The 57671-nt window shown below is 46.0% G+C and carries 57 protein-coding genes (2 of these 57 running past the window's edge); 41 read left to right on the top strand and 16 right to left on the bottom strand.

What is annotated here, in order from left to right; genetic code table 11:
* From MKX36_RS03395 to MKX36_RS03410, 4 genes are all read left to right on the top strand, one after another.
* On the top strand, nucleotides 1–791 hold the 3' portion of the coding sequence (locus MKX36_RS03395) for a response regulator transcription factor (RefSeq protein ID WP_025363984.1). The gene continues 277 nt to the left of window position 1, outside the view; only the last 791 of its 1068 coding nucleotides appear in the window; its start codon lies off the left edge, out of view; the stop codon is at nucleotides 789–791.
* A gap of 110 nt (nucleotides 792–901) precedes the next feature.
* Nucleotides 902–2182, top strand: a complete 1281-nt coding sequence (locus tag MKX36_RS03400; RefSeq protein ID WP_340864221.1) for an ABC transporter substrate-binding protein — start codon at nucleotides 902–904, stop codon at nucleotides 2180–2182.
* 38 nt (nucleotides 2183–2220) lie between these two features.
* Entirely contained in the window at nucleotides 2221–3105 is an 885-nt protein-coding gene (locus MKX36_RS03405) for a carbohydrate ABC transporter permease (RefSeq protein ID WP_016819393.1), read from the top strand.
* Entirely contained in the window at nucleotides 3102–3929 is an 828-nt protein-coding gene (locus MKX36_RS03410; protein WP_340864222.1) for a carbohydrate ABC transporter permease, read from the top strand. The genes MKX36_RS03405 and MKX36_RS03410 overlap by 4 nt, the downstream gene beginning before the upstream one ends.
* Before the next feature lie 271 nt (nucleotides 3930–4200).
* Here MKX36_RS03410 and MKX36_RS03415 read toward each other — a convergent pair whose 3' ends face one another.
* Both MKX36_RS03415 and MKX36_RS03420 read right to left on the bottom strand, forming a co-directional pair.
* The gene (locus tag MKX36_RS03415) at nucleotides 4201–5151 is read right to left on the bottom strand and encodes a glycoside hydrolase family 26 protein (RefSeq protein ID WP_340864223.1); all 951 of its coding nucleotides are present in this window, start codon (nucleotides 5149–5151) and stop codon (nucleotides 4201–4203) included.
* 567 nt (nucleotides 5152–5718) lie between these two features.
* Nucleotides 5719–6117 carry a hypothetical protein gene (locus MKX36_RS03420; RefSeq protein WP_340864224.1) on the bottom strand — a complete coding sequence of 133 codons (399 nt, stop codon included), beginning with the start codon at nucleotides 6115–6117 and terminating at the stop codon, nucleotides 5719–5721.
* 217 nt (nucleotides 6118–6334) lie between these two features.
* Here MKX36_RS03420 and MKX36_RS03425 point away from each other — a divergent pair, with 217 nt between their 5' ends.
* Nucleotides 6335–7381 carry a hypothetical protein gene (locus MKX36_RS03425; RefSeq protein ID WP_016819389.1) on the top strand — a complete coding sequence of 349 codons (1047 nt, stop codon included), beginning with the start codon at nucleotides 6335–6337 and terminating at the stop codon, nucleotides 7379–7381.
* A gap of 299 nt (nucleotides 7382–7680) precedes the next feature.
* Here the strand turns inward: MKX36_RS03425 and MKX36_RS03430 are convergent, their stop codons facing one another.
* Entirely contained in the window at nucleotides 7681–10980 is a 3300-nt protein-coding gene (locus tag MKX36_RS03430) for a DUF5695 domain-containing protein (protein ID WP_340864225.1), read from the bottom strand.
* Nucleotides 10981–11130: 150 nt separating this feature from the next.
* Between MKX36_RS03430 and MKX36_RS03435 the strand changes: the two genes are divergently transcribed.
* Nucleotides 11131–11769: a pentapeptide repeat-containing protein gene (locus MKX36_RS03435; RefSeq protein ID WP_017425731.1), complete on the top strand. Its 639-nt coding sequence runs from the start codon at nucleotides 11131–11133 to the stop codon at nucleotides 11767–11769.
* Nucleotides 11770–11841: 72 nt separating this feature from the next.
* On the opposite strand, the gene MKX36_RS03440 is transcribed toward MKX36_RS03435, so the two are convergent.
* Nucleotides 11842–12072, bottom strand: coding sequence for a DUF1259 domain-containing protein (locus MKX36_RS03440; protein WP_340864226.1), 231 nt, complete (start codon nucleotides 12070–12072; stop codon nucleotides 11842–11844).
* Nucleotides 12073–12393: 321 nt separating this feature from the next.
* Entirely contained in the window at nucleotides 12394–13932 is a 1539-nt protein-coding gene (pdxR, locus tag MKX36_RS03445) for a MocR-like pyridoxine biosynthesis transcription factor PdxR (RefSeq protein ID WP_340864227.1), read from the bottom strand.
* A gap of 115 nt (nucleotides 13933–14047) precedes the next feature.
* Here pdxR and MKX36_RS03450 point away from each other — a divergent pair, with 115 nt between their 5' ends.
* From MKX36_RS03450 to MKX36_RS03485, 8 genes are all read left to right on the top strand, one after another.
* Nucleotides 14048–14659, top strand: coding sequence for a pyridoxamine 5'-phosphate oxidase family protein (locus tag MKX36_RS03450; RefSeq protein WP_090891294.1), 612 nt, complete (start codon nucleotides 14048–14050; stop codon nucleotides 14657–14659).
* Between the two features lie 255 nt (nucleotides 14660–14914).
* Entirely contained in the window at nucleotides 14915–15499 is a 585-nt protein-coding gene (locus MKX36_RS03455) for a TetR/AcrR family transcriptional regulator (RefSeq protein WP_017425727.1), read from the top strand.
* A 106-nt stretch (nucleotides 15500–15605) separates the two neighbouring features.
* Nucleotides 15606–15707, top strand: coding sequence for a hypothetical protein (locus MKX36_RS03460; RefSeq protein WP_014599460.1), 102 nt, complete (start codon nucleotides 15606–15608; stop codon nucleotides 15705–15707).
* A 65-nt stretch (nucleotides 15708–15772) separates the two neighbouring features.
* On the top strand, nucleotides 15773–15895 hold the full coding sequence (locus tag MKX36_RS03465; protein ID WP_016819381.1) for a hypothetical protein: 123 nt from the start codon (nucleotides 15773–15775) through the stop codon (nucleotides 15893–15895).
* Between the two features lie 168 nt (nucleotides 15896–16063).
* Nucleotides 16064–16519, top strand: coding sequence for a MerR family transcriptional regulator (locus tag MKX36_RS03470; RefSeq protein WP_016819380.1), 456 nt, complete (start codon nucleotides 16064–16066; stop codon nucleotides 16517–16519).
* A 40-nt stretch (nucleotides 16520–16559) separates the two neighbouring features.
* Nucleotides 16560–17771, top strand: coding sequence for an MFS transporter (locus MKX36_RS03475; RefSeq protein ID WP_016819379.1), 1212 nt, complete (start codon nucleotides 16560–16562; stop codon nucleotides 17769–17771).
* Between the two features lie 27 nt (nucleotides 17772–17798).
* A complete protein-coding gene (locus tag MKX36_RS03480; RefSeq protein WP_016819378.1) occupies nucleotides 17799–18227 on the top strand; it encodes a universal stress protein in 429 nt (142 codons plus the stop codon).
* A gap of 42 nt (nucleotides 18228–18269) precedes the next feature.
* Complete coding sequence (locus MKX36_RS03485) at nucleotides 18270–19688, top strand: aldehyde dehydrogenase family protein (RefSeq protein ID WP_340864228.1); 1419 nt, start codon at nucleotides 18270–18272, stop codon at nucleotides 19686–19688.
* Nucleotides 19689–19846: 158 nt separating this feature from the next.
* On the opposite strand, the gene MKX36_RS03490 is transcribed toward MKX36_RS03485, so the two are convergent.
* The 4 genes from MKX36_RS03490 to MKX36_RS03505 form a co-directional block, all read right to left on the bottom strand.
* Complete coding sequence (locus MKX36_RS03490) at nucleotides 19847–20641, bottom strand: SDR family oxidoreductase (protein WP_025363995.1); 795 nt, start codon at nucleotides 20639–20641, stop codon at nucleotides 19847–19849.
* 83 nt (nucleotides 20642–20724) lie between these two features.
* Nucleotides 20725–21012 (bottom strand): DUF1330 domain-containing protein, encoded by a 288-nt coding sequence (locus tag MKX36_RS03495; protein ID WP_019686113.1) that lies wholly within the window; start codon nucleotides 21010–21012, stop codon nucleotides 20725–20727.
* 32 nt (nucleotides 21013–21044) lie between these two features.
* Nucleotides 21045–21233 carry a hypothetical protein gene (locus MKX36_RS03500; RefSeq protein ID WP_340864229.1) on the bottom strand — a complete coding sequence of 63 codons (189 nt, stop codon included), beginning with the start codon at nucleotides 21231–21233 and terminating at the stop codon, nucleotides 21045–21047.
* Nucleotides 21234–21321: 88 nt separating this feature from the next.
* Nucleotides 21322–22233, bottom strand: coding sequence for a helix-turn-helix transcriptional regulator (locus tag MKX36_RS03505; protein WP_017425721.1), 912 nt, complete (start codon nucleotides 22231–22233; stop codon nucleotides 21322–21324).
* A gap of 417 nt (nucleotides 22234–22650) precedes the next feature.
* Here MKX36_RS03505 and MKX36_RS03510 point away from each other — a divergent pair, with 417 nt between their 5' ends.
* The gene (locus tag MKX36_RS03510; RefSeq protein ID WP_025363996.1) at nucleotides 22651–23211 is read left to right on the top strand and encodes an NAD(P)H-dependent oxidoreductase; all 561 of its coding nucleotides are present in this window, start codon (nucleotides 22651–22653) and stop codon (nucleotides 23209–23211) included.
* A gap of 503 nt (nucleotides 23212–23714) precedes the next feature.
* On the opposite strand, the gene MKX36_RS03515 is transcribed toward MKX36_RS03510, so the two are convergent.
* The gene (locus MKX36_RS03515; protein WP_016819375.1) at nucleotides 23715–24179 is read right to left on the bottom strand and encodes an AbrB/MazE/SpoVT family DNA-binding domain-containing protein; all 465 of its coding nucleotides are present in this window, start codon (nucleotides 24177–24179) and stop codon (nucleotides 23715–23717) included.
* Nucleotides 24180–24428: 249 nt separating this feature from the next.
* On the opposite strand from MKX36_RS03515, the gene MKX36_RS03520 reads away from it, so the two are divergent.
* The 3 genes from MKX36_RS03520 to MKX36_RS03530 all read left to right on the top strand — a co-directional run bounded on the left by MKX36_RS03520 (nucleotide 24429) and on the right by MKX36_RS03530 (nucleotide 26788).
* Nucleotides 24429–25301 (top strand): transcriptional regulator, encoded by an 873-nt coding sequence (locus tag MKX36_RS03520; RefSeq protein WP_340864230.1) that lies wholly within the window; start codon nucleotides 24429–24431, stop codon nucleotides 25299–25301.
* A 113-nt stretch (nucleotides 25302–25414) separates the two neighbouring features.
* Complete coding sequence (locus tag MKX36_RS03525; RefSeq protein WP_044787871.1) at nucleotides 25415–25786, top strand: MerR family transcriptional regulator; 372 nt, start codon at nucleotides 25415–25417, stop codon at nucleotides 25784–25786.
* Between the two features lie 237 nt (nucleotides 25787–26023).
* Nucleotides 26024–26788: a MerR family transcriptional regulator gene (locus MKX36_RS03530; protein WP_019686120.1), complete on the top strand. Its 765-nt coding sequence runs from the start codon at nucleotides 26024–26026 to the stop codon at nucleotides 26786–26788.
* Between the two features lie 97 nt (nucleotides 26789–26885).
* On the opposite strand, the gene MKX36_RS03535 is transcribed toward MKX36_RS03530, so the two are convergent.
* Complete coding sequence (locus MKX36_RS03535; RefSeq protein WP_017425717.1) at nucleotides 26886–27362, bottom strand: hypothetical protein; 477 nt, start codon at nucleotides 27360–27362, stop codon at nucleotides 26886–26888.
* A gap of 90 nt (nucleotides 27363–27452) precedes the next feature.
* Nucleotides 27453–27932, bottom strand: coding sequence for a GAF domain-containing protein (locus MKX36_RS03540; protein ID WP_016819371.1), 480 nt, complete (start codon nucleotides 27930–27932; stop codon nucleotides 27453–27455).
* A 349-nt stretch (nucleotides 27933–28281) separates the two neighbouring features.
* Between MKX36_RS03540 and MKX36_RS03545 the strand changes: the two genes are divergently transcribed.
* The 8 genes from MKX36_RS03545 to MKX36_RS03580 all read left to right on the top strand — a co-directional run bounded on the left by MKX36_RS03545 (nucleotide 28282) and on the right by MKX36_RS03580 (nucleotide 37970).
* The gene (locus MKX36_RS03545) at nucleotides 28282–28587 is read left to right on the top strand and encodes a hypothetical protein (RefSeq protein ID WP_016819370.1); all 306 of its coding nucleotides are present in this window, start codon (nucleotides 28282–28284) and stop codon (nucleotides 28585–28587) included.
* A gap of 188 nt (nucleotides 28588–28775) precedes the next feature.
* Entirely contained in the window at nucleotides 28776–29372 is a 597-nt protein-coding gene (locus tag MKX36_RS03550; RefSeq protein ID WP_039276759.1) for a GNAT family N-acetyltransferase, read from the top strand.
* The gene (locus tag MKX36_RS03555; protein WP_019686123.1) at nucleotides 29356–30111 is read left to right on the top strand and encodes an energy-coupling factor transporter transmembrane component T family protein; all 756 of its coding nucleotides are present in this window, start codon (nucleotides 29356–29358) and stop codon (nucleotides 30109–30111) included. Before MKX36_RS03550 ends, MKX36_RS03555 begins: the two co-directional genes overlap by 17 nt.
* 161 nt (nucleotides 30112–30272) lie before the next feature.
* Nucleotides 30273–30860: an ECF transporter S component gene (locus MKX36_RS03560; protein ID WP_016819367.1), complete on the top strand. Its 588-nt coding sequence runs from the start codon at nucleotides 30273–30275 to the stop codon at nucleotides 30858–30860.
* 53 nt (nucleotides 30861–30913) lie between these two features.
* A complete protein-coding gene (locus tag MKX36_RS03565; protein ID WP_340866063.1) occupies nucleotides 30914–32473 on the top strand; it encodes an ABC transporter ATP-binding protein in 1560 nt (519 codons plus the stop codon).
* Between the two features lie 172 nt (nucleotides 32474–32645).
* On the top strand, nucleotides 32646–34160 hold the full coding sequence (locus MKX36_RS03570) for an MDR family MFS transporter (protein WP_102999261.1): 1515 nt from the start codon (nucleotides 32646–32648) through the stop codon (nucleotides 34158–34160).
* 610 nt (nucleotides 34161–34770) lie between these two features.
* The gene (locus MKX36_RS03575) at nucleotides 34771–36270 is read left to right on the top strand and encodes a glycoside hydrolase family 68 protein (protein ID WP_019686126.1); all 1500 of its coding nucleotides are present in this window, start codon (nucleotides 34771–34773) and stop codon (nucleotides 36268–36270) included.
* A gap of 107 nt (nucleotides 36271–36377) precedes the next feature.
* Nucleotides 36378–37970, top strand: a complete 1593-nt coding sequence (locus tag MKX36_RS03580) for a glycoside hydrolase family 32 protein (protein WP_340864231.1) — start codon at nucleotides 36378–36380, stop codon at nucleotides 37968–37970.
* A 168-nt stretch (nucleotides 37971–38138) separates the two neighbouring features.
* Here the strand turns inward: MKX36_RS03580 and MKX36_RS03585 are convergent, their stop codons facing one another.
* Nucleotides 38139–38603: a MarR family winged helix-turn-helix transcriptional regulator gene (locus tag MKX36_RS03585; RefSeq protein ID WP_013369372.1), complete on the bottom strand. Its 465-nt coding sequence runs from the start codon at nucleotides 38601–38603 to the stop codon at nucleotides 38139–38141.
* Between the two features lie 286 nt (nucleotides 38604–38889).
* On the opposite strand from MKX36_RS03585, the gene MKX36_RS03590 reads away from it, so the two are divergent.
* From MKX36_RS03590 to MKX36_RS03605, 4 genes are all read left to right on the top strand, one after another.
* Nucleotides 38890–39312: a hypothetical protein gene (locus MKX36_RS03590; protein WP_017428453.1), complete on the top strand. Its 423-nt coding sequence runs from the start codon at nucleotides 38890–38892 to the stop codon at nucleotides 39310–39312.
* A gap of 195 nt (nucleotides 39313–39507) precedes the next feature.
* Nucleotides 39508–39693: a spore coat protein gene (locus MKX36_RS03595; protein WP_016819360.1), complete on the top strand. Its 186-nt coding sequence runs from the start codon at nucleotides 39508–39510 to the stop codon at nucleotides 39691–39693.
* Between the two features lie 16 nt (nucleotides 39694–39709).
* Nucleotides 39710–40009: a spore coat protein gene (locus MKX36_RS03600; protein WP_330721574.1), complete on the top strand. Its 300-nt coding sequence runs from the start codon at nucleotides 39710–39712 to the stop codon at nucleotides 40007–40009.
* Between the two features lie 156 nt (nucleotides 40010–40165).
* A complete protein-coding gene (locus tag MKX36_RS03605) occupies nucleotides 40166–41506 on the top strand; it encodes an amino acid permease (RefSeq protein WP_044788143.1) in 1341 nt (446 codons plus the stop codon).
* 20 nt (nucleotides 41507–41526) lie between these two features.
* On the opposite strand, the gene MKX36_RS03610 is transcribed toward MKX36_RS03605, so the two are convergent.
* Entirely contained in the window at nucleotides 41527–42159 is a 633-nt protein-coding gene (locus MKX36_RS03610; RefSeq protein ID WP_080902360.1) for a LysE family transporter, read from the bottom strand.
* A 276-nt stretch (nucleotides 42160–42435) separates the two neighbouring features.
* Between MKX36_RS03610 and MKX36_RS03615 the strand changes: the two genes are divergently transcribed.
* From MKX36_RS03615 to MKX36_RS03640, 6 genes are all read left to right on the top strand, one after another.
* Nucleotides 42436–43404, top strand: a complete 969-nt coding sequence (locus MKX36_RS03615; protein ID WP_017428449.1) for an SIS domain-containing protein — start codon at nucleotides 42436–42438, stop codon at nucleotides 43402–43404.
* A 28-nt stretch (nucleotides 43405–43432) separates the two neighbouring features.
* Nucleotides 43433–44245, top strand: a complete 813-nt coding sequence (locus MKX36_RS03620) for a fructoselysine 6-kinase (protein ID WP_340864232.1) — start codon at nucleotides 43433–43435, stop codon at nucleotides 44243–44245.
* Nucleotides 44246–44373: 128 nt separating this feature from the next.
* The gene (locus tag MKX36_RS03625; RefSeq protein WP_340864233.1) at nucleotides 44374–45054 is read left to right on the top strand and encodes a GntR family transcriptional regulator; all 681 of its coding nucleotides are present in this window, start codon (nucleotides 44374–44376) and stop codon (nucleotides 45052–45054) included.
* 134 nt (nucleotides 45055–45188) lie between these two features.
* Nucleotides 45189–46772, top strand: a complete 1584-nt coding sequence (locus tag MKX36_RS03630) for an amidohydrolase (RefSeq protein ID WP_340864234.1) — start codon at nucleotides 45189–45191, stop codon at nucleotides 46770–46772.
* A gap of 2 nt (nucleotides 46773–46774) precedes the next feature.
* A complete protein-coding gene (locus MKX36_RS03635) occupies nucleotides 46775–48205 on the top strand; it encodes a YfcC family protein (protein ID WP_017428446.1) in 1431 nt (476 codons plus the stop codon).
* Nucleotides 48206–48376: 171 nt separating this feature from the next.
* Entirely contained in the window at nucleotides 48377–50047 is a 1671-nt protein-coding gene (locus MKX36_RS03640) for a ribonuclease J (protein WP_340866066.1), read from the top strand.
* Nucleotides 50048–50197: 150 nt separating this feature from the next.
* On the opposite strand, the gene MKX36_RS03645 is transcribed toward MKX36_RS03640, so the two are convergent.
* Nucleotides 50198–51457 carry a BaiN/RdsA family NAD(P)/FAD-dependent oxidoreductase gene (locus tag MKX36_RS03645; protein ID WP_031462858.1) on the bottom strand — a complete coding sequence of 420 codons (1260 nt, stop codon included), beginning with the start codon at nucleotides 51455–51457 and terminating at the stop codon, nucleotides 50198–50200.
* Nucleotides 51458–51751: 294 nt separating this feature from the next.
* Between MKX36_RS03645 and MKX36_RS03650 the strand changes: the two genes are divergently transcribed.
* From MKX36_RS03650 to nadE, 3 genes are all read left to right on the top strand, one after another.
* On the top strand, nucleotides 51752–53491 hold the full coding sequence (locus MKX36_RS03650) for a two-component system sensor histidine kinase NtrB (RefSeq protein WP_090891318.1): 1740 nt from the start codon (nucleotides 51752–51754) through the stop codon (nucleotides 53489–53491).
* A gap of 142 nt (nucleotides 53492–53633) precedes the next feature.
* Nucleotides 53634–54068 carry a BrxA/BrxB family bacilliredoxin gene (locus tag MKX36_RS03655; RefSeq protein ID WP_016819348.1) on the top strand — a complete coding sequence of 145 codons (435 nt, stop codon included), beginning with the start codon at nucleotides 53634–53636 and terminating at the stop codon, nucleotides 54066–54068.
* A 102-nt stretch (nucleotides 54069–54170) separates the two neighbouring features.
* The gene (gene nadE / locus MKX36_RS03660; protein WP_044788140.1) at nucleotides 54171–54980 is read left to right on the top strand and encodes an ammonia-dependent NAD(+) synthetase; all 810 of its coding nucleotides are present in this window, start codon (nucleotides 54171–54173) and stop codon (nucleotides 54978–54980) included.
* A gap of 84 nt (nucleotides 54981–55064) precedes the next feature.
* On the opposite strand, the gene MKX36_RS03665 is transcribed toward nadE, so the two are convergent.
* Complete coding sequence (locus MKX36_RS03665) at nucleotides 55065–55898, bottom strand: alpha/beta hydrolase family protein (RefSeq protein ID WP_340864235.1); 834 nt, start codon at nucleotides 55896–55898, stop codon at nucleotides 55065–55067.
* A gap of 182 nt (nucleotides 55899–56080) precedes the next feature.
* Between MKX36_RS03665 and acpS the strand changes: the two genes are divergently transcribed.
* Both acpS and mutY read left to right on the top strand, forming a co-directional pair.
* Nucleotides 56081–56485: a holo-ACP synthase gene (gene acpS / locus MKX36_RS03670; RefSeq protein ID WP_016819345.1), complete on the top strand. Its 405-nt coding sequence runs from the start codon at nucleotides 56081–56083 to the stop codon at nucleotides 56483–56485.
* Between the two features lie 4 nt (nucleotides 56486–56489).
* Nucleotides 56490–57671, top strand: partial view of an A/G-specific adenine glycosylase gene (gene mutY / locus MKX36_RS03675; protein WP_340864236.1) — the 5' portion only. The gene runs 51 nt beyond the window's last position; only the first 1182 of its 1233 coding nucleotides appear in the window; it begins with the start codon at nucleotides 56490–56492; the stop codon falls past the right edge of the window.

Here is a 57671-nt window from a genome sequence, read left to right on the forward strand (position 1 = left end):
ATGCGATCCGTTACAAGGCTGTTGATTATTTGCTAAAGCCTGTCAATCCTGTCGAGCTGAATGCGGTGCTGCTCAAATGCAAAAACGATCTGGAGGTCAAGTTGGCCGAACAGCAACCAGAAGCAACAGAACTGGATTATGAGTTTTTTCACAAGTTAACCCGGTATAAGCAACTGCTGCGTCTTTATTTTAATGAGCTGAATCGTGATGGGGTGAACTTAACATGCAGACAGGTTGTGCAGGAGTTGGAGAGTTATGGAGCACCAGGTCAAACTATGCTGGGCAGGCTGGTGCAGGAGCTGCTTTCTCTGCTGAAAGAGCTGTCAGCGGATAACGGGCTGAATACTTCTACGGCAAAGGGTGGATTTCCGCTTTCGCAGGCTGTTCTATCCTCTGTAGAACATGCGCTGGAATTCGTATCGTCATGCTATGTTCAGGAACTGGATCAGCTGATTCGGCAGCGGAAATACAAAAACAAGCTGAATTTGGAGGAGGTACGGCGGTATATCGATAGTTACTATGCAGGGCCGATCACACTGGAGCAGTTGGCGAAAAACTTTTTTGTGAGCAAAGAGTATATGAGCAAGGTATTTAAGCAGGAGTACGGTCAGAATGTAACGGACTACATTGTAGAACGGAGAATGGAAAAGGCGCGGGAATGGCTGGCCAATAAACAGATTTCAATTAAAGCCGTTGCAGAGATGGCTGGGTACGAGGATGTGTCTTATTTTTATCGGGTATTTAAAAAGCATTTTGGCATGGCCCCCGGTGAAATGAGAAAGGAAGTTTAAAAAAATCCAATTCAATATGCTAACGGTGTCCAATGGCAGAAGTGGCCTCCCATCCTATAATGAAAGCGTATACAAAATCGTTATTTTCAACTTAGGGGAGGTCATTTTGCATGAAGATGTGGAAAGGTGTATTGAGTACGATGCTGGTTGGCACGTTGTTGGCCGGATGTGGAGCGAATTCTTCAGGCAGTGACAGCAGCGGTTCCGGTGGAGACGGCAAAACCGTAAATCTCAAAATGTTTATTGCTCAGCCCCGTTTGAAGGAGCACTACGATAAATACATTAATGCGTTTGTAGCCAAAGAGAAGAAAGATAAAAATATCGACGTTACCGTTCAACTGGAGATGCCGCCTGCTGACAATGCCGCACAAATTTTGAAGACAAGGCTCGCATCAAACGATGCACCGGACGTATTCGCACTGCATGCGGTGAATGAAATTCCACCGTTTTACAAAGCGGGATACTTGGAGGATTTGTCCAGTCAGCCATTTGTCAGCAAATTGATGGACAGCGTTAAGCCCTCGGTGACAACTCAAGACGGCAAGGTTGTAGCGGTTCCTTTGGAAACGATCTCCTGGGGCTATTTGTACAATAAAAAGATATTTAAGGATTTGGATTTGAAGCCGCCGGGAACGTTGACCGAAATGAAGGCTGTCGTCGACAAGCTGAAAGCGAATCATGTGAAACCGTTCCTGTTGTCCTACAAGGAATCCTGGATTCCACAGTTGTTCGTGCCGCTCACTGCAGGTGCAATGATGAACACACAGAATAAGGATTTTATCGAACGGATGAATCAGGACAAAGGCTCTTTCTCGGAAATGAAGAGCATGTTCGATATTATTGATCTAGTGAACAGCAACGGTACAGATAAGGCGCTGGAAATTGGCGGGGATGATGGGTCGGCGGCATTTGCCTCAGGTAAAGCGGCGATGTGGATTCAGGGGCCGTGGTTTGCGGAAACGATTTTAAAATCTGATCCGAAGATGGACTTTGGAGTAGCCCCGCTACCGATTAATGACGATCCGAATGCGACCTTGATCAATCTGTCCACTTCGACTTCGCTGGCTGTATCCTCTACAAGCAAGAATAAGGAGGTTGCACTCGATTTTGTTAACTATGTGTTGGACGACAAGGATTCCAGCGCGTTCTATGAAGCATTGAAATTTAACCCTATCTCCAAAGTCCATACGTTCAAAAGCTATCCTTGGGTTAATGACGCTACCGAATATGTGAAAGCAGGCAAGTCGTACCAAGATCCATCCATCCCGCAGGCGGTCAAGGACGAGGCAGGTAAGTCGCTCCAATCCTATTATGCTGGTCAGCTCTCGCAGGATGACGTCATTAAGGCGCTGGATAAGGCATGGAAATCGTATAACAAAGTGAACAAGTAGCGGGAACCTACAGAATGACATCGGGAGGGAGAGACTCCATGCCTTTTAAAATCTACAAAAAATACGTCATGCTGCTGGCGTTTACTGCCCCGGCACTGATCTTTTACGCCATCTTCCTGCTTATTCCAACGATCAGCGGCATGTACTACAGCTTTACAGACTGGAACGGATTGAATCCCAATTACAACTTTATCGGCTTGGGGAACTTTGTGGAATCCTTGAAGGAAGACCCCGATTTTCTCAATTCCCTTTGGTTTACACTTAAATACGTGTTGGTCATGATCGTGCTACAAAATGTACTTGCGCTAGTACTGGCAGTGTTGATTGAATCACGCACACGCAGCAAAGGATTTTTTCGGACGATATTTTTTATGCCCAATATGATCAGTACTATTATTAGCGCATTTATGTGGACATTCGTTTTTTCCTCTGTGCTGCCGCAGATTGCCGAAAAGACGGCTATCGCCTTTTTAGGTCAATCATGGCTGGGTGATCCGAAAGTATCGTTCTTTTCCATCATTATTGTCTCGCTCTGGAATGGTGTGGGATATATGATGATCATCTATCTGGCTGCACTTCAGGGTGTACCACAAAGCTTGAAGGAGGCTGCTATTATTGATGGAGCGAACGCATTTCAGACATTGCGAAGTGTGACGCTGCCGATGATTACCCACGCGATTACGATCTGTTTCTTCCTGACACTTAACGGTGCTTTCAAGGTGTATGAGGTTGTGTATGGACTGACTGGCGGAGGACCGGGACGCAGCACACAGGTAATTACGATGAACATTTATGAGGAGGCCTTCTCGAATAATTTCCGCTATGGCTATGCGAGTGCTAAATCCGTTATTTTGTTCGCCATTGTGCTCATCTTTACTCTGATCCAGCTGCGTGTCATGAAGAAGAGGGAGGTGGAGGCATGAGGCTGAAAAAGGCTAATTCCTTGCTGATCACGCTGATTCTGTGCGTGGGCGCAGTCGTGTCCTTCTTCCCGATCTACATGGCGGTCATTAATTCGTTTAAAACACAGGGTGAGATGTTTGCATCCTTTACGGCGCTGCCGACGAAGCTTCACTTTGAAAATTACAGCCAGGCCTTTCATCAGACCCATTTGCTGAACAGCGCTCTGAATTCTACGATTATTTCTTTTATCGGCATTGGCGGGATCGTGGTCTGTTCGGCACTGGCAGGCTACAAGCTGTCTCGTACAAGTGGAAAACTGAGCAGTGCGATTTTCTTCCTGTTTGTTGCGTCCATGCTGGTGCCTTTTCACTCTATAATGATACCGCTTACACGGATGGCGAAAGATTTGTCTGTTCAAGGCAGTACGTACGGCTTGGCTTTGATCTATATCGGTTTGGGCGTGAACATGGCCATCTTTTTGTATCATGGATTCGTCAAATCCATCCCGCGTGAGCTGGAAGAATCCGCGCAAATGGACGGCTGCAATGAGTTCCAAACGTTCTTTCGCATTATATTTCCCTTGCTGCTGCCGATCACCGTCACAATTGCCATTTTGGATTTCCTGTGGATTTGGAATGACTTTTTACTTCCACTTTTGATGCTGACGGATGTGAACCATTACACCCTGATTCTCTCGACCAATATGTTGTTTGGAGAATACAACAAGGATTGGTCGCTCATTCTGGCTGCGCTCGTGCTGACCTCCATCCCGGTTATTCTGATCTATGCCTTTTTTCAAAAATTCATTATGGAAGGCATTGCGGAGGGAGCAGTTAAGGGATAAGCTGTGCTTCTCATTGCTAAAAAAAGCCTTTCTTAACCACGAACGTTTTCAAAAGAGACTAAACAGCCTGAGCCCCTACGAATATGGGACTCAGGCTGTTTAAATAGGGCTTATTAATAACTGGCTGCTTGATAGGGAACTTCAGTTCATAAGGGCATGCTTTTTTGTCGTGCTTGATGACGTCCTAATCTTCCAGGACCTTGCTGTCTTCTTGGAATAACACGTACGATGCCTTGCTGCCGAACCGGGAGCCGGACGCTTACTGTGAGCTTTACTTCGCAAACAGCGTGCTGCTATTCGTATTGTTCTGCGGAGCATAAGCGCCGTCCCAGGTGATAAAGAAGCTTGCTCCAGTGTAGACCTCATTCAGGGCACTGCTCCAAAGCGAATAATCGAATTCCTTGAGCTGATTATTGTTGCGATCCACATGTTCGCCGCCCACGGCTGGTCCAATCTCGCAGAAGCCATAAGTTTTGCCAAGTCCTTTGATGTCATTGTAAGCCATCTTGATTTCATTGTCATTGGACGGATCGTCGCTGTAGGCGTCGATGCCAATCCAAGTGACATAGCTGGAGCCGGGATAATAAGCGGCCGCGTTGGCTCCTTTATTTGGAGCATAGACAAAATTGACGTTGGACATGCCATGGGTTGTCACGATGTAATCGTACAGATTGATGTACAGGTTCTTATAGTCTGTCGTGTTCTTGTTTCCCCACCAGAACCAGCCTCCGTTCATTTCATGGAAGGGTCTATAGTAGACGGGGGATGAGTCAAACTTTTGCAGGCTAGTCACAACATTGTCAATCTGAGCCTTATAATTTTGCAGCCATACGGGGCTGGATGAATTGATGGATGAAATGTCTGTATTGGCCAAGATCTTAAAATCGGAATCAGACATCGGGGCGTTTACATTTCCACCCTGGGGATTGGGCATGTGGGTAGAAATGGTAACGATTTTACCTAAGCCTTGGATGGCTGAGGCGCTATGGGAGGTAATGGAGGCTGCATCGCTCCCCCCGTAGTTCCAGTTCAGCAGATCATAAGAGACGATGTCAGGGTTGTAGGTCTGGACAGGACTGGTGTCTACACTTCCGTCATAGCCCAGGAACATGCCAGTATAATTGATATTACTTTCCGCGCCTGCCGTCATCGGTAGCGCGAATAATAACGCAGCCCCGGTCAGGGCGGTGATCAAGCTCTTCGTTTTCTTGAATGAATTCATATTGGTTGTCCTCCTAATGTTTTATATCTTGCTATCGGTTAACGCAAGATAAGGTGTGTTAAGTGAAAAATGTTCTAGTACACTACCTCCTCGGATCGGCTGGTTGACTTTTACTATCAATCACAACGTACATTATTTTTAGCGAGTTGATCCCATCTTCCTATAGGAAAGAGCTTTTTGACGAATCCTCAATTATATCGACTGCAAGGAAAAAAACTAAAATAGTTCTATTGAAGTAAAAATTATTTCATATAACAATAAACTATCAATTTCTGCAAACAGTGGTAGAGGCTAAGTATGTGAAAAAGAAAATATTTCCGGTTCATTTTTATGAATTTTGATTGCAATTATTGTTATTCTTGTACTATATAGAGAATTCATACTCGCACACTTGACGTTACATCTATTTCTACACACCATTGTTTTTAACAGAAATTAAGCAGCCTAAGACCGTATGAATATCGGACTTAGGCTGCCTAAGGTTGCTTTTTTATTACTGTTTACTTAACAGAGATCAGTTCAATTATAGAAAGGCCTCTTATTTTGGAATGACCACACATCCAACTTTCACTTCGACAAACAGCTTATTATGAAAAATAAAAGCGAAATGATGATTATAAATAGATAAATACTAGAAATTCGTCTTCCAATAAGAGCTCCAAAATCTTCAGAATTTTTATATCCAATGATTAAGCTAGGAATAAATAAAATACTCGATACAAAAATAGTGTAGTGGAACCCAGTATTATTAACAGGATTGGACCATGCTGACATTCCTAAAAAGGAAAGCAACTGGTCTCCGAATATGTAATCGCCAAATTCAAAAGAAACAGCCATGCCAAGAAGAGATAACAGCAGTGAAAGTGATCCCCGGCCTATTTTCTTTCTGTTGTTTCTCAACACTGTGAAGATAATCAGTAAAATTACAATTGCCTGTATGCTGTATGTCAATATCATTGAAAACATGAAATACCTCCTCGAACATTAGAATCAAATGATCGAATGCCAATTTCGCGAGTGATTATACCATATTTTGTAATTCCTTCATATATAGTTCGATACGGAGTTCGGTAGCGCAACGGTCCGTTTGGAGCTAGAGAAGCAACAGCGATCGTAAGATCAAATGGAACGCAGAGCGGCCTTAGCCATACAATATTTCATCTGAAAGTAAAAGGAGATGATTATGTTGGCTACCTTCTCGGCCGCGCTTCAAGTGAAAAAGCGGATGGCCAAGCGAGTCTTAAAAATGTCCGGTGTTCACGGCATTGGCGTAGGCTACAGGGACCCTGCGCACCCCAAAAAGGGAGCCGCTGTCATTGTGTACACGGACCGTCTAGCGTCGGCCTCTACTGGACTCTTGTCGGCCACTGCCTTAGGGAAGAAATCGAACGTTCCTGTCCGAATTGTAAAGACTGGAAAAATCAGGGCTAATGCTACGGACTACAAAGTGCGCATCCGCCCGGTCATCGCCGGCTACAGTGTCGGGACGATTGAAGGCTCCGGTACAACCGGACTTATCGTTGCCCCAACTGGAGCGCCGGCTACACGTTATCTTTTAAGCAATAACCATGTGCTCAATCCCTCCAATACAGACAATCGGGAGGCTACAATTCAGCCAGGCGGAGCCGATGGGGGGACGGTTGCCCAGGATCGTATAGGACGACTGTATCGTTACGTACGCTTAAATCCCACTGGAACGAACCTGATTGATGCAGCGCTTTCGCTTCCGACCCGCAACAACCTGCTCAATCCCCGTTATGCTACAGTGGGAGCGATTCCGGGTCATGTTACCGCCTATCGCATAGGAGAAAGATTGAAGAAGGTAGGGCGTACGAGCGGGCGGGTTAATGGCACGGTAGAGTCCGTCTATACGGACTTGCAAATCAATTATGGTGGTGAGTTGGGCCTGCTGACCTTCGAAGATCAGACAGTTATTAGAGGTACGACTCCTGTATCACTACCCGGGGATTCCGGCTCTGTATGGCTCAGACAGTCCGATAATTATGCAGCCGCGGTCAACTATGCAGGCACGGCAGATGGTCGCTTATCCATAGCCTTTCCAGTGCAGTGGGTCATGCAGGTATTCAACACACGAGTAGCCCGCCCCAGCGGGGCAGGCAGGGTACTCAGGGTAGATACAGGATCTTCCCCTCGTTCCTATACTAGACAACTCACCAGTGAGGAGCTCGTTCGCTTAAGACCAAGAACGACACGTATTAGACGAAGCTAATTGCTCTGCAGATGGAAGAGCTACGGCTAGACCCCTCGGTAAAGTGGTCGATTTACCAGCTTTCCATAGGAAGGCTCGCTTCGGAAGCATCATCTCCCCGGATTTCTCCCCTGATTGCAGAATTAAGATAAGAAATCCGGGGCGGAGGCGATGGGAAGCACCCGCAAAAATAATTCACGATACCAATCATTTACGACGCCAATGATTCATGGTACGAATCATTCATAATACAAATCATTCACAATCTAAAACGTTAATGGCATGAAAGGAATGCATTAAATTAAATTTATAATTACATTCTAATCGGCCCCTTCAGCATATGCTTGGACTCTCAAATCATGGGCTGTAATGGTGCTGCTTGCCGAGGCCAAGCCCCTGATTTCCTGAGCAGTCAGAGCTCTGTTGTAAATGATCAGCTCATCTACTGCACCGTTAAGATAAGGATCATCAAACTGGGATTTCCCAATGTAGTTCCAATCTGTCAGTCCAAGGCTGGAAGGTCTCAGCGTCATACCCGTGTTACGTGTCGCCTCTATACCGTCCACATACATAATTCCCGTAGTGCCTGACAGAGTCACTGCTACATGCTTCCACACCCCTGTCGCCAGTTCCGGGGCGTTCAGCTGCTGTTCCTCTCCGTTCCCCAAGACAGTGATGGCAAAACGCATACCTGTCCCTTCGGCCTTCGGGGTCAAAAACATATACCGATCTGTTCCTGCTCCAAAATCAAACAGACGAGCCCAGCCATTATGCGTGTTCACTCGTACCCATGCTGCAATCGTAAAGTCATTTAAACTGCTAACGATTCCGCCGGGCAGGCTGGCATAGGCGCCAATACCGTTAAGGCGCAGGGCATTGCCATTCCGCCCCGCGCTCCACGAGCCGCCAATTACACTGGCCTGCTGCCCATAACCTGACGAATCGGCTGCGGTTGATCCGGCCGTTTCGTTAAATTCATAATGGGCTATAATGTCCCCAGCGGGAGCTGGATTGCCTGTACTGGACTGAATGCGGATATCGTAGTTGGCTGCCGTACCGATATTCAGGCTGGTTGTAGTCGCAGCACTGTTAACAGCAGTGACTGAGCCGGTTTTTGTGCCGTCTACCAGTACGTCATACGTACCTGTCGCGAGTCCGGTTATTGTCACAGTAGTAGTATGAGCTGTGCCTGGTGTCGTATTTTTCAACATCAGACGGATGTTGTTCTTGGATTTGGACACGACGGCCAAGGTATATTGGTCCCGGTTCAACTCCAGACTCAGCTTCTGGGTAATCAGATGCAGACGTTGGAATACGCCGTCTTTTGGAGTAACCGTATAGCTGTTATTGCTTTCTGTAACGTCACAGCCATAACCGAACAATCCGAATATGGGATCGACAGCAACATCCGAACTTAGGATTTTAATGGCTCCAAACAGTCCTAGATCGGCTTCCCCGGACATGCCACGCCATCCGTTAAAGAGAGGGCCGCCGTCCAGACCAAGGGCGCCGTAATTGCCCTTACCTGCCTGATATGTCCAAGATACTGCCCCGATATTGGCAGGGTCCGGGCTGATCTGTCCTGAATTAATCGCCCCGATGTTCGCCAGTTTGGCGGCATAGGATAGGCGCTGGTCCACTTCTGGCTTGGACGAATAACGACGTGTCCAGTCATCCATCGCATAGCCCGCCAGCGAAGTGGTGTACTGGAAGTTCCACCAATTCTCTCCGGTGATTGTGACCGGATCGGCGTAATAGTACCAGACAGGCATATGTCCGCGTGCGGCGCGTGTTTTGGCATTGATTTTGCTCATCATTGTCGTATTGCCGTTCATTTTGGCAAGTGTATATACCGCCTCTTCGCCTGTATTGTCATAGTTGTACTCAGAGCCATAGGGATAGGTGGTGTTTTTGAAATTGTTGTACTTGGTAGCCATTTTGGCAATCATGTCGTTAGCCTCAGTAGTCAATCCTTCTTCCTGAAGCGCCTTAATCATATCAGGTGTGGTCAGCTCACCCATAAGCCCTGTGTTCCAGTTATAAGCAACAGGACCTTCATACAACGCTTTAAAAATACGATAAGCACGTAGCAAATATGTGTTTTTGCTATTGCGATAGCTGACCAGGTTGGGATACAGCTTGGCAAGTTTATACATGCTGAAAAACGTATTATAAATGTGCGGATAGGCATAGCCCCGGTATGTTGGTGTCGTATTAGGTTGTGGCATCAGGAAATCAGGGACCAAATAATCGGTATGATGGCCTTCCATCAGATTCGTCCAGATAGCCACCTCCAGATAATCATCGACAGCCTTGATCTCAGACGCCACGGGCTTCTGGACATTTTTCTCCGCTAGAAACTGGCCGTGAGTTAATCCCCAATCATCACCCCAGCCCCAGTAGCCAGCAAAGCTGTTGCGTTTGGCCTTATATTGCATCATCCAGTCGTCAAACACCTTGTCCCGCAGGTCTCCGGGTACGTTCCATTGGGTGCTGTTGACCATGAAGGTGGAGTGACGCTGAAGTGCAGTGTCAACCGGCTCAATGGCATAGAACTGGAGAACGGTTTTTTCGCCGTTACCGTAATTTACTGTAATATTGTTGTGACCCAATCGTCCCAGTGTAAGCTCATATATTTTGTGGTTTGTAGGGGCATTTTCCAAATAGCTGATGGTCGTTTCGGAGGGATACTGCGCTGTGACAGAGGTAATGGATTTACGGGTATGCAGATCGAATTTAGCTTTGAGATTGGTCGGGACAATCATACCCGGAACCACGGTCACATCTACATGCCCCTCGCTGTATAGCCTGTCCTTTACAGCCTGCTCGTCCGTTACCTTGTAGAATTTAAAGGCATACGTTTTGCTTTCACCAGGGGCCAGCGACAGACTGGTGCTTCCGAGATAACCACGGTTGGTGCTTTTGATGACATTGGAGTGGATATAGAACACATTAAGTCCCTCAGACCAGCCGCCTTGCTCCATAGCCCATGTACTGCCAGGATGCTCCTCGACTCTCCAGTGGTCCTGATATTCGAGACCAGCACCCGTTGCGGCATCAGGTAGCAGCAGGATATACGGTCCGATGCCGCTAGGTCGTCCAGCTGTAATAAAGGAACTGTGATGACCTACAAAGGAGTGAGAGAGTACTCTGGTTTCATAGATTTGTTCATTATTGCCACCGGACCAGTATTCGTTAAAAGGAAGCGGCAGCCCCCAATCTCCGATTTCCAGTGCTTGATTAGAAGTATTCGTTACTTTCATTTGCCAATGTAAATAGTCGTTAACCAACGAATAGGTTTCTTGTAAAGTGAAGTTGCGTATTCCCTGATGGTTGGAGGAATTTTGATAGGATATCTGGACGCTGTTACCAGAAGAGATGATCTGGCGCACATCAGCAGAATTGCTTGTCCATGCCCGAGTCCACGCCCCGTTACCGAGACGATAGGTGAACATGAGTTCACCCAGCCACTGATGATCTGACGTATTTTGTTTAGGTGCGTTAGAGCCGTTCATGACATAATTCGTATTGAAGGTGTCTCCTGTCAGACGTAAGGAAGAGATATCCCCATAATCCCCGATTGAGATGGAGAATATTTGATTAGATAGCTGTACTGCCATGCTATCAACCTCCTAACAAAGGTTCGTGAGTTTGCTCACATGTTAATATATGTGTCAAAAATACTTTTGCTACCCTATGCGTGAGAATTAATAGAAAATAGATTCATATAGATATCCTAGAAATATATTCATAGTGGAGGTAGAGCTATAATGAAAAATAAAATGGAGTCACCGAAGATTCCTGCGGACTTACCCGTATTAAATGAAGAAATACGCTCCATACGATCCAAAGACGAACTTAGTACAGGGTCTGTAGAGGATATTATTTTGGACAATATGGAAGCAGTTAAGGTTTCATTAGAGAAGATGGTCTTCAAAAGTGTCACCATCATGGAATCATCATTGCCGGAAAGTGAATGGACAGACATCATTTTTGATAAATGCGATCTGTCTAATATTAATTTTTCCGGCTCCTTTATCCATCGGGTAGAGTTCAGAAATTGTAAATTGCTCGGAACGGATTTTTCGAGAAGTAGGCTCCAAAACGTTCGTTTTCTGGATTGCCTAGGGGATTATTCGATGTTCCGTTTTGCTAATTTCAAGCAAGTTGGTTTTGAGGATTGTTCTTTGATAAGTGCAGATCTTTATCATGCAACACTACAAAAAACCTCTTTTGCCCGTTGCAATCTGGATCAAGCCATCCTGTCGGGGGCCAAGCTCAAGGGAATTGATCTCAGTGATTGCGAATTTGACGGATTACAAGTGGAGATAGAAGACTTGAATGGTTGCATCATCTCACCGCATCAGGCTTCATCCTTTGTTGGCCTTTTGGGGCTAGTGATTAAATAAGGGGTTCAGGGCAAAGGTAGCCATAACAAAGAAAAGATCCGCCTAAGCGGATCTCTTGCATTTATTGATAGCTTATTTCTTTTTAATCACCGGACGTACAGGCTTCGTTGTCAAGACATTAAGCGCGTCACGTACTTCTGTGGCGAAAACAAGCGGCTTTTCTACTTTTTCAAAGTGGATGTACCAAAGGTTAGGGTTATCGAATAGCCAGTGATTGTGGAGTGCCGTCACTTTGATATCATGGTTACGAAGTCGAGAAATAAACGGATTAATTTCTGCGGTCAGAATCACAGTTTCGACCAAGACATAAACCTTTTCCGTTACGGCCAATGCTTTCGAAAGAAAAAGCTTGGGGGATGGCAAGAAAGGATCTGGCCCTTTTCCCCAAAATGATCGGCTTGATGTTATTTCTGACTGTAGATGCAGTACAAACTCCGTTAATGATTTGAGGTGTTGCTTTTAATATATCGGCAAACCGTTTACAAAGTGGACTAACTGCCATTTCTCTCACTCCAATTCTTTTAAGTTACTAGCATCATATGAAAGAGTGAGGGAATGGAAAGGGCAAGTCTTCTTTATCGTTAGTCTAATTTGCTATATACAAAGTACGAATGGAGTACCCTTTTAATGCCTTAGCGTTGCTCCGTGATACTGATGTTTGATACTGTCCCAGGCCTGGCGCAGACGCTTAACACCTTCGATAATCTGCTGCTCCGTTAAGTGAGCAAAGTTAAAGCAGGCTGAAGGAGGTCCCGGTGTCAGTTGGTAATCAGCAGCATCACGCCATGTGACTCCATAAAATCGTGCTGTCTGCATCAAATGATGATACGGGGCAGGTCCATGCTTCCAGATGGCATAGGCGTGTAGACCGCAATCGTTCTGCTGCCAGTGAAACAGCTCACTCAACGGCTGTATTTCATGCTGGAATACGTCGTAGCGTGATCTGTATATTCGAGTCATCCGCCGCAAATGACGAATGTAGTCTCCGCGCATCATAAAACGTGCCAGTGCACGCTGTTCCAAGCGGGCAGGCGGCAGGGGGTCGTATAGTCGTTTGGCAGCAGTCAGCGCTTGAGCCAATGCCACAGGCAGGATGGCAAACCCGAGTCGAAGGCTGCTGAACATGCTTTTGGAAAAGGAACCGACATAGATGACACATTCCGCGCGATCCAGTGCTTTTAATGGTTCAATGGGGCGTCCTGCCCAGCGGAATTCACTGTCATAATCATCCTCAATGATCCACGCCCCCTTGGACGCTGCCCATTGCAGAATATGTTGACGGCGCGTTAATGGCAATACAGCACCGGTTGGAAACTGTCGTCCAGGCGTAACAAACAGGAGCTTGGCATCCCAATCCTGTGGAATAATTCCATGCTGATCCAGCTCAGCAGCGTATATCTGTCCGCCTGAGGCAGTAACTGCACGGTAGATGCCGGAATAACAGGGATTCTCCAGTACAATGTTATCTTGTTCATGAATAAGCAGCTGACTTAATAACGTGATCACTTCCATGGAACCACTGCATAATACGACTTGATCCGGGGTAGCCGTAATTCCGCGTGTTCTGCCAACATGATGGCAAATCGCTTCACGCAGCCCTTTATCACCGTTCACTGGTGCAGGCGTCGAGTCATCCGAAGGCTTTTGCAGGTCCTTGCCAGCGGCAGCCAATGCACTTTTCCATGCGATCTGTGAGCTGCCCTCCAATACATCTTCTTCTGCTTGAAAAGAAATCAAAGGCTGCTGTGCACCGTCTCTACCCGTAGCAGACACAGGAGCCGAGTATAAGGCTCGTTCTCTTTCGAGCTGCATTATTCGTTGTCCCCATGCTGACAGAGCAGGGGCTTTTTGTTTTGCAATAGGCGGGGTTTGGTTCTGCTGATCGATTAGAGATTCGTCTGGCAACATTGCAGTCTGTTCCATAACAAAGGTTCCTCTGCCTACTACCGAATTCACATATCCTTCTGCCAACAGCATATCGTATGCTTCTTTAACACTTCCGCGCGAAATGCCATACATCACAGCCAGATCACGACTGGAAGGCAGGCGCGTACCGCTGGCAAGGGAGCCAGTGAGAATTCCCTCTCGAAGAGCGTGATACAATGCCAAGTATTTCAAATGATATTTTTGAATTGCGCGCTGATAAGCAATCGTAATGTCCATACTTTTCTCCTTATATTGGACCAGTCATTTCCGTTCATATTGGATCTTTTTAATAATCCATTTTCAACATAATCTGAAATGTATCATTGGTCAATAGATGGAAGGAGAGTCCCCTATGAGAAGAAAGGAATTTACGGTAGAAGAACTAGAGGAAATAGAGCAGTTTCTAAGCGAGGTCAGTTTCGGATTTTTAGGCATGAACAGCGAGGATGGTTTTCCGCGTGTGGTTCCCTTGAATTTCGCTTATGGAAATGGCGTTTTTTATATTCATGGCAGTCGTGCTGGAGAAAAGATGGAACGGATGAAAGAGGATAATCGGGTTACTTTTTCAGCCGCCAAAGAATATGCGCTCATTCCATCTTATTTCACGGATGAACATATGGCATGTCCTGCGACCTCATTTTTTAAAAGTATTACCGTGCGTGGTCATGCGGAGCATGTAGTGGATTTGGAAGAAAAAGCATCAGCATTTTCCACTTTTATGAGTAAGCTGCAACCGGAAGGCGGATATGACACGATTGATGCCAGCGATTCTCGGTATGCCTCACGTTTGAAAGGGGTCGCTCTGATCAAAATTGTACCCGAGGAATGGACCGCCAAGTTTAAATTCGGACAAAATGTTAAAGATCAGGAGCGTCAGCAAATTATCGACGGCTTGCAACAACGGGGGCTGGATGATGATCTGATAACGATTGAAATGATGCGCAAATATGGTCCTCATCACTGATATATATCGAAAGTCAGGATTTCACAAAATTCTCAAGTATAAAAATTAAAATTCGGCGTAATAATTCCTGCTCGCTCATCCATCTAACTGGTTAATTATACCTTGAAGGGGGATACCCTTGATTTTCCATAACATTCAGTCCTTCTATATTAGGACTTTTGAAGGAAAGGTATATATCATCCTCAAGCCCGTTGTTCTTACTGCAAAGGAACTTTATAATACGATAGATTTGTGGTGTAAGGGGGCAAAACCGTGATAAGAGCAGGAGTCAGAAGTCGGGAAAGTCGGCGGTTGTTACTGGAAGCGGGGGCTGAAGAGTTCGCTCAGACGGGGTTTTACCAAACTAAGGTAAGTTCGATTGCGGCACGTGCAGGATTGACGCAGCCGGATTTTTATATTCATTTTGAAAGCAAAGAACAAATGTATGAGGAGCTTGTGGAGAGCTTCCGTACTTTGGTGAATGAGACGGTACAAAGTATGAAGATTGGCCCGGACCTAAGCGAAGCTGAAGTTTTGAGACGGGGACAAGCTTTTCTGGAAGCTATTTTTCGCATGTTGTCTAATAATCCGGCGATCACTCGTGTCGGTTTTTACCAGGCGGCAGACTCGGTACACATCAAGGCGGAAATGGCGGAGCACATCAAGAAGCATCTGCTGGCGGCACAACGATGGGGTTCCTGCCGTGAGGAACTTGACCCTGAACTGACAGCAGAATGTGTGATCGGTTTGATAGAACGGCTGACGTTAACGAAATTGCTGCCTGGACGTGAAAGCCCGTCTGTACTTGCCAAGCAGGCAAGAAATCTCCTGTATCACGGAATGCTCGCATCCGAAGAATAACTGGACCCCAAACCCATATTTGGGCAGCAGGCGCGGCATTTGTCCCTATCATGGACGGTGGCATAAGCATAAGATGCTTTTGTAAACCATGAAGGGAGGAATCACCATGTCTGGAGTAGGCGCTGGTTATGGAGCTTTTACATCTACAGGAGCGATTCTGGTACTTTTCATTCTGCTCGTTATTATTTCCAAAGCATTCGTTATCTAATTCTCAGTTGAAGAATTTGATTTCGGGCGATTTGTTGTAATCGACAGAGGGAGGAGGAATTTGAGATGGGTGAAGTAGATAGAAGCTGTGGCTGTGGCGGTGGCGGCTACGGCATGTGGACTTCCACTGGTGTCATTTTGGTACTCTTTATTTTGCTGGTTATCATCACACGTACTTTCTTCATCTAAAGTGATATTCATGGGCTTGAGCGCCGATGCTTCGGGTCTATGACTATGCAATCCCAAATAGGAACCGTCTCTAACAGAGGCGGTTTCTTTGTGTTTGAAAGTTTACGTTGACGTTAACGTTATATAGGCGTAGTATTTATATATAATCTTTTTCATAAGGTGGGTGTCATGGTTACGTATAAAATTGATGAGGTCGCGAAGCAAAGCGGTTTGACCAAGAGAACTATTCGTTATTATGAGGAAATCGGCTTATTGCCCTCCCCGCAGCGCAGTGAAGGAAATATGCGGCTGTATACGCAGGAGGATGTGGATTTACTAAAAAAAATAGTGAGTGCCAAGGAAGTGCTTGGCTTTTCTTTGCAAGAACTTCAGCGGTACATGTCCGCAGCAGAAATGCTCAAAGGGCAGCGGGAGGAATATCGCGAGCGCACAGAGCATTTGCAGCCAATCGAGCGACGGACCATGTTGGAGGATATGGAACGTACGCTGAACGAACAGTTGGACTTAATGGAGGGAAAGATCAACAGTATCCGTATGCTCCAGACAGAGCTGGAGGAGCTGCGGGTTAGGGTGCGTGAACGTAAGGTTCTTCTGGATGAGGAACTTGAGCACGACCCATCATAACAAGAACATTTACATTCAGATGTGGAGGTAACATCCTATTATGAGTTCACAACATGCATTACCTGAAGAGTTAAAAGAACGCTCAGGCTTGCTGTCTCAACCTAAAGCGGTATGGGCGGTCGCCTTTGCCTGTGTTATTTCATTTATGGGTCTGGGATTGGTCGATCCGATCCTGCCGGCCATTGCCGATCAGCTTCATGCTACGAAAAGCCAAGTGTCGCTGCTGTTCACCAGCTATAATCTGGTGACGGGCGTTGCGATGCTGATTACGGGCGTTGTATCTAGTCGATTGGGTGTCAAATGGACGTTATTAACCGGCATATTATTTATTATTGTGTTTGCCGGACTGGGCGGCACGGCTAGTACAGTTGGCGGAATTGTGGGCTACCGGGCAGGCTGGGGCCTGGGAAACGCTTTGTTTATCGCAACAGCGTTGTCTGCGATTGTAGGTCTGTCCACTTCTGGAACAGCTAAAGCGATTATTTTGTATGAAGCGGCCTTGGGGCTTGGGATTTCAGTCGGCCCGCTGCTAGGCGGTGAGTTAGGTTCCATTTCCTGGCGCGGTCCATTTTTCGGTGTAGCTGGATTGATGGTTATTGGCTTTTTGTTCATTACGTTTATGCTGCCTTCGATTCCAAAGCCGAAAAAACGCGGTTCCATTGCGGACCCATTCAAAGCGTTAAGTTACCCTGCCTTGTTCACGCTCGGCATTGTAGCATTGTTATATAACTTTGGATTCTTTACGTTGATGGCGTATTCTCCATATGTCATGCATTTAGACGAGCATGGTTTGGGTTACGTGTTTTTTGGTTGGGGAATTATGCTGGCCTTTACCTCGGTGTTTGTAGCTCCAAAGATTCAAGCACGCTTGAGCGTGGTATCTTCCATTAGTATCATGCTGACGTTGTTTGCCATTGATTTAGGTGTTATGGCGATTGGGACTTTAGCTGGTTCGCCAACGACTGTCATTGTCGCGGTCATTGTGGCTGGTATTTTTCTGGGGATTAACAATACATTGATTACAACCGCTGTTATGCAGGCTGCTCCAGTGGAGCGCTCCACAGCATCTGCGGCTTACAGCTTTATGCGTTTTTTGGGCGGGGCCATTTCACCATGGCTTGCAGGGAAGCTGTCAGAGTGGTATGCAGCAGAAACTCCGTTTTATTTTGGAGCATTGATGGTATTGATTGGCGTAGCTGTGCTGATCGTACGTCGCCGACATATGCAGGATATTCAGGTAGATGCACACTAACATTGAACTTCTGGGGAGGAAAAGAGTATGAGCGAATTCAAACAGATTCTGGTCGCGATTGATGGTTCGGAACACGCTATGAAGGCATTGGAGACAGCCAAAACGTTATCCAAGCAGCTTCAGGGAAACCTGCATCTGACCGTATTGCATGTAAATCCGACTTTATCAATGAATGAGCCCCCGGTTGGGATTGATGTGGATGAGCGGATCGAAGAGGAAGGTCGTCATATTCTGGAGCCTGCAGCCGACTATTTGAAGGACGAGGGCATTTCGTACCGTATGCTGGCGGGTCATGGTGATCCGGCGAGTTTCATTTGTAAAATTGCAGATCAGGAAAAGGTAGATCTGATCATTATGGGAACACGGGGACAGGGACTTGTTTCGGAGCTGATCCTGGGTAGTGTGAGCCATCATGTGATTCAGCACGCACCTTGTCCAGTGCTGACAGTGAAATAGTATTAAATGAGACATTGATATAGAGCAAAGGAGGAAAAAAGCATGCAGCAGCACTTATTTATTGGCGGTGAATGGAAAGCAGCTTCATCATATACGACGCTGAAATCACCGTATTCCGGGGAAGTCATTGCCGAGGTAGCAGAGGCCACTGCTGAGGATGCCAAGACCGCTATTCAGGCGGCTTCTGATGCACGTGCAGAGATGCGGGTCATGCCAGCCCACCAGCGGTCAGCTATTTTGGAGAAGCTGGCTGACCTGCTGGAAGAGCAGCGTGAGGATGCAGCGCGTATCATTGCACGTGAAGCGTCCAAGCCATGGAAGGCTGCGCTTGCGGAAGTTGATCGGACGGTACAAACCTACAAGTTTGCAGCCGAAGAAGCCAAGCGCATTCACGGAGAGACCATTCCGCTGGATGCTGCACCAGGCGGCGAGGGCCGTATGGCCTACACGCTCAAAGAACCCGTCGGGGTAGTAGGAGCTATTACACCATTTAACTTCCCGATGAACTTGGCCGCTCATAAAGTGGGCCCTGCGCTGGCAGCAGGCAATACGGTCGTATTGAAGCCTGCGGAGCAGACACCACTGTCGGCTTACTTGATCGCGGAGCTGTTGGAGCAGGCCGGGTTGCCTGCGGGCGCTCTTAACGTGATCAGCGGCGATGGCAAAACGATTGGCGACGTACTTGTCACTGATCCACGCGTCAGCTATATCACCTTCACCGGTAGCCCGGCAGTCGGTACAGAAATTCGCTCCAAGGCTGGCTTGAAGCGGGTCACGCTGGAGCTGGGTTCCAACGCGGCTGTTATTATTGACCGTGATACAGATGTGGACGCGATCATCGACCGTTGTGTGAGTGGAGCCTTTGCCAATCAGGGGCAGGTATGTATCTCGGTTCAACGTATTTACGTTGTCGGTGAGCTGTATGATACGTTCGTATCCCGATTTATAGAAGCGACTCAACGTTTAAAAATCGGAGATCCGCTAGACCCGGACACGGACGTATCGGCGCTCATCTCAGCCAAGGATGTCGAGCGTGTTCGTGAGTGGCTGGAGGAAGCGGTCCAAGCAGGCGCGAGAATCGCTCTGGGTGGTCATGCCGAAGGTGGGATTCTGGAGCCGACCGTATTGCTCAATGTGGACCCGACTTCCAAGGTGTCTTGTCGCGAAGTGTTTGCCCCACTTGTGCTGATTCATTCCGTTAGCTCTGTAGATGAGGCTGTGAGCCATGTGAATGATTCAATTTATGGCTTACAGGCGGGAATTTACACACGTAATATCACGACCGCGCTGGATGCAGCGGACAAGCTTGAGGTAGGGGGCGTGATGATCAATGACATACCAAGCTTCCGTGTTGACCATATGCCGTATGGCGGTGTGAAGCAAAGTGGCACTGGACGCGAAGGTGTAAAGTACGCTATGGAAGAAATGTTGGAAACCAAGCTGATCGTTATTAAACGGTAAATAGCTGTATAAAAGCCTATCTGATGGACATGGATAATACGTTTTACGTATATCTGCTCATTAGATGGGCTTTTTTTTCTCATTATTTGCGCGAATGTCAGATGAAAATAAAGTGTTAGACTGAAAAATATTTGGATAAAGCGTATTTAGCTTGAGTTTTAGACCGTTGGAACTGTTCCACCGTCAATATTATATTCACTTCCTGTAATAGAAGCGGCCCGGTCGGATACCAGAAAAGCAACAAGCTCAGCGACTTCTTCTGGTAGTCCTGGACGACCAATTGGAATTCCTCCCAACGAGTCCATTAGTTGCTTTAATGCACTTTCTCGATCGCCTGTAGTCTCAGCAATCCGATCAATCAAACTTTGTGCTGCCTTCGTTTCGATAAAGCCTGGCGCAACTGTATTAATACGAATGCCTTGAGGCGAAAACTGCTTGGATAATCCTTTGCTGTAAGTAGTTAAAGCTGCTTTGGCCGCAGCATAAGCCAATGTTGCATCATATAGAGGCAAGCGACGTTGAATAGATGAAATATGAATAATAACACCTGAACCCTTTTCCACCATAGCCGGCAGCAGTCCACGGTCTAAACGGACGGCAGCAAACAGATTGGCGTTAAAAGTTTGCTGCCAATGCTCGTCCGTCAAGACAAGAGCTCCCCCGGATGGAGCTGACGAGCCTCCAACATTGTTGACAAGAATATCTACACCGCCTAGGCGCTCAAGAACGCTGGTTACCACTTTATCTACACCTTCAGGCGTACTAATATCGGCTGGAATAAATAGGTCCGCATTTTCTAAATTAACTGGAGTAGTTCGAGCCGTAGTAATTACAGTAGCACCTGCAGCTGTAAGTCTCTTAGCAATAGCCTCTCCCATTCCTTTGGTACCGCCTGTGACCAAGGCCTTTTTGCCTTTAAACTCACTTAAAATGCTTTCTAATTGAAAACTCATATGAATAATTCCTCCTAATTTTGACAATGTGGTTGAGAACTACCTCTAGGTATCTCACTCCGAGTTCACTTGTTTTGCGAACCTTACACACTATCGACAATGATACCCCGGTACCGCCCTCCGCGCAGTCGATGCTTTAGGGCTTTTTGATAGGCTGGACTAAAGTACCAAGCTTGTGCTTCCTCAAAAGTGGGGAATTCCAAGATGGCCAGCCCTTCAATATTGGGTCCTTCCAGGACCTGGTATGCGCCATACATTGCTAGGGGGGTGACGGAATGTCCCGCCAAACCTGCCGGTGCCAACTGAGAATAGAGTTGGAGTTCAGTTTGATCGGTACTCTGTTCACGTATAAAAACAACATAAGCGGGCATATACGTTTTCCCTTTCTTATTTTTTAATTTCTTTATGGAAGTGTAATAATCAGTTCTTTAATTTTATTGATTTTAATGGTTTCCATACCTTTGATTTCGCGATGGTTATCCAAGATCAACGCATCTTTATCGAAAGCAGAAGTAAATGCTTCAAGCCGGGATTTGTTCGCTGATGTAAAGTAAGTTTCTACTACTGGTGGCAGGGATCTATGTGGATTCATTGATTCTTCAACCTCCTATGGTGAGTATGTTGTGAGCGATAACTTCAAACTCATCATAGCAGTAATAATATGACTACATAATGTCATATTATAGAGGAACATTTAAATTTCTTTTCATCGTTTCTAAATGAGACAATATTCTTGTACGTACTTGTTCGGGGCTAACCTCTATAAGGAGGGGACCAAAGGATAGCAGATAACTGTCCAACCAATTGCCTACAGGAAATTGTGCCGTGACGGTATAAGAGCCGTCTTCCCTCTGAGTAATTGTTTTCTCGGCAAATTCATCGTATACGCGGTAAGCTCCTTGAGCAGAAATGTGAAGAGTTACTTCAATGGTATGAAGCAAGTCGTTCACCTTTGTATCTGTAGCTGCTACGACTGTTCTTGGCTCATAACTAATTTCCGTAACTACAATCTCTTTCATTCGGCTAATCTTAAATACACGATAACTTTCGGTATTTAAACAGTAACCTTCCACATACCAGGATTTATCTTTAAACAAGAGCTTGGCAGGTTCGATGCTACGATAACTCTGTTCCCCGGCGACGTTATAATAGCGGAACTTTATAACACGGTTTGTGATTATCGCGTTGCGTATAAGAGTGAATAGCTGTCTCTGGCTGTTTTGGCTTCCCCATGGCGAAAAATCTACTTCGATCCAGTTTCCCATTTCTTTTTTAAAAAGCCTACTCAACTTGCTTAGCACTTCTTCTACCTGTGGAATGGTAGCTGTAGCCACACTCTGAAGGGCCATTAAGATATCATCTTGTTCCTGCTCGGACAGTAAAGAGGTGTTAAAGACATAACCCTCCATCAATGATATTCCGCCACCCTTGCCTCTACTGCTGTAGATGGGAATCCCAGCTGCGCTTAAGGCATCTATGTCCCGATAAATCGTTCGTGTGGAAACCTCAAAATGCGCTGCCAATTCATCAGCAGTCACTTTTTTCTTATGGAGTAACATATAAACGATTTCAAAATGTCTGCTTAACGGCATAAGCTTCACCTCACTCGGTAGCATACACCTTATAACATGACATTATAAAGTCATATTAAGTGATTGCTCTACATCACACTCTAATGGGCATCAACTGGGGAACTTTATTTTCTTTGGACAGCGATAATAACACTGCCTTGGATCAGATCTTTTTACAATTCTTTATATAAAGTTGAACCAAAAGCACTTGCGAAATAAAAAGGAATAAACTATACTGAGACCAATCAATTAGTGATTGATCAATTACTAACTGATTAACAATCAACGTAGGTGACATTTATGAGCAGCATACGCTTCAAGTTGACTGAACGTATCTTTATTGGAACTATGAATTGATGCAGATTCAGTTAGATGAAGATGTATGAAGCTAAGTAATTGATCAATCACTCATTTTATTAGTAAATGGAGGAGAAGAAAATGAAACATCTTATTATTTACGCGCATCCATCACATGAAAGCTTTAACCATGCAATTTTGACCACAGCATTGAAGGGGCTAAAGCAAAAAGGGCATGATGTGGTGGTTCGTGATCTATATGATATCGGCTTTCAACCTGTAGTCAGCAGTAGCGAGATTATTGGAGGAATCGGAGAAGATATTGTGCGGGAACAGAAGTTTTTGCAATGGGCAGAGGTGGTCACCTTTATTTATCCGATATGGTGGACGGGGATGCCAGCCATAATGAAAGGGTATATTGACCGCGTATTCTCTTACGGGTTTGCTTACAAATATGTAAATGGGGTGCAGATGGGGCTGCTCAAGGGGAAGAAAGTCATCATCCTCAACACCCAAGGGAAATCACATGCGGAATATGCCAGCAATGGCATGGATCAAGCACTTCACTTGACGTCCGACAAAGGCATATTTGAATATTGCGGACTTGACGTTATGTATCATATATTTTTCGAGTCGGTACCCCAATCCGATGAAGATACACGTAAAGAATGGCTTCGCCAGATTGCAGGTATACTTGGATAAGAGCCTTGAGCCTAACTGATTTGAGTAACATCAATATAAGACTGTGTATCAGAATTAACCAAATTACTTACTTCATTAGTGGTTGCGAAATGTAGTTGTGGTGATCCCATCGAACGATTAGAAAACGTACTTGTTGGAATGGGCAAGTTCCTATAAGATATTTTTTTGAAACTCACTGTCCCCAAAAATGCATATCTTTACAGGTAAAAGTATTTTGGATGGAGTTGAAACAACATTAAAATGAATAAATAAACGAAATGACCTTCTTTACGTAGAGAAAGTCATTTCGTTTAATTTAGGCGTTACTATTAATTGGCATAGTCTTATTAATAAGGCGTTGTCGCTTGCAAGTCATCTAGTAGTTCTTTGTACCTAGTTCGAGGATTTCGCAAATGTGTTTCCTACTTTTTGTCGGTTAGCTATGATGCTGCGTATCACGGTTCAAAATTAGCTGTACATGATGAAATCTCTGGTGTATACCTATGTAGGATAGCAAGCTGTAGTTATAGCATTTTTTTGAGCTGGGATATACGGGCTTGGGAAACCTCAAGCATTTTGGCATATTCGTGCTGTGCTGCATTGGGTTGCTTTTGCATTAATTCTTTGAGGCTTTCAATCATCTGCTGTGTCGATCTCCGTAGACGCTTGGACTCTTTAATCGACCGTTGTCCGTTGGCTAAAGCCGATTTGGCTGGTCTTAGGACAGGGCTAAAATTTAACCCCTTCTTTAAACTTTCAATACATTCTTTACAAATAAAACTATCTCTAAAATAAGTCAATTGTTCTGCTGAACCACACATTTTACACGTCACCCCGGTATATTTTCGAAAGGCGAGAATACCGGTTTCCTCATCTGCGAAAATCTCAACGGGGTCACCCACATTAAAATCCATAGAAATTCGCATTTCTTTGGGAATGACGATACGGCCTAACGCATCTAGGGGACGTGTCATACCTGTACTTTTCAAATGATAACCTCCTTTTTTTATATCCTTATAATACTAAATAATTATAGTAAAAAAGAATAGGCTTAGAGAAGCAATCGCATATATTAAGTAAACTGTTGAAAAGTATACAAGTAATTCCCAAAATATGTTTTTTTAATCGTGGAAAACGTGTTGAGAAATTATAGGGGATTACCGATATATATTCAGAATGAATATTCTAGTTGGCGAAGGAATTTTTAGTAATATACGATAAGGAGCTGTGAATTACATATGGCAATCGATTTGGACACTGCTATTCCTGCAGTCATTATAAAGGTCGGCGGATTAGTAGATCAGCCCGATCAATTCACCGCCGAGGCGAAGAAGGCTGCTGCTATGCTGGGAGAAGAGGCATTGCCTCTATTCCCGCGTTATTTTTTTGGAACTGAGTTGCAGAAGCCTGAGAGTTTGGCAGGAAAGTACGAAGGGTTGGGCGACTGGCTGCATATTCAACAGGACGCGATTTTTGAGATTATCTACAATTACAGGGAAAAAGCGATTCCCATGCTGTATGAGGTGGCGTTCGGGGTGTACGATTGGACGCAGTATAAGGCAGTGAGGATACTAACTCGGTTAGCCCGTGAAGGTGTTCAGACCGAGCAGATTGTGGACGATATTATCAGCCATGTCGACGATTTTCGTTATGAGGCACAAATGCCTACATTTTATTTTCTGTCGGGACTGACGGGCAATAAGAAGGTTGCCGCACTGCTGCAAAGGCACTTCCTTGAGAATTTGGAATACGATCCGATTGATGCCTTTGATATTTTTGAGAATTTGTACCGTTGTTCGCCTGATGTTGCTAGGAGACATGCCGATTTTCTCAAAGCCATTGCCCGTGGTGAAGGCCTAGAAGGCCGCTCCCCGTTACTGGACGGAGCGATAGGGACTACCGATGAGAACGGCAAGCAAGAGTACCACTGGCCTGGTGATGAACCTGTCGAAGAGCAGCACCAATTACGAGCGGCCATATTCTATTACCAGTTGAATTCTCAGGATGAGGAGGTCAATCGGCGGTTAGATCAATGGGAAGTGAGCCATCCAGAGGAGAATGTAAGGAGTTATATTGGGAAATTGCGAGGGGAAGGACAGGGAGAGAGCTAGCTGTTCAGTTGGTGAATAGAGAAATGCTATTTTTGCACTCTTTTCTATGAAAACTTATACTTATCGTTACAGCTGGCTCGAAGCGAAAAAAAAGAATGAGGAGGGGATCAACTATGTACTCCATTAAAGAAGTTGAAATTAGGAGTGGATTGCCCGCATCTACCCTTCGTTATTATGAAAAAGAGGGCATTCTACCTGATGTCGGTCGGGATGAGGGTGGGAGAAGGGTATATACCGAGAAACAAATGGATTGGATCAGGTTTCTTATGGCTATGAAAGATACGGGAATGACCATTGAAGAAATTAAGGCATATCTTGAGCTAAATGTAAAAGGAGAAGCCACAATCCAAGAGAGAAGAGACTTCCTGGTTGCCCACAAAAAGAAAGTGGAAGAACAGATGGCCCAAACGCAGCGCAATTTGGAGAAAATTATTCAAAAGATAGCTTTTTACGATCATGTGGTCATGGGAAAAAGCTTCTCTTAGTTGCCAAATCGAATTGAATATATGAAGCCCGCAGCCTATTTGAAATACGCTGTAGGGCTTTTTTTGCATAGATATCTAAAGATACCTACTGTAGGTCGCAAGTATGAAAAATCGTTGGCAATTAGCGGTTCATGATGTGCTTACAGGGTAAAAGTGTATTACCAAGGTGGGGAAGTGGGGGCGTTGACTCTCACGCCACGGGAGGCTGTAGACTGTGAAAGCAAGGGGGGAAGCGGAATGGCTTATACAGTAAAGGAAGTATCTAATCTGTCGGGAATCAGCGTTCGAACTTTGCATTATTATGATGAAATTGGATTGCTGAAACCACATCATATCGGAAATAATGGATATCGCTATTACGAACAGGAACAACTGTTGAGGCTTCAACAAATCATGGTGTACAGGGAACTGGATTTGCCTTTATCCGAAATTGGCAATGTGCTAAAGCAAACCAAGGAGCAGAAAGCCGAGGTTTTGCAGGTGCATCGAGCCAAGATTGAGGCCAAGGTCTTCCGCTTGCATACTCTCCTTCAGACCATCGACGAAACGGTGGCTCATTTGAAAGGAGAACAAACGATGAAACCAGAGCAAATGTACCAAGGGTTTAACCCGGAAAAACAGGAAATGTATGAACGTGATCTGACGGAACGTTATGGTTCACAGGTCGAAGAAAAGATCCAGGAGAGTAAGACCGCGACGACGAACTGGAGCAAAGAGGATTATTTGGATTCACAGGCAGAGGCAGATCAGATTCATCGGGAGCTGGCTGAAGCCATGCATAAGGGATTGAAGCATAACAGTGCAGAAGTACAGGCGCTGATCCGCCGTCATCTTCAATGGGTAAGCCGATTCTATACCCCTACAGCAGAAATTTATAGCGGGCTGGGAGACTTGTATGTAGAACATGAGGACTTCAGTAAAATGTATGAAGGCTATCGCCCTGGGCTAGCTGAATATTTGCGAGACGGAATGAAGGAGCTGGCCAAACGGGAATTAACCTAGAGCAACAGCTGATAAAAAGGGCTATAAGTAATATGAAAAAGGGTGAACAACAACCCCATCGACGGCCTGCTGTTCACCCTTTTTTGTGTAAAGCAGCTTACATGCTGCTTGGTGCTGTTCTCATGCTTTGCTGACTGCTGTTTCCGTACTGCTGCATGCTACCGCTGCTTGCAAAATGCTGCCCGGTCGTCCCCATGTGTTGCGGAAAGCTGTGGTTCATGTGGCTTCCTGCACTAAAGGTGGATGGTTGCATACTGCGAGAAGCATAGTTATCGCCAAATCCAGGTTGAGTCATTTGGCTGCTTGAGCGGATGGAGTTTTCCAATTGGCTACACAGTTGAATGACTTGCTGGTATTGCTGCATCGCTTGCTGGTGATGCTGAATTGCGGTTTGAATCATTTGAGCTGCGCTACGTTCGCGTTGCACTAGGCTTTCAAGGCTGGATGCGTTTTGTTGCTCTTGTTGCAGCAATTGCTGATACATAGCAGTTCCTTGTTGTGTTTGTTGTACCAATTGCTGCATAATTTGTTCACATTGATGAAGTTGTTGTTGTGGAGCCATGTTGTTGAACATTGATCATCAATCTCCTTCGCCGGATAGTTTAGGTTTTAGGACCCTCATATATTGTGGCGAAGGAAGACTATATATATGCACAATTTTTGGTTACAGGCTGGATACCAGAATAGCCGTAAATTCCTCTAGGAATACACGATCTTCCTGATCAAATCGGCTTTTTAGCGGGCTGTCAATGTCCAGCACTCCAATCAGCTCATCGTTTTTGATTAGAGGGATAACGATTTCGCTATTGGAAGCAGCGTCACAGGCGATATGTCCTGGAAATGCATGTACATCGTCTATGACAAGTGTTCGCCGTTCAGCTGCTGCGGTACCGCAAACACCACGTCCCAGTGGAATCCGTATACATGCGGGTAAACCCTGGAAAGGTCCTAGTACAAGCTCAGTCCCATCATAAAGATAGAAGCCACTCCAGTTCACATCTGGAAGAAAGTGACCCAGTAAAGCTGAAGCGTTCGCTAAATTGGCAATCCTATTGGATTCATCGTGAACAAGTGCCCGGAGTTGTCCGAGAACGGATTCGAATTGTTCCTGACGTGTTCCTTCGTAAGGGATAGTTTGAAACATGTAGAGTCCACGCTCCTAACATTAAATTTTCATATTAACTGTTGTATATATCACCAAAAATAGGTAATTGTGCAAATCACTTTTACCATTGGTTAATTAATTTAAGATATAACGATTGTACATATTCAGTCAAGTAGAAAATAGCACTACTTCCTTGGAATAATCTCCTTTCTCTAGCACCACAATTCCCTTCTCTACAAGCAACGCTGGCGGCAAAGCATTATGTTTTAGCGGGACATATAATATAGAAAGTAATTCAATGAAGGGTTGCCCTCATCTGTTTCCAGCTTCTCCCCTATGGGTAAAAACAATGTAACATGTTGGCTTAGGCCAGGGAGGAGTTACAATTATGCATGCAGATGTTCAGAACTTGTTTATCCGTATACAGATGCTTTCTTATGCACATCAGGACGATTTGACCGTGAGAGATATACAACCAGTTCTCGAAGAACGCGGATACCGTGTAGGAGAACGTGAAGTCAAGCAGGAGCTGGAAAACCTGACACAGGAAAACTTTCTGACACCACATGATGATATGTTCAGCCTTACCGGCGCAGGGATCGAAGAATTGCAGGAAATTCAGTCGATGCTAGGCGTATTGTACGAAGATGTTGTGAAAAATCCAGCGCATGTCACTGCCCGTGCTTCTTCTTAAAAGGATAAGAGACACCAAAAATCTTATAACAATAAAAGGTAGCCCTCTTCATTCCTGATATCAGGAAGCGGAGGGCTAATTTGATTTATAAGGGCCTGTCCACTTTAATAAGGTTGTGTTTGTTGGAGGTGTATGCTTAAATGTAGCGTATATTTGTTGTCATTGAAATGCTGGAAGGATGATGGAACATGTGTGCATATGCATGTAAGGGGCATATCCCACTGCTGGAAAGCCCGCGTCTTCGGCTGCGAAGGATGGAAAGCCGGGATGCGGCTACGATGTTCGCTTGCTGGTCTGACCCGGAGGTTCACCGTTATATGAACCTTACCGGTATGTCAGGACGAGAGGATGCAGAGGATATGATTGAGCTGTTGAATGAGCTGGCGAAGACGGAAGATGCGCTGCGCTGGGGGATCGAGCTGAAGGAGAACGGGAGGCTGATTGGAAGCTGCGGCTTTAATTATTGGCAGACGGAGGGAGCTTATAAAGCCGAGATTGGTTATGAGTTGGCCCAGCCTTATTGGCGCAATGGCTATATGACTGAGGCGCTTCGCTTAGTGCTTTCATTCGGATATGACACGATTCGATTAAATCGGATCGAAGCGCTGGTGGACCCGCGCAATACAGGCTCGCAAGCCCTGCTGTCCTCGATGGGCTGGACCCAGGAAGGGCTGTTACGGCAGGTACAGCATACATCTACAGGCTTTAAGGATATGCTGATGTATTCATTACTGCATGAAGAATGGCTCAGATTGGAGGCACAACGAAATGCTGTTTCAGTATAACGGCGGTTCGTCGCCGCTGCACAGGCTTGGACCGTTAAGTAAGCTTATATGGGTGGGATGCTTTAGCCTCCTGTCGATGGCATGGGATTCGACAATACGGGAAGCGGCACTTCTGGTGGCACTGATCGCTGTGGCTGGCTTCGGCGCACGATTGACCCTAGCACGCCAACTTCGCGCTATGTCGTTCCTGATTGGTTTAGGTATTCCGTATTTTATACTGTCTATCCTAGCGATTCGAGAAGGGAATGCTGTCGCTTCATGGGGACCCATTGTGATTACAGCTGAGGGACTGGATATCGCCGGGGCATTAACGCTGCGGATTTTTGTATTGTTTTTGGCATCCTATATCTACCTCTCGACGACCGATCCCCGAGATTTTGTGCAGGCTTTGAATCTGCGCTTGCGTGTACCTTATCGATTTGCGTTCGGAATTTCAGTGGCGCTGACGTTCCTGCCCTTATTGGAAGAAGAGGGGCGAACCATTATGGCTGCACGGCGTGTTCGGGGGCAGGAGCCACCACGAGGATGGGGCAATCGGATATCATGGTGGAGCGGGTATGCGGCTGCTGTATTGGTGAATGCCGTGAGACGGGTTCAGCAGACAGCACTGGCTATGGAGGGCAAAGGTTTTGGCGCATATGCAGAACGGACGTATCTTCGAACACTGAAGAATGGGCGTTTAGGCTACGTATATGCTGTGATTGCTGTATTCGCTACGGCTGTTTTATGGTGGGTATGATAAAGAAGCAGCCCCTTTTTTTGCTCTTATTGTCAACTGGAAAAATAAAATTAGGTTGACAATAAGGCGGCGGATGAATACATTTATACAGTAACAGTTTGTATAAGGGCCAGAGCTATGACCTTGTATACTAGATTATGGAGAGGAGTCAAGAAATACATATGAAGGGATCTCGTATTTTTGCCAAGTTTACAACGCTGGATATCGTGTTAATGGCCATGCTGGCTACGTTGAACGGCGTCATGACTGTGTATTTGTCGATGATTAACAAAACGTTAAACAGTCTGGGAGGGCCGATCGCAACTTCCGCTATTGTCGGGCTGTACATGATATATGGTTTGCTGGCCTATTATATTATTCGTAAGCCAGGTACGGCGGTAATTGCTTATGCCTTTGGCGCGGTAGTGCAGTCTTTTATGGGCTCTGCCTATGGAATTGCATCTATCATTGCGGCAGCTGTCTGCTATATGGTTGCGGCGGAGCTGGTATTTGCTCTTTTGCGGTATCGCCGCTGGAATGCAGTTTCACTAATGCTGGTGGGCGGAGCCATGGTTCCGCTGTGGTTTATCGTGGCAGCCAATATGTTTGGCTATATGCATTGGGGCTGGAAGGTACTGACGATCGCACTGGTCGTTCGTATCCTAAGCGGCATTGTCCTGTGTGGTCTGCTGACGAAAGTACTGGGCGATGCCTTAAATGGTACGGGTCTGTTAAAACGCTTTGAACTGGGACGCGCTTCACGGGCATAACCAAGGCTATACGTGGTTATATCTTGAACAATGGGATTGAGGGTATTTCGGTTATGAATAAATGTAGTAATCATGATTCTGGGAATAGAATGGCCGTGTCCTTGAGGAATTTTGGCTATCGGTACGATGACCAGGTGGAGCCAGCGTTACATGGTCTGACGCTGGACATTGCGGTGGGTGAGCACGTAGCCATTGTTGGAGCTAGTGGGAGTGGAAAGTCTACGCTGTGCCAGCTGCTTCATGGCGGGTTGTCCCGTTCTGGCGAGGGCGAACGGACCGGAGAGCTGACCGTGTACGGGATGGACCCCGACACCGCTGAATTGGCTACGGTCGCCACCACTGTCGGCGTCGTGCTTCAGGACCCGGATGCCCAGCTAGTGCAGGGAATCGTCGAAGACGAAATTGCTTTTGGGCCGGAGAACCTGCGCGTACCTCCGGCAGAAATAGAGCAGCGCCTGGCTGCTGCACTGGAGGCCGTTGGCCTGGCATCCGAGCGCGGCTCCTTCGTGCGGCGCCTCTCGGGAGGTCAGCGCCAACGCACCGCCATTGCTGCGGTGCTGGCGCTGGATACGCCGCTGGTCGTGTTCGACGACGCAGCTGCGCAGTTGGACCCACCGGCGGTACGGGACTTCGTCCTGCTATGTCGGCGGCTCCATGCCGCAGGCCGGACGGTGATCACTGCGTCCGGTCGCATAGACGATGGTGCGCGTGCAGCGCAGCGCCTCATCGTGCTGAAGGGCGGGACTATGCTGCTGCAAGGCCCGCCCGAGAAGCTGCTGCGCGAGCATGGTGCGCAGCTGGTAGCCTGGGGGCTGCTTCCCTCTTCCGCGGGGAGGGAAGACATGCCGCGTGAGCCGGAGGGGAATGCCGGCTCGGCAGCTTATTGCGCTGGGCAGCCGTTGCTGGAGGTGAAGGGATTGCCCTTCACCTACCCCGGCAGCCAGCGCGCGGCGCTCAAGGGCGTGAGTCTTGCCCTTGCGCCTGGCGAACGAGCCGTAATGCTGGGCGAGAACGGCTCTGGCAAAACCACGCTGGGCAAGCTGCTTATGGGCTTGCTCCCCGCGCCGAAGGGATGCATGTGGTGGGAAGGGCAGGATATGTCGAAGCTGCCCATTCACCGACTGGCCGCCGGGATCGGCTATGTGTTCCAGCAGCCAGAGCATCAGTTTGCAGCTGCAACGGTGTGGGAAGAGTGCTTGTACAGTGTGCGGGCCAAGCTTGGTTTACGGATCGGAGATCCGGTTCCCGCCGCCTATGAGGAACGGGCGCATCGCTTACTGACAGCCGCCAGGCTGGATCACCGACTGGAGGTCTCACCGTATCTGCTAAGTGGAGGCGAAAAAAGGCTTTTGAGCGTTGCGGCACAGTTTATCCTCCCCAAAAAGCTTTACATTTTGGATGAGCCGACTGCGGGAACGGATTACGAAGGGGCAAACATCCTACTCCATATGTGCTCAGAGCAGTCTGCTGAAGGCGCGGCTTTTCTGATCATTACCCACGATTTGCAGATAGCTGAACGCTTTGCCAGCCATGTTCTGCGCATGGAAGAGGGGTATCTCTATAAAACGGAAGATAGCTGGATTAATCATACGATTACAGTTGACAAAAATTAAGGATATGTAGACAATAATATATATACATCGTACATAACAGGCGGCCTATATAGGCCGCCTGTTTACGATTATACAGTGCGGGTAATCATTCAAGCTGGGAAGGAAACCGTACAGATACAGCACAGTTTATACAAGGAAAGGATTTGTGATTTGCTTGGGAAACGATAAACCTATGAAGCGCGGACTCGTGCTGACAGGTGTTCTATTGGCCACCTTTCTGGCCGCGATTGAAGGAACGGTTATCGGTCCGGCGGGACCGACAATTGTTAGTGAACTGGGCAGTGTGAATTTGCTCAGCTGGATTTTTACAGCATATTTGTTGACGATGGCTGTAACTACGCCTATTTTCGGCAAGCTTAGCGATTTGTTTGGCCGTAAACCCATTTTTCTAATTGGGTGCTCGTTATTTGTGATTGGCGCTTTGCTTTGTATGCTGGCTGGTAGTATGGAGCAGCTTATTTTATACCGGGCTATTCAAGGGATTGGAGCAGGCGGTGTCATTCCTGTTACCTTTACCATTATCGGTGATATATACAAAATGGAGGAACGTGGTAAAGTCCAAGGCATGATCAGCTCGGTATGGGGGATTTCTTCCCTTGTCGGGCCTCTCTTGGGCGGTTACGTGGTCACCTATTTTGGCTGGGAATGGATTTTTGGTTTTAACGTTCCCTTTGGATTACTGGCTATGTTCTTCATCGCCCGTTATCTGCGGGAACAGGTAAGCAAGCGTACCGCGCGTATCGACGTGGCGGGGGCAGTTACCTTTACCATCGGAATGACGGCACTCTTGCTCGTATTGGCCCTGGGTGGACAGTATATCGACTGGGCTTCTCCTGAATTGCTGGCCTTGGCTGCCGTGGCGATTTTGTTTCTGATTTTGTTTTTGGTTATTGAGAAGCGTGCTCAGGAACCAATGGTGCCTCTGAAGCTGTTTCGGATACGGGACATTGCTTTTTCCTGTGCCGCTGCACTACTCGTCAGTACCCTGCTAATCGGGCTGACTAGCTATCTTCCCCTATGGATTCAAGGCGTACACGGTGGAGATGCCGCTTCATCTGGTCTGGCGCTGGCTCCAATGTCGGTAGGCTGGCTGTTTGGCTCCATGATCGGAGGACGCATTTTGCTGACGCTGGGCTCGCGTCGAACCTCTTTGATCGGGCTGACTCTGATTGTATTGGGAGCCTTCGTCATGACCTTGATGAACCTAACAACTCCAATCTGGCTTCTGTTCCTGTCTACGTTATTGTATGGACTGGGATTTGGCTTCTCGATAACCGTGTTCACGATTATTGCTCAGTCCTCGGTCGGATTCCAGCTGCGTGGCGCGTCTACAGCCTTGAATACGTTCCTGCGCACATTGGGACAAACGATTGGGGTTGCAGCCTTCGGTTCATGGCTGAATTATCGTATTGCTGCCCAGACAGCGGACGGACAGCTCACTCAGCAAGGGGTTACACAGGAGGATATTAATGGTCTGCTTGCCCCGCATGCTTCACAAAGTCTAAGTGACAAGGTTGCCGGATTACTCCGGTCTGTACTGGAAAACAGTCTGCATTCCCTATTCGTGATCATGGTCGTTATTGCGGTGATTAGCTGGTTTGTTGTCCTCGGATTGCGGAACCGCCCACCGGGTACGGAAGAAGAGGCAGATCAGCGTGTGAAGACACCACAAAGAGAACACGCATAAAAAAAATATACTTCTTTCATATTAAAGAGACAGTCCGGTACACCAATAAGGGGCCGGGCTGTTTCTTTATGCTAAGGTCTCTTCTCCTACTGATTTAGCAAAATAGCCACTTCGTATAGGACCGATAAATTCCCCAATATACAAAAAGGAAATAAGAATCCCCTAGAGATTGCGATATATTCATATGATATAGGTTACAAAGTGGTAAAAAAGTCTTAAAAAATTGTAACAAAAAAGCTGTTTCTAAATTGAGCTATAGGGTACTAAGGAACCATTTTTTTGCACCCGCTTACAAATCGAGCATTTTATGAGTATATTTTGAACAATTTTGCATGTGAATGAAGCAACCAACCAAGCAAAATGGGATACGAAAAAAATCAAGTAACAAATTTTTCTGAATGTAATAGGAATGAAAAAGAGAGGGATTTTCAGAAAATTACTAGGAAAATATGAGGATGAAATTTATAGAGGAATCTGTTTTCTTCCCTCACATAATAGGGCTTTTCAGTCTATATCAATCGTTTGACATACCATATAAAATGGCTCTAGCCAACGAAAAAGTTGGGCTTCAACACTAGAAAGCATAATTACATTAAGGGAGATGGAGTACTTGAAGTTTAACAAATGGTTCAGTAAAGCAGCCACTGCAACAGTAGCAACTACCTTGCTGTTAGGAGGCGGCGTTCAGGCTTTTGCAAAAGAAAATGATAAGGCTGATTTCAATGCAGACAATGCATTTACCCAAATTACGCGTAATGACATGCTGAATATTTTCAAACAGCAAGGCAAAGAGAAATATGAGGTTCCATCCTTCGATGCCTCTACAATTAAAAATATTCCTTCTGCTATTGGTCACGATAGCTCAGGCAAGCAGATTGATCTGGATGTTTGGGACAGCTGGCCGTTGCAAAATGCCGATGGTACAGTAGCTAATTACAAGGGATATAATATCGTATTTGGACTGGCAGGCGATCCTAAACGAGGCGAGGATACATTTATATATCTGTTCTATCAAAAAGCGGGTGATACTTCACTGAGCGGCTGGAAAAATGCTGGTAGAGTCTTTAAAGACAATGATAAACTGCTCTCCAACGATCCGATTCTCAAAAATCAGTCAGAAGAATGGTCAGGTTCTGCTACCTTAACCTCTGATGGACATGTACGTTTATTTTATACCAGCAGACAGCCCTATGATCCGAATAACAAATTATACGGCAAGCAAACCTTGAGCACAGCTCAAATTAATGTCTCTCAGCCTGATGATAAGACACTGAAAGTAGATGGAGTCGAGGATTTGAAATCGATCTATGACGGTGGAGATGGTAAAACCTATCAAAATGTACAACAAAGCGTCGGAGTGGATATGGATAATCATACCCTTAGAGACCCTCACTATGTCGAGGATCAAGGGCACAAATATATTATATTTGAAGCCAACACAGGGACAGAAACAGGCTACCAGGGCGAAGAATCGCTTCAAAACTCAGCTTATTATGGTGGCAATAAAAAATTCTTCACGGAAGAGCAACAAAACTTGCAACAAAGTCCTAAGAAAAAAGGAGCTGAGCTGGCGAACGGCGCACTGGGCATCGTTGAATTGAATGATGATTATACATTGAAAAATGTAATGCCCCCTTTGCTTGCATCCAATCTGGTAACAGATGAAATTGAACGGGCAAATGTGTTCAAAATGAACGGTTTGTGGTATTTATTTACGAGTACAAGAGGTTCCAAGGTGACTGTAGATGCGATCGGTGACGATGATATTTACATGTTGGGTTATGTTTCTACTTCCTTGACAGGGCCTTATAAACCCCTGAATGGAACCGGTCTCGTTCTTCATCAGGATCTGGATCGTGATGATATTACCTGGACATATGCTCATTTTGCTATCCCGCAAGGCAAAGGCAATAACGTAGTCGTTTCGAGTTATATGACCAATCGTGGACTCTTCCCAGATCACAAATCTACTTTCGCACCAAGCTTCCTGCTGAATATTAAAGGCTCGAAAACCTCTGTTGTGAAGAACGGTATTCTGGAGCAAGGTCAAATTACGATTGATCCAGGAAATGACAAAAAAGATAACCAAAATGAGTATGGAAAGAAATAAGTAGTTATAAGCAGCATGTCCGAAGGCGACAGCTTTGGTAGATTACCGATCTGTCGTCCGTCGGACGATACATAACAATGCAATGAGGGGTAAGGAGGATCGTCATAATGAGAAAAAAAGCTTTCAAGAACATTGGAATACGATCCGTAGTAGTTATCACAGGCTTAACTATTTTCATAGCTATGGGGTGGAGTATGTACCAACAGGATGCAGGCAAACCTCAAAAACCTGCAGCAGCTCCAAAAAACCAAGCCAATCAAAGCAAGCATACAACACCGACCTATCGGGCCGCCTATCATTTTACCGTCCCGGATAAGTGGAAAAATGATCCACAGCGGCCTATTTATATGGATGGGCAATATCATTACTACTATTTATATAATCGTGATTACCCTCATAAGAACGGTACAGAATGGCGACATGCCACATCCACCGATTTGGTTCATTGGAAAGATGAAGGGGTGGCAATTCCTAAATATACGAATCCGAATGGAGACCCTTGGTCCGGTTCGGTCGTGATCGACAATAATGGCACCGCAGGTTTTGGAAAAGGCGCACTTGTAGCCATTGTCACACAGCCCTCCGCAGATGGAGGAAAGCAGGAACAATTTCTGTGGTACAGTAAGGACAAAGGCAAGACGTTTACTTCTTATCACAACAAGCCCGTGATGTCCAACCCTGGCACGAAGGATTTCAGAGATCCCAAGATCATCCGGGATATTCAACGTAATCAATGGGTGATGGTCATGGCGGAGGGAACGAAGATTGGCTTTTATAAGTCGAAAAATTTAAAGGATTGGCAGTTTACGAGCGGCTTTCAAACGGAAAATATTGGACTTGTAGAATGTCCTGACCTTTACCAGATGCGCGCGGATGATGGGACCTATCAATGGATTCTAGGTGCAAGCGCCAATAGTAAACCAACCGGCGGACCCAATACGTATGCCTACTGGACGGGGGATTTTAATGGAGAAGCATTTCTCCCTGATCGCAATGATCCTGATTGGCTGGATTATGGCTTTGACTGGTATGGTGCGGTTACGTTCGAGGACGGCAAAGCCAAAGACCAATACAGTCACCGTTATGCGCTGGCCTGGATGAACAATTGGGATTATGCCAACAACACGCCTACTCTGAAGGAAGGCTTTAATGGCATGGATTCGGTTGTTCGCCAAATTCGGTTGAAGCGTACAACTGATGTCGGCTATCGCTTGGTTTCACAGCCTGTAGCAGCTTTGGAGCAATTCCCAACTGCAACGGAGTCATTGGGGAAGATCCAAGTAGTGGGGACTCACAAGCTTCCGGTAGCAGGTGATGCCTATCAGTTAGAAGCAGATGTATCTTGGTCAACGATCAAAAATACAGGCTTGAGGCTTCGAGAGTCTGCGGATGGCAAGCGTCATGTAGATGTGGGTGTTTCGGTGGAGGGTCAATACTCTTATGTAAACAGAGCAAACACCGGGCAGCCGGATCAGAGTGGTAAATATGTAGAGAGTAAGGCGCCTTTTGATACCAATAAAAAAAATGTCCACTTGAAGATTCTTGTCGATAAAACCAGCATCGAAGTCTTTGTAGATGATGGAGAAGTAGCTTATTCCTCCTTAATATTTCCACGCTTAGAGGATCAGGGAATTACTCTTTTTTCAGATGGCGGTAAGGCTATTTTTAATAATGTAGTGATCAAACATTTTAGTCGATAACAGGTCTTATGCTGCTCGTAAGCTTAGGCATATTTCGCTCAGGTATATATAAAGTCCACCCATAAATATAAGGGTGGACTTTTCTGTGTAAATCTAAATTTTCGTTAGCACAGCTATAGGATTGTTCTTTTATTCACAATTGAACAGTTGCTAAAATTACTATTCATTCTATTTGTGATAAGGTGACAGATTATCAGCGCTACGGCCCAATTTTTTGAGCAAGCCGATGAGTTGGTCTCTTTCGGTTTCGCTGATTCCGCTAAAGGCACGTTCAATCTGACGTGTATAATCAGGATAAATTTCGTCCATGACGCGTTGTCCTTCGTCCGTCAACTCTGCATATATAATACGACGATCTTGGTCGCACGGGTGACGGTGCAAATAACCACGGCTCTCCAGCTTGTCGATAACATAAGTGACATTTCCGCTTTGCAGAAGCAGTTTGGCTCCAATTTGTTGAATTGGTTGTGCTCCCTTGTGATATAAAACTTCCATCACGGCGAAGGCCGTTGGGTTGAAGCCCACCGTTTTGATGCCAGCAACCGCATGTTCGTTTACACTTTTGAATGACTTGGCAAACACGCTATACAAATGCATAGATTGCTGTGTCACCAATGTTCGGTAATCTATCATCTTCATTCCGCCTTTATGTATGGATTTGGGCATCCTTTGACCGCTCGGTTCGGATGACCGGGCAACCATACCCTTACTACTAGCATAAAGGGATTTACGTAGGGAAAACATGCGATTTGTCACAGTAGCTGCTTTTTTAATTATTTAATTTCAAAGCTTTAAGGTAAATTTTTGAAAAATAAAGGTTCCGAATGTAAAAATACCGTTCCGATTGGTTATATTAACAAATAACATACCTAATGGACCCAAATAACAAAATAAGATAAATTCAGAGGAGATGAAGCACATGGATACGGGTTCTTTCCGTTTTCAATTTCGTGATCCGCAGCAAGCCGCCCAAGCCTGTGAAACATTAAAGGAAATTGGATACTCTGCCAGCACGAACGGTGATACAGGCCTCAGTGTTCACGTTGAGAACCAGGATGTGCTGTCTGCATTAGAGATTTGCCAAGCTTATGAAGGAAGTATAATTGAGACAGGAGTTCTCACTTATCGTCCAGGTAAACAAAGTAATATCGGTGTGCAAAATCCAGGTTATAGCCCGGAGGATTGGATTATTCCAGCGCACATCATTAATGAGGACTGGAGCGAGGCGTATAAAAGCGGCTCTTCCCAAACGTTTACGAACACAACACAGGAACACAACGTCAGCTCTGATCAACAACCGGAAGACGATGTGGACGGTTTTTCAGGTAGCGTCCATACCTAAATAATGGTGTTCACGCTTGCTGCTCACTTTGGAACAAAAAGGTTCCTTCAAACCATGACTAATGGTTTGAAGGAACCTTTTTTCATAATGAGAAAAAGCTGAAAAGGACATTGTGAAAACTAAGGTTCTTGGATCGTGCATAAGGGCAGTAATCGTAGGAAATACCAAAAGAAGTTCAGAAAGGAGGTTTTGATCTTGCAAAAACTCGGAGTTCACGAAAAGTTGGAATTGCATGAGCTGCTTACGTTTAAAACAACTTGTATCACAAAAACTCAAACCATGCTTCCTTTAGTCTCAGATTCAAATTTAAAAAATATTTTACAGCAGGACATTAGCTGCGGTACACAAGATATTCAACAGCTTAGAAATTTGCTTGTATAATTTAAGGAGGAATAACGTGAATTCTTTTATTGAGAATATGACCGGTGCGACCCCTATGACCGATCAGGTGATTGCTTCAGATCTGTTAATTTCAGCTAAAAGCGGGATCAAAAACTACGCCGCAGCGTTAACAGAGTCCACTAGCCCAGAAGTTCGAAATGTCCTTTGTGACCAATTGAACAAAGCTGTTAATCTTCATGAGCAAATTTTTAATTATATGAAGAACAATGGTTACTACAACGCCTATGATCCAGATCAGCAAATTCAAATGGATATTCAAAATGCAGACAAGGCACTTTCTTTGCCCAAAATGTGAAACGTTTAATTAAAAAGAAGCACCAGCAAACTTTAATCGAGTTTGCTGGTGCTTCTTTATTACAAATTAAAAGAACTTCACATGAAATATGGAGAAGAAGGAAATCATAAAAAAACAAGGTATCGGTCTCAAATTTAGAAATAGGGTGATTTTCTTATGAGCAAGCCTTCAGCGGGCAAACAAAAAGATCAAAAACTAAAATGGTGGCAGCTGAGCTTGTTAGGAGTTGCAGGCACCATCGGTACAGGGTATTTTCTCGGGTCCAGTTTAGCGATTTCCATTGGTGGCCCAGCCGTACTGATTGCTTACTTTTTGGCAGCAGTTGGGACGTATGTGGTGTTTGATGCCCTTTCGCGCATGACGGCAGATCATCCAGAACAGGGCTCTTTCCGTTCTTATGCCCAAAAAGCATTTGGTAATTGGGCAGGCTTCGGCAGTGGCTGGGTATATTGGTTCTCAGAATTGCTTATTAATGGGAGTCAACTAACCGCGCTGTCTATATTTTCACGTTTTTGGTTTCCTCAGGTACCGATGTGGATTTTTGCGGCAGGCTTCGGACTCTTAGGGCTTGTGATTGTTTTTTTTGGCAATAAGGGCTTTGATCGTGTAGAAAATGTACTCGCCATTATTAAGATGGCGGCTCTTGTGATGTTTTTGGTCCTAGCGGTGGCGCTTTTGGCAGGCTGGATCGGAGGAAGTAAATATAATCCGAAGTTTCCCCTCAGCTACAAAGACTTTTTTCCAACCGGTGGCATAGGATTATGGTCATCTTTTATTTTTGCCTTTTATGCATACGGAGGTATTGAAGTGCTTGGAATTATGTCTAACCGACTTCAAAACCCGGAGGAAGCACCCAAAGCAGGAAAAGTCATGCTGATTACGCTGGTTGTAGTGTATGTGCTATCAATTGGGCTCGCTGTGTCTATGGTACCATTAAGTGCCTTTAATCCGAAGGAAAGTCCTTTTGTGCTTGCGCTCAGTAGCGATCATCTGGTCTTTGTGCCTCATTTGTTTAATGGAGTCCTGATTATTGCAGGATTCTCAACGATGACAGCATCGCTATATGCAGAGACTTCGATGATGATTACTCTTGCCCAGGAAGGAGATGCGCCCACCCTGTTCTCACGGAAGTGGAAGGGCAAATATCCTCTGTATGCACTTAGTTTGATCTCTGTTGGATTAATCTCAGCAATCGTATTATCGTTGCTGCTACCAGGAAAAGTGTATGAATATATCACAACCGCTGCGGGCTTAATGCTGCTATATAACTGGTGCTTTATTTTGCTGTCTTCAGGTAAGTTACTGGAATCAAGCACATCGAGCAATATTAAACGCTGGATTGGCTTATTGCTGATCGCTTTGGCTGTAGTAGGGGCCTTTTTTCATAAGCTTAGCCGCCCTGGGGTTTACGTCAGTTTACTGTTAGTCTTGTTAATTGCCATATGTGACCTCATTGTACAATGGGTGCGTCGAAAACACGACAAGGAATCTCGTTAACTTTATTAAGAAGACAAGCGTTAGCGTAAAAAAAGTAATTGAAATGCCTGTACACCAAAATAAAAGCCAAAGCCTACAAGAGACAGACCTGACATCCAAGAGATGGTTTTAAGCAATCCGGGTCTGAGAAATCGACGGAAAACACTTGAAGCGGCTGCCATCGTCACATCCCAGGCCAACACGCCTAGTACAATCGCTCCGCTGTAAATCAATAGCTGTTGTACTGGATAAGTATTAGCGACGTTGGCCAGTATGGATCCGTAAATCCCAAGCCAGAAAAGGATGGAGAGAGGATTAAACAACGACATCAGAAAGCCGGCTACAAAGGAGTTGGTCAGGGTATTACTATTTCCCCTTAATTCGGATTCTGAAATCACACCAGCATTTTTAATGCTTTCAAGACCTGTATACACAAGCACGAAAAAGCCAAACAGCCATAAAAAAGCTTTGACAAATGGGGAATTAAGAAGATGGATCATTCCCAAATAGACAAGCATCATATAGATAATGTCTGCTGTGATTGCACCTAGTCCAATAAACCATGCGTGCCAAAATCCATTTTTAATACCTCGATCTAATTGCGCGGCATTGATAGGTCCAATGGGAGCTGAAAGAGACAGACCCAGAAAAACATAACTGATAAATGTATTAATGGTGTTTTCCTCCTTGATTATTTATTGGACGTTATGTATTTGTCTCATTTAGTTTATTCGGACAAACCCATGTGTAAGACCATATTTTTGTGCGTATATGTAGCCACAGCCTCGTTATTTGCTAACCCAATGAATCCAATCCCAAAGGAGCTCTAATCCTTATACAAAAGGGTTAGAGCTTTTTTTAATGAGAGGCTTGACACTTTTAGTGAAAGCGCTTATATTTATCTCGTAAACAATACGTTATATAACGTTATATAAAAGGAGAGATAAAAAATGAATGTACAACAGACGGTTCAGACGATTTTTGAACAAGCGAATGGGGAGATTTCCGAGGTTTATTTAGTGGCCTGCGGGGGCTCACTAGTGGATATGTATCCTTCAAAATATTTTCTGGATAGTGAAGCAAGAAAACTGGTAGCAGGCATGTATACAGCAAATGAGTTTGTACATGCATTGCCAAAACGATTGGGGGCACACTCAGTGGTCATCGTTTGCTCTCACGGTGGAAATACTCCAGAATCGGTCGCGGCTGCTAAATCAGCCAAAGAGAAAGGTGCTTATACCATCGGCTTAACCCACAATAGTGAAGCTTCCCTGCTCAACTATTCGGATTATTCCTTCCTCTACGAGTGGGGGGATGAGAGCGATGTTAAAAACAACCCGATGGCCATTATTTTAGAACTTACGGTTGAACTGCTTCAAATCGCTGAGGGATATGCGCATTACCCGGCTTTCCAGAACGGATTGGGGGCAATCAATGGGATTATTAACCGGGCCAAAGTCCAAGTTGAACCACGTGCCCAAGTATTCGCAGACAGATACCGCAACGAGGAACTCTTCTATATCCTGACCAGCGGAGCGTCTTATGGACATGCTTACGGATTTGCCATCTGCTCGCTGATGGAAATGCAATGGCTCCATGCAGCTTCTATCCATTCCGGTGAATTCTTCCATGGTCCGTTTGAAGTAACGGATAAGGAAACTCCATTTATTCTGATGATCAACGAAGGACGTACACGGGCGCTGGATGAGCGGGCACAGACTTTCCTGAATCAGTATGCCGAGAAAGTGGAAGTGATTGATGCAAAGGAGCTTGGCATCGGAACGATTGCAGACGAAGTAGTAGAGTTTTTTAACCCGGTGTTATTCTACAGCATTGTATGTGTATATCGTGAAGCACTAGCAAATGTACGCAATCACCCATTGGAAACTCGCCGTTATATGGGCAAAGTAGCTTACTAAGCGCACCTACCAACAGGAGGAAACCATCATGAAGGTTCTAGGCATTGGCGATAATGTGGTAGATAAATATGTTCATCTGCGTATGATGTACCCTGGCGGCAATGCGCTTAATTTTAGTGTGTTTGCCAAAAAAGCGGGAGTGGATGCAGCCTTTATAGGTGTGTTTGGGGACGACAACGAAGCACGGCATGTAGAACACACCCTGCGTGAGCTTGACATCGATATTTCACGGTGCAGACATCACAGCGGTGAGAACGGCTGTGCACGTGTAACCCTGGAAGACGGAGACAGAGTATTTCTCGGCAGTAATGAGGGGGGAGTGACACGTCTCTATCCATTGGAACTGAGCGAAGATGACAGGAACTATCTTGGCGGATTCGACCTAATTCATACTGGCTTGTACAGTCATACAGGTCACTTGCTGCCTGAATTAGAGACACTAGGAATCCCTATTTCTTTTGATTTTTCAGATGATTTTACAGATACACAGGTAGAACAAAATATTACGTATGCCGATTTTGCATTTTTCTCTTGCAGCCATATGACGGATGAAGAGACACAGAATTATATCCGCTCCAATCGAAAAAAAGAGGGACAAATTCTGGTCGCGACACGTGGCGGTGACCGATCCATCGCCTATGATGGTACGAAGTTCTATTTTCAAATGCCTGATTCCGTTGACACTGTGGATACCATGGGGGCAGGCGACTCTTATATAACTGCTTTTTTACTGAGCTTTTTGGAAAAAGGCAACATTCAGGATGCTATGGCAGAAGGCTCAAGGCTTGCCGCCCAGAGCTGTCTGGTAGAAGGTTCCTTCGGATACGGCGTTCATTATTGACGATCCTTTTCGAATATCTTCACTTGTAAGAATATGTAACCTTTGATACTCTAAGTGAGAGTGATATAACGTTATATGACAAGTGAGGGTACATGATGTTAAATTCAGACCAAGCGGAGCCATTATATATGCAATTACAAAAAGCGGTCAAAACCGCTATTCATAATGGAACATTTACGCAGGGAAGCCGTATACCGACTGAAACAGAGTTAAGCGAGATGTATAATGTAAGTCGTATTACCGTAAGAAAAGCAATTGCCGAATTAGTTCATGAAGGATATTTGACCAAACGTCAGGGGAAAGGCACCTTTGTCAATATCCCCAAGATTGGACGGAAGATTGAACATGTCATCAGCTTTACGGCTGCTTGCAAATCCAATGGGATTTCTTCACATAGTGTGGTCACAAAACGTGAAATCGTAGGAGCAGATGAGGAAATTGCACATCAATTGCAGCTATCGCCAGGAGAAAAGGTGTTATTTATCCAGCGTAAAAGATATGCGGATGATCGCCCCCTGATGCTGGAAAACAATTTTTATCCTTATGACCGTTTTGCATTTCTAATGAACGAGCAGTTGGAAGGGTCTGTATACGAGCTGCTGCGGCAAAAATACAGCATCGATCCTAACCAGCCGGGAGAGACGATATTACAAATTGCTTTGGCGGATGAAAATCAGGCCAAGCTGCTGGAGACGGCGATCGGACAGGCGTTGTTTTACATGCATACAATGATCTATGACCAGCACGGAAGCCCGGTTCATGTAGGAAAGCAGTACATCATCGGAGACCGTTATCAATTCTCCATATAATCCGTTGCCTGTAATGCAAGGGGGTTCAGGTAAGTGTGGCTTCTGCTTCCATCCAATAGGGAGAAGCAGAAGCATTAACATAACGTTATATTACGTCATGTTGTTAGGTGAATCAATCGTGAGGTGGTGAAACTGTGCAAGGGAAGAACGATACATTAGCAGACAAAGTTTTACTCTCCCATGCTATTTTTAATGGATTGGAAGATGAAGCTTCGCCCGGGTTTGTTGCAGTCCGAGGAGAACGTATTGCAGCGGTGGGGCGTCCGGAAGAGGCACAAGCCTGGATAGGAGCCGAAACGGTTGTCTATGATCTGGGCGATGCCTTTATCATGCCGGGAATCCATGACAACCATGTATTTTTTACCGGATACATGTCAATGCATCGGGGCGTGGATCTGGCGCATACGGCCTCCAGTGAAGAAGCAATGGAACTCTTGCTACAAGAGGCAAACAACCTTCCGCCAGGAAGAGATGTAACCGCTTTCGGTTGGAGCGAGGACAGATGGGGGAAGCTGCCTGATTCAAGCTTGTTGGATGGATTGTTTCCCGATCGGGCGGTCATCGCTATCAACCGAAATAAAAGCTACTGCTGGATGAACCGATTGGCTGAGAATAAATACCAATTTTCGCCTGATCAATGCAGTGCCGAAGCACGTGCTTTATTGCTCCAAGCTATGATGCAGGACCGTAGCCTTGTCCAACAAGAGTTTATGGAATTTTGCCGTATGTTGGCTGCACGAGGAGTTACTTCTATAAAAGATATCGGCTTTGACCGACATAGTGAGCTGCTTCCGATTCTAGATGAGTTGAAGGAAAAAGGTGAATTGCCACTCAGATTTCATTTCTCGCTGGAACCAGTTGTTGAACCGTTTGATCTAAGCATTGGTATCCAATATAAAGCACTTTACAATGGCGACCTTATTCGTTTCCAAGGTTACAAGCTGATGCTTGACGGCGTTGTAGCAGATCATACAGGGGACATGTTGGAGCCTTACGCAGATATGCCTGGGGTCACGAATTTGAGGACAGTTGATTATGAGAAGATTGAAGCCTCTGTTCTGGAAGCAGACAGCCAGGGGATCAAATGCTGCCTAACGGCAGAAGGCGATGCAGCAATTCGCCAAGCCGTATCCATGATTGAAAAATGCCGCTTGCAGCAGGGCAATCACCTTATCAGACATTCGATCAGTGATCTGGAGTATCCTCATCCAGATGATCTGACCAGAATGGGAGAGAACGAAATTTTTGCCGAGGTCTATGCCCAGATTCTGCTGCTCAATCCCTCTTACGAAGAGGCTTATATGTCTGCAGTGGCAGGCAAACAGAATGAAAGCCGCTTTTATAATTATAAGTCCATGCTGGAAGCTAACGTGCCGATCACCATAGGTACTGATTTGCCTTTATTTATCACCAGTGTCCCCGATTCGCTGTATGCAGCCTCTCACCGATTATTCCCGGATGGCTCGCCTGCTAGAGGCTGGTATCCTGACCAAGGAATGCCGCCATCCGAAGTTTTAAAGGCATGGACGATTAATGGAGCCAAACATTGTTATATGGAAGAGGTGACAGGTACGCTGGAGGCTGGAAAATATGCTGACATCGCCGTTTTTGATCGCGACCTCCTTAATGCATCCGCTGGTGACATCAGGGATGCCCAAGTGATATTGACCATTATGGGAGGGAAGGTTACGTATAACCATTCTTGGAATGAGGGATAAACATGAACATCACGAATAAGAAATGGAAATTATCCTTGCCCCATAGCTATACCTTAATATTTTTGATTATTATTACAGTCGCCGCGTTGACATGGATTGTACCCAGCGGTCAATTTGAGCGTCATGAAGTGACAGTGAACGGTGTGACCAAAACGGCAATCGTTTCAGGAACCTATCACTCTGTACCCAAAACGGGAGAGAATGGTGATTTAAGACAGGGTATCCCCCAAATCCTTAGCGCCCCGATTGAGGGGATTATCAATGCCGCCGATGTCGTCTCTTTTGTTCTTATCGTAGGCGGCTCCTTCGGTATTATTCTGCAGACAGGGGCCATTGATCGTGCGCTGACAGCTCTTGCCAGGCGGCTAAAGAATAAGGGGATTTTGCTTATTCCCATTGCTATGGTGATCTTCAGTCTCGGAGGTTCTACTTTTGGGATGAGTGAAGAAATTATCCCACTTTATGCGATTTTCATTCCGTTAATGTTTGCCTTGGGTTTTGACTCTATGACCGCGATTCTTATTTTATTTCTGGGAACGCAAATTGGCTATGTTGGTTCGACAGTCAATCCATTTTCGGTGTTGATTGCCCAGGGGATCGCAGGAGTGGAGGGGAATCCTCAGCTCTGGCTGAGATTTATCGAATGGCTTGTATTTACGGCGATTTCTATTGCTTTTACGATGTGGTATGCGCACCGGGTTAAGCGAAATCCAGAGAAATCCATCGTGTTTCAGAGTGATATTATAAACCGCGAGCAGTTTATAAAGGAAAGCACAGATGAGGACGTCGTCTTCACATTTCGGGACAAATTAATTATAGGTGGATTTATTGTAACGCTTGGAGCAATTGTTTGGGGGATTTTGGTCAAAGGCTGGTATATGACGGAGATCGGCGCCCTTTTCTTTGCCCTTGGTATTTTTGTTGGGGTTGTCACCAAAATGAGTCAGAAGGAAATAGCTGAGAATTTTGTAAAAGGATGCGGTGAATTTATCTACGCCGCGGTGATCATAGGCCTCGCCCGCGGAATTCTGATTATCGCAGAACAGGGGATGATTATAGATACCGTATTGAATGCACTTGCAAGCGTCCTGGAAGGATTGCCAAGTTATTTATTCACGACTATTATGCTGCTTGCGCATAATATCATTACTTTCCTCGTTCCCTCTTCTTCAGGGGAAGCTGCACTAACCATGCCTGTACTTGCACCGCTTGGCGATCTTGTAGGCATCAATCGTGAAGCTGTAGTCACAGCGTACCAATTTGGTAACGGGTTAACCAATCTCATTTCACCAACAGGCGGAGTGTTGCTGGCAGGATTGGCCATTGCCCGGATCAGCTTTGGACAGTGGCTGAAGGTAATCTTCAAACTATTCCCGATCCTATGGCTGATTGCTGCTATTTTTGCTGCTATATCGGCTGCGGTGGGTATCTAATCAATCAAGTGAGGGCCCCTGTCTGTTAGAGACAAGGGCTTCTTTTTGTGTTGGTGAAACAAGTCCTCTCTTATGTAGGAAGGCTACTCATTTCTTTCCCAATAGGGTGTATAAGTTTACGTGGAAAATAAATAATATGGATAGCATTTTCCTAAGGAGGAAATAAACTTGATGCTTGCTGATAACAGATTACTCATTGCTGCTTTAGGCGGTGTTAATGAGATTGGTAAAAATATGTACCTTATCCAATATGATCAGGATATTGTCGTCATTGATTGTGGTTCCAAGTTTCCTAATGAAAATTTGCCTGGTATTGACCTCATTGTACCAGATGTCACCTATCTACAGGAGAATCAGGATAAAGTCAGAGCGCTCATTGTAACGCATGGCCATGAGGATCACATCGGGGGCATTCCTTATTTACTGAAGCAGATTAATATCCCCGTATATGGCACAAAACTCACTATCGAATTGATTAAAATTAAGCTAAAGGAACATAACCTTTTACGTGATGCTGAGCTTCATCTTATAGATGCGGATTCAACCATTCAGGCGGGTTCGATTCAGGCATCCTTTTTCACCACTGTACACAGCATCCCTGATTGCTTGGGCGTCTTTTTCAAGACACCAGAAGGAAATGTGGTTCATACCGGGGATTTTAAATTCGACATGTCTCCTGTCAGCGGACCTTTCCCTGACCTTCATCGCATGGCTGAGATTGGAAAACAAGGAGTTAAAGTGCTTCTTTCCGAAAGTACAAATGCCGAAAGACCAGGCTTTACTCCTTCGGAGCGTTTGGTTGGCGGGCATATTTTGGACGCTTTTGCCAGAGCCAAACAGCAAGTTTTCATTTCTACATTTGCTTCCAATGTTAACCGTGTCCAACAGGTCATTGATGCGGCTGTGGAGACAGGCAGAAAACTTGTTTTACTGGGGCGCAGTATGATCAATGTGGTGTCCGTGGCTAAGGAACTAGGATTCTTGCATATGCCGGAGGACTTGTTGATTGAGGCTGGAGAAACGGAGCGGTATCCTGCAGAAGAAATTGCAGTATTATGTACAGGAAGTCAGGGGGAACCGATGGCTGCACTGTCCCGACTTGCCAATTCTCTGCATCCCAAAATCGAAATTTTGCCTGGTGATACTGTGATCATCGCTGCAGGAGCTATACCCGGGAATGAACGAAATCTTTCCCAAGTCATCGATAACCTGTACGTACTGGGCGCCAACGTGATTTATGGATCGGGCAGCGCCACGGGGATGCACGTATCCGGTCATGGCAGCCAAGAAGAGTTAAAATTAATGATGACCCTAATGAAACCCCAGTATTTGATTCCTGTACATGGTGAATTCAGAATGCTGCATCAGCATCGTCAGCTAGCAGAGTCAGTAGGGATTCCTATGGAGAATGTATTTATCGTCCAAAACGGTGAGACGATTCAAATCGCAGAGGGAAGGGCATCCCTGGGGCCCAAAGTACCATCCGGCAATAGCCTGGTAGACGGGCTGGTAACTGGTGATGTAGGTAATATTGTACTGCGGGACCGTAAAAAACTTTCCTCAGACGGTATGCTGATTATTGTGATGACTCTGAGCAAAAACGAGAAGCAAATGCTCGCTGCGCCAGAGGTTATATCCAGAGGCTTTGTATATGTTAAGGATTCCGAAGAGTTGATGAATCAGATTCGTGACACGATTATGACCACAGTGAACGAGTTAACAGAAATCGAAATGAGTCAGTGGGGCCTGATTAAGCAGATGTTAAAAGATAATGTGGGTCAGTTTATTTACAGCCAGACCAAGAGAAGACCTATGATTTTACCTATCATTATTGAGGTATAGGCATAGCGGTAAACGTCAAAACAAGATAGAGTTTGTTCAATACGCGACGACTCAAAAAAAGACTTAAATCAGCAATGCAACTGATTTAAGTCTTTTTAATTTCCTTGTCCTAAAAAACGCGGTTGTAATGGCGGGTTGTAGCGCAGCGTCTTAAGTGTTTACGGCCGCTTGCGTCCCTGCTGTATGTCCTGTCGTAAACGCCGCTGTAATATTATAGCCTCCAGTGTAGCCGTGAATATCCAGAATCTCACCGCAGAAAAACAATCCAGGCATAAGCTTGGATTCCATTGTTTTCGGATTAATTTCCTTCAAGTTCACACCGCCCCCGGTAACAAATGCTTCTTTCAGCGAGAGCGTACCATTCACACGAATGGGAAACGCCTTGATTCGCTGGGCGAGTTCTTGCCATTGCTGCTTGGGAATATGATCATAGGTCAAATCTTCACGCAGTTCAGCTTGCTGAAGCAGTAACGGAATCATGCGTTCCGGTAGATAAGACTTAAGTACGTTTTTGATCGCCTTTTTTGCATCGACCGATGCCAGTTCCAGCGTCTCACGGTAGACTTCATCAGCATGTTTGTGAGGCTGTAAATCGAGAGTTAATAACACCGTGTTTACCTTATCTTTTTTCATTCCCTTGACGACAAACTGACTGCAACGCAAAGCAGTTGGACCAGACAAACCAAAATGTGTGAAAATCATATCTCCTTCATGAACGACAACCTTCTTTTGTTTCGCATTCCATACGGTCAGGCTGATGTTTCGTAAGGAGAGTCCCTGAAGCTCTTTTGTCTGGATGAATGTCTCGCCTGACGTTAGCGGGACCTCTGTTGGATATAGTTCCGTAATGGTATGCCCTGCTTGCTCTGCCCATGCATAGCCGTCACCTTCCGAGCCTGTATGAGGGACGGACTTGCCACCCACAGCGACTATGACGTTACGGCTACGCAGCATTTCACCGGAACGCAGCCGCACGCCAGCCGTATGACCTTCTTTGTAAATCACTTCTTGAACAGGACAGCTTGTCCGAATTTCGACTCCTTGAGAGCGTACCTTATTAATCAAAGCGTCGACGACCGTTTTGGCTTTGTCCGTCACTGGGAACATACGCCCGTTGTCTTCTTCCTTTAAGGCTATACCTAGTTGTTCAAAGAAGGCGATGATATCCCGATTGCCAAAAGCAGCCAGGGCACTGTGCAGAAAACGGCCATTGCCGGGAATGTGGCGAATGAGTTCATCCAGCTCTTTTGCATTCGTGACATTGCAGCGACCTCCACCGGAGATCCCCAGCTTTCGTCCGAGTTTATTTCCCTTTTCCACTAAAAGCACCTTGGCGCCCTCGCCACTAGCAGCCGCCGCGGCCATTAAGCCGGCTGAGCCGCCTCCGATCACAATTACGTCGTAAGTCATAAACCTCTTCCTTTTCGTCGACAAATTTTCAAAAAATTCAGAATCGCGTAACAAATTTTCCATCATATCGTAATCCCGTCTCTTTAGATAGACTCTGAGCACAGTAGCTGTGTATATCTTCTATTTTATAGGAGTAAGTAAAAAAACGTAAAAACGATCCTCTTATATATATCCGGTATTTAGCAGAATTTGTCGTTCTACACCGGGATTTTAACACATATATTGTAATATATTGTAGCCTGTGCTTTAATTCAACTAACGGCGTCAAGGAAAGATGATGAGGGGGAGAAGTCCTTGTTAATTGCGTTAAAGGAAAGTGTGCTCCAAGTTCTCCTTGCCGTTATATCGGCGGGTTTTTTCTCTATATTAACGGATTATGGAGACAAGAAAAAGGTTTGGGCAGGCCATCTGCTTCCCGGACCTCATCAAGGCATACTTTATTTGTGTTGCTTGCCAGCCATATTGCTATGTTCGCTCTTTCAATACCAGCCTCCATATGGCCTACCTTCCAATCTCGGTATTATTCCCCTTACTGTGGGCGTCATGTACGGTACACGTCGCACTTCCTTTGTACTCGCTGCTTCTGCATTGACGGGTGTCCTAATTATAGCGCAGTCGATAGAAATGTCCCCAATGTATGTGGGCACTGCTTTTATCCTTTTTCCTTTTATGCTACTGCATGTCAAGTTTTTTCAAAGAGGAACATTGTTGGACAAAAAGCTCGTAATTTTCACATATGTTGTGGCTGATATGCTGCTTAAGGCTTTATTACCGCTATTGTGGGGCAAACAGAACATTTCAGTATACATTCCTGATCTGCTTACAACGTTTTGGAATGTTGCTGTAGGTGTGTTGGCAAGTTTTGCGGTCGTAAGTCTGATGCATAATTCCTTTGAGAAACTGACGCTGCGGCGAGATGTAACTGAGTTTACGAGCAAATATTTAATCGAAGTGGATAAGCTGCGTCAAGTCATGGATTTGATGCCGTTATCTCTTGTTACTTTGGACAGCGAAGAACGAGTTATACATATGAACAAAACGATGCTGGAGCTCTACCGGGACTTCGATCCCTATATTACGCTGCCTGAGGTCGTAGGCCGTCCCTTAAACTCGTTGTACGGTTTTAGCGCTTCGCCTGTAGTTAACGAACGAGTTGCGAAAGCATTGGAAGGAGAAGCAGGCGCTGATTTTATAAATGTATCTCCCAAAGTATTCTTTTCAAGTTTCCTCCCTTTTCGGGATAAACATATGAATCAAACCACAGGCGTCATTATCGCCTTGCAGGACATTACAGAGCTGGAGACGCTCCGCAGTGAGCTGGGCAATTTTGAGAGGCTCAGTCTGGTCGGGCAGATGGCCGCGGGCATTACTCATGAAATACGTAATCCGATGGCGGTTGTGCGCGGGTTTTTACAGCTTATGCGCGAGAAAAGCCCTGATTCTCTAGGCCATTACTACCGCATCGTAATGGAGGAGCTGGATCGGGCGAATGGGATTATTAATGATTTTCTTTCCCTGGCCCAGAATCGGATTGTCGAGAAGGAGCAGTGTCATCTGCATGACATCATTCGTGAACTAACACCTCTATTGTGGGCAGATGCGAACCTGAGGGGGCAGACGATCGAGTTAAAGCTGGAGGATCATGTAACGATGCTGCATCTGAACCCTAAGGAGATCAAGCAATTGCTGCTTAATTTATCGCGTAATGCGATGGAAGCTATGGGGGAAAAGGGCGTGCTGACCATTTCTACTCATGAGGAAGGGGATTTTGTCGAACTGGAAGTGAGGGATACTGGTCCGGGAATTCCGCCAAAACAGCTTGAAAAGCTATTCCAGCCTTTTTATACAACCAAAACGAAAGGTACAGGTTTGGGTCTGGCCTTATGTCAAAGTATAGTGGAGCGTCATCACGGTACGATTGCCGTAGATTCGGTGGAGGGAATGGGCACACAGTTTAAAGTCCGTCTTCGCAGAACCATTCCGACTTATCGGGAGCATTCTGAGCCTCCTGTCATAAATTCGATACAGAAATAATTGTGCAAAGATGTAACCGGATTTTTTGCAAATTACGTGAAAAAGATTGTATAATGGGCTTTAGATGTCCATGCCTTTACTACGGCACAGGATGAAATTAGAAACGTAGTATACATGATTTAATGAAAAGGAGTGAAAGAATATGTCTATGTCTTTCGATCAATATATGAGAGATTCAGTTCAGCCTATGCGCGATGAACTGACGAATCTTGGGATTCAGGAATTGCGTACTTCTGAAGATGTGGAGGCCAAGCTGCCTGATGCTAAAGGTACAGTGCTGGTGGTTGTGAACTCGGTATGCGGTTGTGCCGCAGGCCAATGCCGCCCGGGTATAGCTGAAGCGCTGAAGCATGATATTACGCCGGATCATCTGTATACGGTTTTTGCGGGACAGGATAAGGAAGCAACGGCGAAGGCTCGCGAATTTTTCGCACCGTATCCGCCATCTTCCCCTTCGATCGCGCTGCTGAAAGACGGCGAACTGGTTCACTTCATCGAGCGTCATCAGATCGAAGATCGTTCGGCAGATCAGATTGCTGCTGATTTGACCGGTGCATTTGACCGTTTTTGCCGGTAAGACTGCTCAAGCTATGCCCCCGCATTTTTCGCCTGCGAAACTTGCCGGGGCTTTTGCGTGTTGGCTTGTGAAGGAAATTCCTAAAAAAGAGGTGCTTATCTGATGAGTTTGCAGGAACAGATTATTGCTGAATTGGGAGTACAGCCTACGATCAACGTAGAGGCGGAGGTCCGCAAGCGTGTGGATTTCCTCAAGTCGTACGTAACAAAAACAGGAAGCAAAGGGCTGTTGATCGCCATTAGTGGCGGGATTGACAGTGCCGTAGCTGCCGCCTTGTGCAAGCAGGCTACAGATGAGTTGACGCAGGAGCAAGGGCAAGAATACAAAACGCTAGGTGTATTCCAGCCATATGGTCAACAGGAAGATATCGATCATAGCTACGCAGTGGCTAAAGCGTTCAATTTGAAATATGCTGGGGAAACGAACATTAAGGAAGCCGTGGATGAGGTTGCCGTGGAAGTGGAGCATGCATTAAAGGATATGGGTCTGGAACGTTCCATCACTCCGCAAGTGAGAGGGAATGTAAAGGCAAGAACACGTATGGTGGTTCAGTACGCACTCGCGAATGAACTGAACCTGCTCGTCGTGGGTACAGATCATGCTTCAGAAGCCATTACAGGCTTTTATACCAAATGGGGCGATGGTGCGGTCGATATTACACCGCTCAGTACGCTCAACAAACGTCAGGTACGTTTGTTAGCCAGCTATCTTGGAGTTCCACAGGCTATTTTGGACAAAGCGCCTACAGCAGGATTGTGGGAAGGCCAGACGGATGAAAAGGAACTGGGGATCTCCTACGAAGCAAACAGCGACTATCTGGAAGGCAAGGAAATTGATCCGGCGGACCGCGAAAAGCTGGAAAGCTATTTTACACGTACAGCACATAAGCGGACAAGCATTCCAGGAGTGTAAGCATGAATCATTTTGGAATTGTAAAATGCTAAACTAAATAAATGCGGCGATCCGCCTGGCGGATCGCCGTTTGTATTGAAGGGGCTATTGCCTAATGGTGATCCAGTCAATGAAGCGGCGGGTTTCGGTAATCGCCTGATCCAGTTGAAGACTGCCTCCCTGGAATGGGTGAACCGTGTTAAAAGTATGATTGCCGCCTTGAATTTGTACCCACTCGATATCGGGACGAACGGAGGTGAGTTGGGCAGAGCCTTCCCGTAGACGTTTGGAGTCTTCGGTTCCCTGGATAAGCACAACTGGGAGCTGGCTGTTGGCAAGTCTGTCTACAATGGCAAAACGCTCGCGATTGTGCTCCAGGTCGTCCAGAATGACAGCATCCAGCGGAAGCTGTTGCCCGGTTCTGGCGTTTTGCACATAGCTGCGTCCCTTGGCACGCATTTCTTCTTTTTGCGGTAAAGTAAACAGATCAAGATCTGTTACGCCATTCCATGAAATGACGCCAGCAATCTCGCCGGGATGATCTAGAGCATATACAAAGCAGCTTCCCGCACCTCGGCTATGTCCTAACAGAAGCAACGGCAATTCTCTGAATTCATGGCGTGCTCTCAGATTGGACAGCAATAGTACCAAATCTTCTTGTTCGCGGCTATAGGTATTGCGTGCGAACTTTTCCAGCTCGGTAAAATTCTCCAGATCCTCACCTATGCCATTATGTGAAAAGTTGAAGGTTACCACATGGTTATCCATACTCAATGCTTCTGCTATAAAGGGGAACATACCCCAATCCTTAAATCCTTTGTAGCCATGAGCGATGATGAGCAGGCTTTTGGCCGTATTTTTAGCGGGAAACCAGGAGGCACGGATCACCGCATCTGTTCCTGCATCGGTACCTGCTTCAACCACAATCGTTTCTGACATCCTATCCTTCCTTTCTACGGGAGTTTTTAAACCGGCATATCCGCGAATTTCAAGCATTCACTGATTGCCTCTCTCATTTTAACATATTTTGGTGACGCTTTTACGCCTTTGCGACTCGCCAGGGTGTGGACGCACTGTTACAATAGATCCAGTAAAGTAAAAAAAGGGCGGGGAATACCCAAATGATCTACGGAATTGGACATGATGTGCTGGAAATAAGCCGTATGGCTCATATTCTGGCAGGTAAGTATGCAGATGCATTTTTGAATCGGGTGTTAACCCCGGCAGAACGCGAGCTTGCAGTGGAACGCAAGGGGAGGCTAGCGGAGTTCGTAGCAGGGCGCTTTGCCGCCAAGGAAGCGGTAACGAAAGCCTTCGGCTGTGGAATTGGACAAATCATCGGGTTCAGTGATATGGATATTCTACCTGAACCTGGGGGGAAGCCCGTAGTTTATTTGTCTTCGTCTGCGTGGGATCGACTGAGATTGCCGAATACGGGTGACTCGAATTACAGCATTCACTTGAGTATTACACATCAGCCTAACATTGCCTCTGCTTTTGTGATTGTCGAATATAAGGAGACGTGATGGGATGACTACAAATACATTGGAACAAAAGCGTTATTTTAGCTTTGAACTGTTGAATTGGTATACACGTAACAAACGCGACTTGCCGTGGCGCCGCCATCGCAATCCTTTTTATATCTGGATTTCGGAAATTATGCTTCAACAGACACGTGTCGATACGGTCATTCCGTATTTTAATCGCTTTATTGCACGTTTTCCGACGATTGAAGCGCTGGCGGAAGCGCCCGAGGAGGATGTGCTCAAGCTATGGGAAGGGCTGGGGTATTATTCACGGGCCCGGAATTTGCAAACGGCAGCGAAACAGGTAGTTGAGCTTCACGGTGGGCAGGTGCCGGATGATACGCAGGCTGTTGCGGCACTGAAAGGTGTAGGTCCATATACGACGGGGGCCATTATGAGCATTGCCTTTAATCGACCAGAGCCTGCTGTAGACGGGAATGTGATGCGTGTGCTGTCACGTTATTTCCTCATTGAAGAGGATATTATGAAGGGTAGCACGCGGTCGCATATGGAAAGTCTGGTCAGGGAGCTGATTCCCGAAGGGAGAGCCTCTGATTTTAATCAGGCGCTGATGGAACTGGGAGCGCTAGTCTGCACGCCAAAGTCGCCCCATTGCCTGACCTGTCCGGTCATGGAGCATTGCTCGGGCAGGCTGGCAGGCCGCGAGGAGACGCTGCCAGTCAAAACAAAAGCGAAGCCGCCGCGCCTGGAGCCACGCTCCGTCGCCCTCATCGAGGGCAGCGGCGCGAACGCAGGTCGCCTGCTTGTACGGCAACGCCCGGCCAAGGGCCTGTTGGCCCGCATGTGGGAGCTGCCGCATGAGCTTGCCGGGCCGGAGGGCTACAACGGCCCGGTGCCGGATGAGCCAGCCATGGACCATCTGGCGGCTCATTTGTTGGCAGAGGGCGTGCATGCGCGCCCGGTGCGGTTTGTACGTGAGGCGGAGCACACGTTCAGCCACATTCACTGGAACCTGCGTGTGTTCCAGTGTGAAGAGGTCGCCTCCCCTGCCGGGAAGGCGGGCGAACAGCCGCTGGCTGCCGAGCAGCGGGCCAGCTACAGCACCGCGGCGAAGCCAGGTGCGTTGATTGCGCTCGCTGAGCAGGCGGATCAGGCGAGTAGCACCTTGCCAGCGGGGTACCGCTGGATCAGTGAGGCAGATATGTCCACCTTGGCGTTCCCCAAG

The organism is Paenibacillus sp. FSL W8-0439, from assembly GCF_038008995.1.
GTDB lineage: Bacteria > Bacillota > Bacilli > Paenibacillales > Paenibacillaceae > Paenibacillus > Paenibacillus polymyxa.

Coding starts and splice junctions, on each gene's coding strand:
- MKX36_RS03475 (WP_016819379.1), top strand. CDS start 16,560: ATGAGTTCACAACATGCATTACCTGAAGAGTTAAAAGAACGCTCAGGC.
- pdxR (WP_340864227.1), bottom strand. CDS start 13,932: ATGGACATTACGATTGCTTATCAGCGCGCAATTCAAAAATATCATTTG.
- MKX36_RS03655 (WP_016819348.1), top strand. CDS start 53,634: ATGTCTATGTCTTTCGATCAATATATGAGAGATTCAGTTCAGCCTATG.
- MKX36_RS03415 (WP_340864223.1), bottom strand. CDS start 5,151: ATGAATTCATTCAAGAAAACGAAGAGCTTGATCACCGCCCTGACCGGG.
- MKX36_RS03555 (WP_019686123.1), top strand. CDS start 29,356: ATGCTGTTTCAGTATAACGGCGGTTCGTCGCCGCTGCACAGGCTTGGA.
- MKX36_RS03645 (WP_031462858.1), bottom strand. CDS start 51,457: ATGACTTACGACGTAATTGTGATCGGAGGCGGCTCAGCCGGCTTAATG.
- MKX36_RS03510 (WP_025363996.1), top strand. CDS start 22,651: ATGAAACATCTTATTATTTACGCGCATCCATCACATGAAAGCTTTAAC.
- MKX36_RS03410 (WP_340864222.1), top strand. CDS start 3,102: ATGAGGCTGAAAAAGGCTAATTCCTTGCTGATCACGCTGATTCTGTGC.
- MKX36_RS03495 (WP_019686113.1), bottom strand. CDS start 21,012: ATGCCCGCTTATGTTGTTTTTATACGTGAACAGAGTACCGATCAAACT.
- MKX36_RS03490 (WP_025363995.1), bottom strand. CDS start 20,641: ATGAGTTTTCAATTAGAAAGCATTTTAAGTGAGTTTAAAGGCAAAAAG.
- MKX36_RS03550 (WP_039276759.1), top strand. CDS start 28,776: ATGTGTGCATATGCATGTAAGGGGCATATCCCACTGCTGGAAAGCCCG.
- MKX36_RS03530 (WP_019686120.1), top strand. CDS start 26,024: ATGGCTTATACAGTAAAGGAAGTATCTAATCTGTCGGGAATCAGCGTT.
- MKX36_RS03405 (WP_016819393.1), top strand. CDS start 2,221: ATGCCTTTTAAAATCTACAAAAAATACGTCATGCTGCTGGCGTTTACT.
- MKX36_RS03585 (WP_013369372.1), bottom strand. CDS start 38,603: ATGATAGATTACCGAACATTGGTGACACAGCAATCTATGCATTTGTAT.
- MKX36_RS03635 (WP_017428446.1), top strand. CDS start 46,775: ATGAACATCACGAATAAGAAATGGAAATTATCCTTGCCCCATAGCTAT.
- MKX36_RS03545 (WP_016819370.1), top strand. CDS start 28,282: ATGCATGCAGATGTTCAGAACTTGTTTATCCGTATACAGATGCTTTCT.
- MKX36_RS03430 (WP_340864225.1), bottom strand. CDS start 10,980: ATGGCAGTACAGCTATCTAATCAAATATTCTCCATCTCAATCGGGGAT.
- acpS (WP_016819345.1), top strand. CDS start 56,081: ATGATCTACGGAATTGGACATGATGTGCTGGAAATAAGCCGTATGGCT.
- MKX36_RS03460 (WP_014599460.1), top strand. CDS start 15,606: ATGTCTGGAGTAGGCGCTGGTTATGGAGCTTTTACATCTACAGGAGCG.
- MKX36_RS03570 (WP_102999261.1), top strand. CDS start 32,646: ATGAAGCGCGGACTCGTGCTGACAGGTGTTCTATTGGCCACCTTTCTG.
- MKX36_RS03625 (WP_340864233.1), top strand. CDS start 44,374: ATGCAATTACAAAAAGCGGTCAAAACCGCTATTCATAATGGAACATTT.
- MKX36_RS03565 (WP_340866063.1), top strand. CDS start 30,914: ATGAATAAATGTAGTAATCATGATTCTGGGAATAGAATGGCCGTGTCC.
- MKX36_RS03505 (WP_017425721.1), bottom strand. CDS start 22,233: ATGCCGTTAAGCAGACATTTTGAAATCGTTTATATGTTACTCCATAAG.
- MKX36_RS03535 (WP_017425717.1), bottom strand. CDS start 27,362: ATGTTCAACAACATGGCTCCACAACAACAACTTCATCAATGTGAACAA.
- MKX36_RS03520 (WP_340864230.1), top strand. CDS start 24,429: ATGGCAATCGATTTGGACACTGCTATTCCTGCAGTCATTATAAAGGTC.
- MKX36_RS03420 (WP_340864224.1), bottom strand. CDS start 6,117: ATGTTTTCAATGATATTGACATACAGCATACAGGCAATTGTAATTTTA.
- MKX36_RS03590 (WP_017428453.1), top strand. CDS start 38,890: ATGGATACGGGTTCTTTCCGTTTTCAATTTCGTGATCCGCAGCAAGCC.
- MKX36_RS03500 (WP_340864229.1), bottom strand. CDS start 21,233: ATGAATCCACATAGATCCCTGCCACCAGTAGTAGAAACTTACTTTACA.
- MKX36_RS03425 (WP_016819389.1), top strand. CDS start 6,335: ATGTTGGCTACCTTCTCGGCCGCGCTTCAAGTGAAAAAGCGGATGGCC.
- MKX36_RS03580 (WP_340864231.1), top strand. CDS start 36,378: ATGAGAAAAAAAGCTTTCAAGAACATTGGAATACGATCCGTAGTAGTT.
- MKX36_RS03525 (WP_044787871.1), top strand. CDS start 25,415: ATGTACTCCATTAAAGAAGTTGAAATTAGGAGTGGATTGCCCGCATCT.
- MKX36_RS03480 (WP_016819378.1), top strand. CDS start 17,799: ATGAGCGAATTCAAACAGATTCTGGTCGCGATTGATGGTTCGGAACAC.
- MKX36_RS03485 (WP_340864228.1), top strand. CDS start 18,270: ATGCAGCAGCACTTATTTATTGGCGGTGAATGGAAAGCAGCTTCATCA.
- MKX36_RS03615 (WP_017428449.1), top strand. CDS start 42,436: ATGAATGTACAACAGACGGTTCAGACGATTTTTGAACAAGCGAATGGG.
- MKX36_RS03470 (WP_016819380.1), top strand. CDS start 16,064: ATGGTTACGTATAAAATTGATGAGGTCGCGAAGCAAAGCGGTTTGACC.
- MKX36_RS03620 (WP_340864232.1), top strand. CDS start 43,433: ATGAAGGTTCTAGGCATTGGCGATAATGTGGTAGATAAATATGTTCAT.
- MKX36_RS03435 (WP_017425731.1), top strand. CDS start 11,131: ATGAAAAATAAAATGGAGTCACCGAAGATTCCTGCGGACTTACCCGTA.
- MKX36_RS03540 (WP_016819371.1), bottom strand. CDS start 27,932: ATGTTTCAAACTATCCCTTACGAAGGAACACGTCAGGAACAATTCGAA.
- MKX36_RS03640 (WP_340866066.1), top strand. CDS start 48,377: ATGCTTGCTGATAACAGATTACTCATTGCTGCTTTAGGCGGTGTTAAT.
- MKX36_RS03465 (WP_016819381.1), top strand. CDS start 15,773: ATGGGTGAAGTAGATAGAAGCTGTGGCTGTGGCGGTGGCGGCTACGGC.
- MKX36_RS03560 (WP_016819367.1), top strand. CDS start 30,273: ATGAAGGGATCTCGTATTTTTGCCAAGTTTACAACGCTGGATATCGTG.
- MKX36_RS03400 (WP_340864221.1), top strand. CDS start 902: ATGAAGATGTGGAAAGGTGTATTGAGTACGATGCTGGTTGGCACGTTG.
- MKX36_RS03450 (WP_090891294.1), top strand. CDS start 14,048: ATGAGAAGAAAGGAATTTACGGTAGAAGAACTAGAGGAAATAGAGCAG.
- MKX36_RS03665 (WP_340864235.1), bottom strand. CDS start 55,898: ATGTCAGAAACGATTGTGGTTGAAGCAGGTACCGATGCAGGAACAGAT.
- nadE (WP_044788140.1), top strand. CDS start 54,171: ATGAGTTTGCAGGAACAGATTATTGCTGAATTGGGAGTACAGCCTACG.
- MKX36_RS03605 (WP_044788143.1), top strand. CDS start 40,166: ATGAGCAAGCCTTCAGCGGGCAAACAAAAAGATCAAAAACTAAAATGG.